Source organism: Gimesia algae, assembly GCF_007746795.1.
GTDB classification, from domain to species: Bacteria; Planctomycetota; Planctomycetia; order Planctomycetales; family Planctomycetaceae; genus Gimesia; species Gimesia algae.
Map to the genome: position 1 here is coordinate 5686486 of NZ_CP036343.1, position 57671 is coordinate 5744156.

The 57671-nt window shown below is 50.7% G+C and carries 35 protein-coding genes (1 of these 35 running past the window's edge); 16 read left to right on the forward strand and 19 right to left on the reverse strand.

The window, feature by feature from the left end; translation table 11 throughout:
- The 3 genes in view from Pan161_RS21275 to Pan161_RS21285 are tightly spaced (at most 51 nt apart) and all read right to left on the reverse strand, a layout consistent with a single transcriptional unit that may run on beyond the window.
- Positions 1 to 391 carry the 5' portion of a hypothetical protein gene (locus Pan161_RS21275; protein WP_145230637.1) on the reverse strand. It extends 206 nt beyond the left edge of the window, so only the first 391 of its 597 coding nucleotides appear in the window; it begins with the start codon at positions 389 to 391; the stop codon falls past the left edge of the window.
- A gap of 49 nt (positions 392 to 440) precedes the next feature.
- A complete protein-coding gene (locus Pan161_RS21280) occupies positions 441 to 1859 on the reverse strand; it encodes a glycoside hydrolase family protein (protein ID WP_145230639.1) in 1419 nt (472 codons plus the stop codon).
- Between the two features lie 51 nt (positions 1860 to 1910).
- Positions 1911 to 3614, reverse strand: coding sequence for a GntP family permease (locus Pan161_RS21285; protein WP_145230641.1), 1704 nt, complete (start codon positions 3612 to 3614; stop codon positions 1911 to 1913).
- A gap of 265 nt (positions 3615 to 3879) precedes the next feature.
- On the opposite strand from Pan161_RS21285, the gene Pan161_RS21290 reads away from it, so the two are divergent.
- Positions 3880 to 5748, forward strand: coding sequence for a DUF1549 domain-containing protein (locus Pan161_RS21290; protein ID WP_145230643.1), 1869 nt, complete (start codon positions 3880 to 3882; stop codon positions 5746 to 5748).
- A gap of 71 nt (positions 5749 to 5819) precedes the next feature.
- A complete protein-coding gene (locus Pan161_RS21295; protein WP_145230645.1) occupies positions 5820 to 7100 on the forward strand; it encodes a DUF1501 domain-containing protein in 1281 nt (426 codons plus the stop codon).
- Positions 7101 to 7129: 29 nt separating this feature from the next.
- Here Pan161_RS21295 and Pan161_RS21300 read toward each other — a convergent pair whose 3' ends face one another.
- The 3 genes from Pan161_RS21300 to glgA form a co-directional block, all read right to left on the reverse strand.
- Positions 7130 to 9325: an alpha-amylase/4-alpha-glucanotransferase domain-containing protein gene (locus Pan161_RS21300; RefSeq protein WP_145230647.1), complete on the reverse strand. Its 2196-nt coding sequence runs from the start codon at positions 9323 to 9325 to the stop codon at positions 7130 to 7132.
- 384 nt (positions 9326 to 9709) lie between these two features.
- Entirely contained in the window at positions 9710 to 10693 is a 984-nt protein-coding gene (locus tag Pan161_RS21305) for a galactose-1-phosphate uridylyltransferase (RefSeq protein ID WP_145230649.1), read from the reverse strand.
- Between the two features lie 68 nt (positions 10694 to 10761).
- The gene (glgA, locus tag Pan161_RS21310; RefSeq protein ID WP_232103374.1) at positions 10762 to 12297 is read right to left on the reverse strand and encodes a glycogen synthase GlgA; all 1536 of its coding nucleotides are present in this window, start codon (positions 12295 to 12297) and stop codon (positions 10762 to 10764) included.
- A gap of 433 nt (positions 12298 to 12730) precedes the next feature.
- On the opposite strand from glgA, the gene Pan161_RS21315 reads away from it, so the two are divergent.
- Positions 12731 to 14179 carry a sensor histidine kinase gene (locus Pan161_RS21315; protein ID WP_145230651.1) on the forward strand — a complete coding sequence of 483 codons (1449 nt, stop codon included), beginning with the start codon at positions 12731 to 12733 and terminating at the stop codon, positions 14177 to 14179.
- Positions 14180 to 14208: 29 nt separating this feature from the next.
- Positions 14209 to 15564: a sigma-54-dependent transcriptional regulator gene (locus Pan161_RS21320; protein ID WP_145230653.1), complete on the forward strand. Its 1356-nt coding sequence runs from the start codon at positions 14209 to 14211 to the stop codon at positions 15562 to 15564.
- A 33-nt stretch (positions 15565 to 15597) separates the two neighbouring features.
- On the opposite strand, the gene Pan161_RS21325 is transcribed toward Pan161_RS21320, so the two are convergent.
- From Pan161_RS21325 to mutM, 5 genes are all read right to left on the reverse strand, one after another.
- Positions 15598 to 17970, reverse strand: a complete 2373-nt coding sequence (locus tag Pan161_RS21325; protein ID WP_145230654.1) for a polysaccharide biosynthesis tyrosine autokinase — start codon at positions 17968 to 17970, stop codon at positions 15598 to 15600.
- 89 nt (positions 17971 to 18059) lie between these two features.
- A complete protein-coding gene (locus tag Pan161_RS21330; RefSeq protein WP_145230657.1) occupies positions 18060 to 19034 on the reverse strand; it encodes an SDR family oxidoreductase in 975 nt (324 codons plus the stop codon).
- 390 nt (positions 19035 to 19424) lie between these two features.
- Positions 19425 to 20186 carry a 23S rRNA (guanosine(2251)-2'-O)-methyltransferase RlmB gene (gene rlmB / locus Pan161_RS21335; protein ID WP_145230659.1) on the reverse strand — a complete coding sequence of 254 codons (762 nt, stop codon included), beginning with the start codon at positions 20184 to 20186 and terminating at the stop codon, positions 19425 to 19427.
- Positions 20187 to 20284: 98 nt separating this feature from the next.
- Complete coding sequence (locus Pan161_RS21340; protein ID WP_145230661.1) at positions 20285 to 22012, reverse strand: ATP-binding protein; 1728 nt, start codon at positions 22010 to 22012, stop codon at positions 20285 to 20287.
- Between the two features lie 202 nt (positions 22013 to 22214).
- A complete protein-coding gene (gene mutM, locus Pan161_RS21345) occupies positions 22215 to 23063 on the reverse strand; it encodes a DNA-formamidopyrimidine glycosylase (RefSeq protein WP_145230663.1) in 849 nt (282 codons plus the stop codon).
- 265 nt (positions 23064 to 23328) lie between these two features.
- On the opposite strand from mutM, the gene Pan161_RS21350 reads away from it, so the two are divergent.
- A complete protein-coding gene (locus tag Pan161_RS21350; protein ID WP_145230665.1) occupies positions 23329 to 25215 on the forward strand; it encodes a DUF1598 domain-containing protein in 1887 nt (628 codons plus the stop codon).
- Between the two features lie 89 nt (positions 25216 to 25304).
- Here the strand turns inward: Pan161_RS21350 and Pan161_RS21355 are convergent, their stop codons facing one another.
- Together Pan161_RS21355 and glgC are read right to left on the reverse strand one after the other, a co-directional pair.
- Complete coding sequence (locus Pan161_RS21355) at positions 25305 to 26726, reverse strand: arylsulfatase (RefSeq protein ID WP_145230667.1); 1422 nt, start codon at positions 26724 to 26726, stop codon at positions 25305 to 25307.
- A 478-nt stretch (positions 26727 to 27204) separates the two neighbouring features.
- The gene (gene glgC / locus Pan161_RS21360) at positions 27205 to 28446 is read right to left on the reverse strand and encodes a glucose-1-phosphate adenylyltransferase (RefSeq protein WP_145230669.1); all 1242 of its coding nucleotides are present in this window, start codon (positions 28444 to 28446) and stop codon (positions 27205 to 27207) included.
- A gap of 412 nt (positions 28447 to 28858) precedes the next feature.
- On the opposite strand from glgC, the gene Pan161_RS21365 reads away from it, so the two are divergent.
- On the forward strand, positions 28859 to 29521 hold the full coding sequence (locus Pan161_RS21365; protein WP_145230671.1) for a class I SAM-dependent methyltransferase: 663 nt from the start codon (positions 28859 to 28861) through the stop codon (positions 29519 to 29521).
- Between the two features lie 52 nt (positions 29522 to 29573).
- Positions 29574 to 31022, forward strand: a complete 1449-nt coding sequence (locus Pan161_RS21370; RefSeq protein WP_197995447.1) for an APC family permease — start codon at positions 29574 to 29576, stop codon at positions 31020 to 31022.
- 19 nt (positions 31023 to 31041) lie between these two features.
- Here the strand turns inward: Pan161_RS21370 and Pan161_RS21375 are convergent, their stop codons facing one another.
- Positions 31042 to 31665 (reverse strand): DUF3885 domain-containing protein, encoded by a 624-nt coding sequence (locus tag Pan161_RS21375; protein ID WP_145230674.1) that lies wholly within the window; start codon positions 31663 to 31665, stop codon positions 31042 to 31044.
- Between the two features lie 269 nt (positions 31666 to 31934).
- On the opposite strand from Pan161_RS21375, the gene Pan161_RS21380 reads away from it, so the two are divergent.
- Positions 31935 to 33299 (forward strand): PHB depolymerase family esterase, encoded by a 1365-nt coding sequence (locus tag Pan161_RS21380; protein ID WP_145230676.1) that lies wholly within the window; start codon positions 31935 to 31937, stop codon positions 33297 to 33299.
- 190 nt (positions 33300 to 33489) lie between these two features.
- On the forward strand, positions 33490 to 34164 hold the full coding sequence (locus Pan161_RS21385) for a hypothetical protein (RefSeq protein ID WP_145230678.1): 675 nt from the start codon (positions 33490 to 33492) through the stop codon (positions 34162 to 34164).
- A gap of 873 nt (positions 34165 to 35037) precedes the next feature.
- Here the strand turns inward: Pan161_RS21385 and Pan161_RS21390 are convergent.
- Complete coding sequence (locus Pan161_RS21390) at positions 35038 to 36009, reverse strand: amidohydrolase family protein (RefSeq protein ID WP_145230680.1); 972 nt, start codon at positions 36007 to 36009, stop codon at positions 35038 to 35040.
- A gap of 287 nt (positions 36010 to 36296) precedes the next feature.
- Between Pan161_RS21390 and Pan161_RS21395 the strand changes: the two genes are divergently transcribed.
- The 5 genes from Pan161_RS21395 (at position 36297) to Pan161_RS21415 (ending at position 42579) form a co-directional block, all read left to right on the forward strand.
- Entirely contained in the window at positions 36297 to 38033 is a 1737-nt protein-coding gene (locus tag Pan161_RS21395) for a DUF11 domain-containing protein (RefSeq protein WP_232103780.1), read from the forward strand.
- A 99-nt stretch (positions 38034 to 38132) separates the two neighbouring features.
- Positions 38133 to 39599, forward strand: coding sequence for an alkaline phosphatase D family protein (locus tag Pan161_RS21400; protein ID WP_145230684.1), 1467 nt, complete (start codon positions 38133 to 38135; stop codon positions 39597 to 39599).
- Between the two features lie 135 nt (positions 39600 to 39734).
- A complete protein-coding gene (locus Pan161_RS21405; RefSeq protein WP_145230686.1) occupies positions 39735 to 41000 on the forward strand; it encodes a DUF6807 domain-containing protein in 1266 nt (421 codons plus the stop codon).
- A gap of 26 nt (positions 41001 to 41026) precedes the next feature.
- The gene (locus Pan161_RS21410; protein ID WP_145230688.1) at positions 41027 to 41809 is read left to right on the forward strand and encodes an amidohydrolase family protein; all 783 of its coding nucleotides are present in this window, start codon (positions 41027 to 41029) and stop codon (positions 41807 to 41809) included.
- The gene (locus tag Pan161_RS21415) at positions 41806 to 42579 is read left to right on the forward strand and encodes an amidohydrolase family protein (protein WP_145230690.1); all 774 of its coding nucleotides are present in this window, start codon (positions 41806 to 41808) and stop codon (positions 42577 to 42579) included. The genes Pan161_RS21410 and Pan161_RS21415 overlap by 4 nt, the downstream gene beginning before the upstream one ends.
- Before the next feature lie 12 nt (positions 42580 to 42591).
- On the opposite strand, the gene Pan161_RS21420 is transcribed toward Pan161_RS21415, so the two are convergent.
- Positions 42592 to 44532 carry a preprotein translocase subunit SecA gene (locus tag Pan161_RS21420; RefSeq protein ID WP_145230692.1) on the reverse strand — a complete coding sequence of 647 codons (1941 nt, stop codon included), beginning with the start codon at positions 44530 to 44532 and terminating at the stop codon, positions 42592 to 42594.
- Between the two features lie 654 nt (positions 44533 to 45186).
- On the opposite strand from Pan161_RS21420, the gene Pan161_RS21425 reads away from it, so the two are divergent.
- On the forward strand, positions 45187 to 49776 hold the full coding sequence (locus tag Pan161_RS21425; RefSeq protein WP_197995448.1) for a peptidylprolyl isomerase: 4590 nt from the start codon (positions 45187 to 45189) through the stop codon (positions 49774 to 49776).
- Between the two features lie 379 nt (positions 49777 to 50155).
- Positions 50156 to 55288, forward strand: coding sequence for a GEVED domain-containing protein (locus Pan161_RS31050; protein WP_261342928.1), 5133 nt, complete (start codon positions 50156 to 50158; stop codon positions 55286 to 55288).
- 92 nt (positions 55289 to 55380) lie between these two features.
- Here the strand turns inward: Pan161_RS31050 and Pan161_RS21435 are convergent, their stop codons facing one another.
- Genes Pan161_RS21435 through Pan161_RS21445 form a run of 3 tightly spaced genes read right to left on the reverse strand, consistent with a single transcriptional unit; the run spans position 55381 to position 57380 of the window.
- The gene (locus Pan161_RS21435; protein ID WP_145230696.1) at positions 55381 to 56451 is read right to left on the reverse strand and encodes a tRNA dihydrouridine synthase; all 1071 of its coding nucleotides are present in this window, start codon (positions 56449 to 56451) and stop codon (positions 55381 to 55383) included.
- Between the two features lie 22 nt (positions 56452 to 56473).
- Positions 56474 to 57109, reverse strand: a complete 636-nt coding sequence (locus Pan161_RS21440) for a Maf family protein (RefSeq protein ID WP_145230698.1) — start codon at positions 57107 to 57109, stop codon at positions 56474 to 56476.
- Between the two features lie 22 nt (positions 57110 to 57131).
- Positions 57132 to 57380, reverse strand: coding sequence for a zinc-ribbon domain-containing protein (locus Pan161_RS21445; protein WP_197995449.1), 249 nt, complete (start codon positions 57378 to 57380; stop codon positions 57132 to 57134).
- Positions 57381 to 57671 lie beyond the last annotated feature (291 nt).

The window sequence follows — 57671 nt, forward strand, 5'->3', positions numbered from 1 at the left end:
GATCCTGCAATCGGATGCCGACAATATCATCGATGTTAATCGGTTTTTTGAGCCTCCAGACCAGGCCTTCAGTGGCAGAAGTATCAGGTTTGGCTCCCAGTTTGTAGCCAATCAGTTCCTGGGTGATAATCAGCAGCTCATAATCGGGCAGTGCTTCTTTCTGTTTGATCAGTGGAATGTCATGATCGCGGGGTTCCGCGGCGGCATCAAGGGCCGTGACTTTGACCTCTTTCAAGCCTTCACTCTGCATCGCAGCGATAATCACACAAGACAGGACGCTGCCAATAATGACGATACAACAAACCCAGCTGGTTAATTTCCAGGGAGAGACTGCGGTTTTCACCGCCTGTGGATCTGGCTGCTGCGGATCTGATTCCGGTGCGTCTGTCATGTGATTTCACTTTATCATTTATCAGAGTTGTGCAATTCATCGATCCATCTTATCGGTCAAACTGGAACGAGTACAGATCACACTCGACTAATTGGAATTTCAGGCGAACCGGCTGACCGGCGAGTGCAGTTAGATCAGGGTTATTTTTCCAGCGTACGACGCCGTCAATTTTGTCTCCCATCACAGGTTGGCAGTCCTGTATCGTGAAGCCGGGAATCGGGCTGCCATCCGCTTTCTGAATTTCTACCCTCAGGCTGCCCGTAGCACTGGCACTGAAGTTCAATTTGAGCTGACTACCTGAAAACATAAGTGGCTTCGTCAACAGACTGCCCGGTTCTGAACCGGCATTCACTGAGACAAAACCATCGGTTCGCAGCACGTAACGATCGCCGCTGCGATGATAGATTGACATTTCTGCGGGTCCGGTGGGCAAGACATTTAACGCCACGTAATTGGCACGATTCTTCCACTGCCGTGGATCAAGGCCCGGCCTGATGAATGCGTGCGTGAAGAGCCGGTCGTATTTTGAGGAGCCGGCGCGTGTCGTCATAAACAGGATATCGGTCGCGTTGACGTCCTGTTGATCGTACTCAGGTGCATCCCCGCGACCGGGAACAAAACGCGTCGGTAGTGCAATATAAATATGCGGTGCGCGGAAGTAAGGATGTGTCTGGTTCGTATAAAGGTGCTCGCCCGGTCGATTCGGGTTCAGAGCGACCGGTTGACTCCAGTGCTGAAAGTCAGGGCTCGTCGTGCGACTGATGCTGCGTAAACGATCGGGATCAGTCCAGGTACGGAAGTAGCAGACATATTTCTGCTCCGCTTCAGACCAGAACGCGACATTGGCCGAATCAAAGGCGTGCCGCCACTCGGGTTGATAGGGAATCACTTCTCCCTGCTTCGTCCAGTGAATTCCATCAGGAGAGACAAACGCGAACAGTCCCCGCCCCTGCTCTTTCAGCCCCCGCTTATCTCCCGGCCCGGGATAACCCGCCAACGCTTTATATCGCTCCGCAGGTTTCACGCCGGTACGCGTGTCGAGAAACGGTGTGAAGTTGGTCAGAAAAGGAGGCTGTTTGGCGAGGATCACATTATTTTCACGAGTGCCTGCGACTTCATGCAGGCCCAGTTCCGGAAACTCCCATTCGTGACCGTCCTGACTGACGGCGTAATGCACGGTTTCCCCCGGGTGCCCCGTATGTTTATCCCCTTGATAAGCCGGATCGGATCCCCGCCACCAGGCCTGGAACTGGTCTCCTTTTTTAATGACTGTCATCATGTGCCGTATGGGGAGTGGAGACTGAGGGCGAGGTGCTTTGACGGGATGATGCAGTTTGAGAGTCACGCCGTCCAACTGGTCAATCAATAGCCGATCCACAAACAGTTCCCGCCGGGAACCGATGTCAACAGGCTCTGCTATGGCTTCACTGTTCAAGCCGATTATCAGTGCAAGAGTGATTAACTTCATTGCATTTCCAGCGTGAATCCGTTTCATAAATCACAAAACCTTTCAAACACACTAAGCCATCGGGAAAAACTGAACTCCCAGCAGGACGACGATAAAGCCAACAATGCCCATCAGAGCGGTCATGGGGCTGATAAATTTCAGGGTTTCGCCTTCGGTCATGCCGCTCATTTTTCCGATGACCCAGAAGCCGCTGTCATTCATCCAGGAGATCGGCTTGGAGCCACAGCCGATAGCGAGCGCCAGGTAGACCGGATGAAAGCCGAGTGTCGTGGACTCGGCAATGCCCCCCAGAATGCCGACGGTGGTGATCATGGCGACTGTCGATGAGCCCTGTGCAGTGCGGATGGCGGTGGTAATCAGAAACGCCAGGGTGACCAGCATCAGCGGAGAGACCTGCGGCAGAGATTCAATGAGGAAACTCACGCCTGTCTGTTGCAGGACACTGCCAAACGCGCCGCCAGCTGCCGTAATCAGGATGATCACACCCCCCGTATACAGAGAGGTCTGGATCGATTCAGACAGCGCTCCCATTGAGGATTTTTTCTGGCGAATGAGTGTCCAGAGCGCAATGACCGTCGCGATACCCAACGCGATGTTTTTGTTCCCCAGTGTGGTGATCAGGGTTTGCATCTGCTCCGAAAGCTGGCTGCTGATCGTTTTAAATTTTAACAGCGTGGAACCGGCGATGAGGACAACAGGGAGCAGAATTGGTAGCAGCGACAACCAGAGTGGCGGCAGGTCTTCTATTTTTTTCGATGCGAGTTTCTGCAGATCCTCTTTTGTCACATCGGCTGAGTCACGAAAGGGGAGTTCACAGTGTTTATTAATCAACGTGGCATAACCGAGTCCAAATAGAGCGGCGATACTACCCACAATCAGGCCGCCCATCATCATCGTGGCGATATCAACATTCAACTGTTCGGCGACAAACAATGGACCGGGAGTCGGCGGGACCAGGGAATGGGCCATCGTGCCTCCGGTGACAATCGCGAGGACATACAACAGATAGTTCTTACCGGTACGGATCCGCATCGCTTTACCCAGGGGGATGAGCAGGTAGAAGACCGTATCAAAAAAGACGGGAATGGCCAGTAGAAAGCCACTGGCCATGAAGGCAATAGGCGCCAGCTTCTCGCCGACAAACTGAATCGCCGAGCGGACAATGCGTTCGGCGGCACCACTTTCCAGCAGACACATGCCGATGATGGCGGCGAGTGCAATCAGAATGCCGATCTTGGCACAGGTGGAACCGAAGCCGGCAGCAACACGTTCACCGACTGATTTTTCGCCTTCCGCGATCGCAGCATTGTAATGTGTGGGTGTGATCGCAAAGTCGTCCAGGCGGATCGGACGGCTGGCACTGTCATCGCGGACACTCAGCTCGGCAATGATGATGCGTTTGTTGTCCTGAGAAAACCGGGCGGTGACCCGCTGGACTTCCGTCTGGGCAATGGGAATCAATGGGAAGCGGGGTTGTTCAGTCCCCATAATCAACAGCATCATGCCGGGCTGCAGACTGCCTTTTTTGTCGATCTGGATGACAAGACTGCGATTGTCTTCACTCACCTCCAGGATTTTGAAACTGCTTTTCCTAAGTGCCGTCTCTTCAATCTGTTGCACGGGCGTCAGCACGCCTACACAAATGGCACCTGCCAGCAATGCCAGAAAGGCATGCAGACGGAAAAACAGGACACCACCAATGACGATGGCTACCCCGGATAAAATAACAATAATGACCCAAGCGCTCAGTTCCATTATTCAACCAGTCCGGCTTTTAGTTCAGATTAAATTAATTTACGAAAATCACCTTTTTTTCGACACATTCAAAGTTAAGAAGGGTTTAATAGCCAGTATCAAGGATTGCAGTCATGTCACCCGGTCGAATCGTTTCCAATCGCTCGGCCCGGATGAAATGGTTGTAAAACAGGATGCATTCTGGAGATCAGCAGCTTTTGAGTCTCTCTGACTCCTGATCGAACACAGGAACCATTTCCCTGACTATTTTAACAGGTCAAACGCCATGATGAGTTTTCCCCGGAAACGAACGATTCAATTTGCCTGCTTTTATCTAGTGACATTATCCGTCCCATTATGCCAGTCTTCGGCATTCGCAGCAACAAAGAGTGCTGCTCAAACAGACAATCGGCAGAGAGTGGATGCCGTTTCCATGGCAGAGAAGATCGATCAACTGCTGGAAGCGGAACTCAAAAAGGCGAATATCACACCGACGGCTCTGGCGAATGATGAAGACTTTCTCCGTCGCGTGACATTTGACCTGGTGGGTCGCAAGCCTGGTACTTCGGAAGTCATTCTGTTCGGTCTGGATGCGAACACAGGCAAAAGGCAGGCAGTAATCGACGAACTGTTGAAGTCAGAAGAGTACGGTGTTAACTGGGCACGCTACTGGCGGGATGTCATCTACCTGCGGGCCACTGATGCCCGGGCGCGGATCAATCAGAATGAATTTGAAGAGTGGATGATCACTCAACTCAATCAGAATAAAAGCTGGGATCAGATTACAACCGACCTGCTGACCGCCACCGGCGATGTTCGTGAAAACGGAAACACCGCTTTAATCTTTGCCCATCAGGGTGATCCGGCTGAACTGGCTGCGGAAACATCGCGTATCTTCCTGGGAATTCAGATTCAATGTGCGAACTGTCACGACCATCCGACAGACAAATGGAAACGTAACAGCTTCCACGAGCTGGCAGCATTTTTCCCTCGTGTGCGGGTCCGCCCGGTACGCGATGCGACGCCGCGGACTTTTGAAGTCGTTTCTATGGATCGGGGTACGAACGAAAATCAGTATGCTCAACGCATGAAGATGCTTCAGGATCCGACCATGCTGTTCCGCTTGTACGACAGGAACCGTGACGGAAAGCTGACCGAACAGGAAGTCCAGCGCACCCGCATGGCACGTGGCTTTGAACAAATGGTAGCCCGTGCGGATAAAGATGGTGACAAGGCGCTGACAGCAGAAGAAATCAAAAGCATCCCTGCTCCCGATAACATGCGGCGATTCACGACTGAATATCATATGCCCGATTTAAACGACCCGACTTCGATCGGTAAAGTAATTCAACCGGTACTGTTTGTCGGCACGAAAGCGCCGGAAGGACTGGATGACATCGAACGGCGTGAAACACTGTCGAAGTTTTTAACGACGCCTTCCAACGTCTGGTTCTCCCGGGCCATTGTGAACCGGCTCTGGGCAGAAATGCTGGGGGAAGGATTCTACACACCTATTGATGATATTGGACCGGAACGCAGTGCCGTCTACCCTGAAGTTCTGGATGCGTTATCGGAAGGTTTCACCGCCAGTGGCTACGATCTGAAATGGCTCTGCAAGACAATTACCAATACACGGGCATACCAGCGTGAAATGCAGAAGAAAACCGAGCAGCAGCATACACCGTTCGCATCACAATCTCCCACGCGGTTGCGAGGCGATCAGATTTTCACAGCAATCACACAGGTGTTCGGTGTGGATGATCTACAGGCCAATCGCAACGTTGGCAGTCGACGCTATCAGGGAAGCCGAACCGCCCGCGGGCAGTTCAGCACACTGTTTACTTATGACCCTTCAACTTCGCAGGACGAGATCACCGGTGATGTTCCCCAGGCGTTGTTCATGATGAATTCAAAAACCTTAAATGAAATGCTGGGGACCGACCGGAATACCAAACTGGCACAGATCGCCAGAGACTTTAAAGATGACAACGATGCCATTCAGGAACTGTATCTGCTGACACTTTCACGAGTGCCTACCAAAGCAGAATTGAAGATCTGTCAGGACTACATCCAGGAAGCAGGCAATCGGAATGATGCGCTCGAAGATCTGATGTGGAGTCTGTTGAATTCCAGTGAGTTCATTACCAAACGCTGAACGATTCTCATCAGACTTTTTGTGACCAGTTCATTTTCCAATCTATTCCCCCTCAGTACGAGGAGTTTGTTATGAGTCTTTATCACCACCAGCAGGTTCATTCAGTCCGAGGCGGTTTTTCACGTCGCAGCTTTATCCGCAACGTTTCGCTGGGAGCGTTGGCAGCCGGCACACTGAGTTTTCACGATCTGATGAGCGTGTCCGCAGAAGAACTTCGCAAACAGGGTCGTTCGATGATCCTGTTATGGATGTCTGGTGGCCCCAGTCAGTTTGAAACGTTTGACCCGAAGCCCAACACATCGAGTGCCGGTGACAAACAGGCGATCAAAACTACCGTTTCCGGAATTGAGATTGCTGAAGACTGGAAAAACACCGCGAAGGTCATGCAGGATATCGCGCTGATTCGTTCCATGACCAATAAGGAAGGGAACCACCAGCGCGCCACTTACCAGATGCATACTGGCTATGTACCTTCCGGAAGTGTAAAACATCCCAGCCTGGGTTCAAACATTACCCGTGAAATCGGCGACCGCGAACTGGAGATTCCCTCGATCGTCTCTGTCGGTGCAACGGAAGGGGCCGGTTTTCTGGGCGTGGACTACGAACCGTTTAACATTAACAACCCGGGAAACATCCCCGACAATGTCGCAGCCACTGTGACAGACAAACGCTATCAGAAACGTCTGGGACTATTAGGACGCCTGGATACGGAATTTGCCAGCCGTGGAGGTGAAGTGGTCGTAAAAAATCACAACAAGATTTATAACAAAGCTTCTTCACTGGTATTAAGTCCTCAGACCAGGGTATTTGATCTGAACCAGGAACCAGTAGAACTGCGTCGCGAGTACGGCGAAAACAACTTCGGGAAAGGCTGCCTGCTGGCGCGGCGACTGGTAGAAGCAGGTTCGACATTTATCGAAGTCCGATCCAATGGCTGGGATAATCACGCTGATATCTCAGAGACTATTTCTCCCCGCTCCCAGGAAGTTGATGCCGGGATGGCGGCGCTGATTTCAGATCTGAAACAGCGTGGTATGCTGGACAAGACTCTGGTGGTCTGGATGGGTGAATTCGGCAGAACCCCGAAGATTAATGCCCGCGGCGGTCGCGACCATTATCCACGCGTCTTCTCAGCCGCTTTAGCCGGTGGTGGCGTCAAAGGAGGCCAGGTGATTGGCGCTTCGACCAAAGACGGTTCCGCCGTCCAGGATCGACCGGTGGCGGTCACCGATCTATTCTGTTCGATCTGTCAGTCATTGCAGGTCGAGCCTCGAAAAGAGAACATGAGTCCGCTGGGACGCCCGATGAAAATCGTCGATGGCGGGAAAGTCATCAACGAACTCTTTTCATGAACTTCACCAAAACACCTCTCAGTCCAGGCTTATGCTCCGGAAGCGGCTGCTTCACTCAGGGCTTTAGCCTGGGCTACCGAGGTATCCATCGAAAGTGTGATGGTGACGGACCAGCGTCCATTTTCGTCAGCGACGAACTCCCAGTGTGGGATCACGACCGAGCTCTGATGCACGAGTTCGTACCCGCCTTCCGACTGGCTGATGGTTTCAATCGGAAACGTCCAGATACTGGCTGGTGAGGAAAGATCCAGGGCCGCATCCAGTCCGAGCCATTCATCGACGAGTCCGATGCGATCGGTTTTTTCCAGATCCAGTTTTGATTCGAGCTGCCCCAGTTGTTTACCCAGATGATTGTAGTAGTAGCGGTCACTGGCACCGGCGGCCATACCGGCAAAGTTAAACTCGACGCCAAAATTCAGTGGAACTTCAGCGGGCAGATGTGAGAGTTCGTAATGAATTTCCAGCGAACCCGAGGCGTTCTTCGTCAGGCAAACCGTTTTGGTGAGTTCAATTTCGTAAGGACCAACATACCCTTTGCGAATCATACGCACTTCGCAGTCTTCATCGGTTCGCTTGAGCGAGCTGAGATAAACGCCATGCACAAAATCGCCGACTTCTCCGCCGCCCTGAATGACCGTTTCCAGATCGACGCCCGGCTGGAAGAAGTGATCCACCAGTGATTTGCGGGGGGTATGATCGTACTGCAGTTTTTTCTCAAGGCCGGGTTGTTTGAAACGGACGGCATTATGAATTTTGCCGATATCCTCTCCGTTCTCTGCACCTTCTTTCTGTTCGATGGCCGCCTGGCGAATGATATCGTGATAGGGCTCAGGACGTCGATCGAGGGTCGCCAGTAAATTATGTTTCGCGCCCCGCACATCCAGTTCATACAGATGTCCGCCTTGCGCTGGAGCGAGATAAGCTACCAGTCGATTACTGGCCAGTCTGACTTCTTTTCGGGCATCCAGATTAAAGTCAGCCACTTCCACTTCCAGCCAGCTGGCATCACGGTGCGTAATTTTCTCCAGCAGCGTGTCCGCGGAAATCAGATGTTTGTAAATCGCATTCCGCAGATGAGGCAGATACAGGCCACCGAAGGCACCATGCCAGTAAGGGCAGTTGCATTGCGCGCGGTATAGCTCGGTGCGGGCTTCGTGCAGCGTGGGCAGGTCTTCTGCATCGACGCCGGTCTCTTCCAGGCTCTGCAGACGGTTACTGACCTGTAACATCCGGGTATACATTTCATTCAGCTCGGCATATTTCACACGGAAGTTCCGCCAGAACCCGCCTCGCAAATAAGGTTTGAGCCGATCAAAGCCTTCGGTCTCTGCAAATTTTTCTTTGAGTTCGGCCAGCTCCAGCTGTCGTTCTGAAGAGAGCGCCCACTCATTCATTTCACGATAACTGGCGTCAGGCAGATAGCAGCTGCCCAGCGGGGAGACCGTATCGACTGATTCAGAAAGGGTCGTTACTTTTAACCAGTCACTGTTCTGGCGCAGGAGGTCCAGGAACTTTTTCAGCCAGCCATCGCGGTAAACATGGTCGAAGGTGCCCGGCCAGGCGCCAAACTTTTCGCCGTCATCACCAAAGACAACGACTGAATGCGGATGATGGTCGGCAATCTCTTTCAGGTAATGAATTGTTTGTACGGGATCGGTAAAGGGAATCTGGTAGCGGAGCGTTTCATTATCCGGGAAAATCTTGAGCAGTCGACCTTCGTCTTCTGAGAGATAGTAGCCATGCATTTTTTCTGCGCGAACGCCGGCGGCACTGAAGTGGGAATCGTCCAGCAGGGTGAATTCCATGCCAGCATCGACCAGATCAGAAACAAACGATTGTTCCCAGACCCGTTCAGGCACCCACATTCCGCGGACCGGGGTGCCAAACAGTTTTTTCAGATAGTCGGAATAGGCGGTAATCTGTCCGATGCGGTCACAACGGGGAATGCCTGCCAGAATCGGCTCGTAAAAAGGCCCTCCCAGGATCTCGACCTGCCCGGATTCCGCCAGGCCGCGAACGCGATCAATGTACTCCGGATGCGCGTCGACGAGCCATTCCATCAGGCTGCCTGAGGTATGCAGAGAAAACGGGATATCCGGGTATTCTGATAAGCCGTCGAGAAATGGTTGATAGCTGTTTTGATAGGATTCTTCAAAAACGCCTTCAAAATTCCCAACGGGCTGATGGTTGTGAATGACCAAAACAAGCCGAAGTCGACAGCCCATGGGCCGCATCCTTTCATCCGTGTAAACACAGAACTTTCGATTACGCTGTAAAACTGAACGGTATCAAATACGTGGCGGGTCGCTTCGCTGCCTGCGTTAAGCGATGTGCCAACAGGACTTGAAACGATTCTGGCTTATCTTAAAGCCAATCTTTTTGTAATCATAGAGGACTTTTCCGGATAATAAAATCCAAGTCCCCTTAAAATCGACACGAACGATCTTGAAATACCGCTGGAGGAAGGTCAATTGTTAAAGCAGGTAAGCTTTCTCCAGTTTGATTGACCGGGACAATTCATAACGTGAAACTCAACTCTCTATTTTCCTGAGTGATATCCCTGTAGCTCAACCAACAGCTGATTGGATTCGTAAGACGGTAAAAAACGTTCAGGGACTCAGTTGCCGTCTCAATTGCTCAATGGCCTGCTCGGGATAAACCGGGTTGATGAAGGCATTGGAGGCGATTTCGAATCCAGCCAGATGGGCCAGCCGTGGATAGATCCTCAGGCTCCAGGCATAGCCGTCCTGTTCACTGGTCTCATAAGGGGGCATCTGAATCACATAATTGAGATCGTGACGTCCGAGCAGCGACTCCAGACTACATAACAGACGACGAGTGATACAGGACAGATCATCGAGTTCCTGATCGCTGGAGTGGTCGAAATGTGTTTTCAGGGAACGGGGAATGACCCAGGTTTCATAGGCAAAGCGACTGGCATAAGGACAGATGATGTCGAAATATTCCGTGGACATCACCCGTCCCGAAAATCCGTCCGTCGAGTCCCGGGTGAAAGTTTTGAATAAGGAACAGCCCTGCTCTGACTGATGCGTGCGAGCCGCCTGTAATTCCTGCTGGAGCGCCTGTGGGATCAGATGACTGACGAGGAGTTGCGAGTGCACGTGTCCCAGTGAGGCGCCACCCAGAATCCCCTGATTTTTAAAAATGAGCGCGTAGTGGGTGTGGGGATCATCGCGATGGGCGGCGACGCGCTGTCGGTATGCTTGAAAAATATATTGAAACTGTCTCTGGTTGAGACGCGATACGCGGGTCTCAAACTCAGGGCACTCGACGATGACTTCATGTACCCCGTAATGATCTGAACCAGAAACCGGAGACAGCGCAGGATACTTATTGGCCACCACACGCACATTCCAACCTGGCTGATTTGCTGTTGTAGCCGACGATCGGATCGCAAACAGTTCGGGTGTTGTCTCGGCTTCTTTCCCTTCCGCAAACGGATCGGAATCGATCTGTTCCTGCGTGGCGACGTACTGACTGGCATCTTCTAATATTTTGATGGGCCGTCGAGCTCGTTCCGGCGCGAAGATGGTAGTAAAGCCGGTAAGCGGGTCGGTTCTGATCTCTGACATCGATTCCCGTCATCACTAGGGGACAGAAGAAAATAATGGGATTGAAGAATTAATTGACTCTCTGCCTGTTAATGAGTGGCAGACACTGACTCGCTGCTCTTATTTCGATAACTGCTGGCCCGCTGATAGACGGACAGGTAGTTTTGAGCGCTCTGTTTCCAGGACCAGTCTTTTGTCATGCCGTTCTGAATCAGCTGATTCCAGAGTGGTTTGTCATGATAGGCGGCGATGGCCCGCCGCATCTGTCGATAGAGTACCGTGGCATCAAAATGCCAGAAAGAAAAGCCGTTGGCAGTCCCGTTTTCCAGGTTCTCTTCGTGAGCATCCACGACGGAATCAGCCAGACCTCCTACTTCATGCACGATGGGCACTGTCCCATACAGCAGGCTATACATCTGATTCAATCCGCACGGTTCAAACTGGCTGGGCATCAGAAAGATATCCAGGCCCGCTTCGATCTGATGTGCGAGCCCTTCATCAAAACCGATAAAGGTAGCAACTTTATCCGGGAAACGTTTCGCAAGTTCAGAGAAAGCAGCTTCATGTCGGGGATCACCGGTTCCCAGAAAGACCATCTGGACGTCAGTGGCCAACAGGATTTCGGCGGCATCCAGAATCAGGGAGAAGCCTTTCTGATCGGTCATCCGGGAGATGGCTCCCAACAGAGGGACATCCGGTTTTTGAGGCAGCCCCATACGTTCCTGTAACGCTGCTTTACACTTTGCTTTGCCAACAGACAGAGAATCTACGGAATAATGAGCGGCCAGATGCGGATCGATTTCAGGGTTCCACTCGCTGGTATCGACTCCATTCAGGATACCGACCAGTCGTTCGGCGTGCGATTCGAGTACACCATTCAGGCCGTAACCGAACCGCTCAGTGCGGATCTCTTTCGCGTAGGTAGGGCTCACCGTGGTAATCATATCCGAGAAGACGATCCCGGTCTTGAGCAGGTTCAACTGTCCGAAATATTCCATCTGATGCCGGTTAAAGTATTTCCAGTCAATGCCTGTCAGCAGCATGTCCCAATGCCAGTACTGTCCCTGGAAGGCCATATTATGAATCGTATAGACGGCAGCTGTTTTCTCAAATCCGGGCCGATGCTGATATTCAATTTTCAACAGGGCGGGAATCAGTCCGGTCTGCCAGTCGTTGGAGTGGATAATATTCGGCTGCAAATTGAGTTGTGCAGTGAATTCCATCACCGCGCGACTGAAGAAAATAAACCGTTCGCAGTTGTCCTGATAATCACGGCCATTTTCATGATAGAGTTCAGGACGATCAAAATAACGAGGCTGATCGATCAGATAGACGTTCACTTTTGAATCGGGAAAAGAGGCTTTCAACAGGCTGGCTTCCACCTGCTTGCTGCCGACAGGGATCATCACCTTTTCAGGGCAGGCTTCGAAATCGTCAGGAGAAAATCCTCGTTTTGCTGTCGACTGGGGATAGTAGGGCAGAAACAGGCTGACTTCGTGTCCTTCTGCTGACAGTGCTTTCGACAATGCTGAGGCCACATCGGCCAGTCCGCCTGTTTTGGCAAATGGAATCGCTTCTGAACTCGCTACGACGATTTTCATAAATTCCCAATCTATTCGGATCATTAATCCTGCTGAATGTCTACAATGTTCTGTAGCATTCTATACGTTATCGGCGCTGGAAATAAATGGATCTGCTCACGGGAGTCACAGTGATTCCTGGAATTCGCCCCACTCTTTCCGAGATATCTTTGAATACATAAAATAATAAGTGGATTGTGTTTACGAATCAGACTCGGACTTACGATGAATTTGACTTCTACCGGGTTCTGGTTTTACCTGTTTGTACAGTAAAATTCGTCGACTTCTCGTTCAAAATAGCGAATGTGTAATTGCAGATCAATTTCAGTTTCGTGATAGTATAGCTTCATTGATGCTGTGCCATCGAGTCTGGCATTCACATTTGAATTGTCGCATTCTGTTTACCAAACATGGTAGTCAGTCAGAATCTTATTTTTGCAGCGAATCAGTAGCACGACACAGAATTTCCATTTCTACCATGAATGACCCATTAAACGTGGAGAATCAGAGCGAACCAGGCGACGTGATCCAGGATCGTCTGGCGGAAGCCCCTGCTTCAACGACCGCTCCCCGCATCCACCATGACGCCTATACCTGGGAACTGCCGGCGGAAGAAATTACGCTGCGAATTCGGTGGTTCGGGCTGTGTGTCGGGTATGTGCTGGTCAATTTTGGCGGTAACAGTTCTGCCATCCAGGTTCCCCAGTTGAACTGGATTCTGACTTTAGGTGCAATTTATGCCCTGGCAGATACCTACTTCAGCTTTCGAGGTCGCGTCTTTCTGGGTGAATGGCCGCTGATCATTTCGGTGATGGAAGCGTTGTTCATCGGCCTGCTCTGTCATTATGACGCCGGATTGAACAGTCCGTTTCGGTTTTATTATCTGTTATCGTTAATTGTCTGTTCCATTCGGCACGCGCCGCAGATTGCGTATCTGACGCTGGGACTGCATCTGATCAGCTATTCGACGCTGCTGCTATCCAGCCCTCCCCTCCCCAGTGACTGGCTGACCCAACTGCTGTTAATGATTGTCTGGATGGGTTGGGTCGCGTGGGCGAGCATCGCCTTTTCCCAGCTGGTTAAACGCACGAGTATGGAGCTTTCGCTGGCTAACTCGCAGTTGAAGATGAACCAGGAACTGCTGGAAGATCGTATCGCCCGCCGGACCAGCGACCTGCAGGAATCGCAGGCGCTGCTGGTTCAGCAGGAAAAACATGCGGCCTTCGGTCTGCTGGCAGCGGGTATTGCGCACGAAGTGGGAAACCCGCTGGCGGGAATCAGTTCACTCGTACAACTGCTCAACCGCCATAACAATGATGAATACACGAACAAGCGACTGGATGAAGTCGATGCCCAGCTGCGACGGATTCAGCGGATTCTCCGCGAGTTGATCGATTTCAGCCGCCCGGCCACGACCGAACGGAATCGCTGTCAGATCAATGAGCTGATTACCGAATCGTTGAACATTTCCAAATATTACAAACGCAAAAAGGGTAAAAATATCATCACCCGCTTTGCAGAGGATCTGCCTGTGGTGCAGGTGGTGCGCGATCAGCTGGTGCAGGTATTTCTGAATCTGATCCTGAATGCCATGGATGCGACCGAAGAAGGCGAGTCGATCGAGATCACCACCGAAGCCCGAAGGGGTCAGATCATTATTTCGGTTAATGACAGTGGAGAAGGCATTCGCGAGGAAGATAAAGCCAGGCTGTTTCAACCCTATTTTACGACAAAGGCTAAAGGAACGGGACTGGGACTGTTTGTGTGTAAAAATATTCTGGAACACTCCAATTCCGGTACAATTGAAATTGATGATACAGTAAAAGATGGTGCCAGGTTCATTGTCACCCTCAATTGTGAGGAGTTACAGGGAGAAGCAGACATTCCTCCCGGACCGGCAAAAGAAATTAAATTTGTAACGACTTAAACTGAACGAAGAACAGGACGAACTCCAAGGTGCAACTCAATCGATCCGTGCTGATTGTCGAAGATGAAGAAGTCATTCGGACTTCGCTGGCGGAATTTCTCACCCTCGAAGGTTATGAAACCATGCAGGCTTCCACTGTAGCCAAAGCACTGGAACTGGCCCGTGATCGAGATTTTAACGTCGCGATCTGCGATGTTCAGCTGCCTGATGGAGATGGCATTGAGCTTCTGCGACGGCTGCAGAACATAAAACCTAATATCTTCGTACTGATCATCACCGCTTATGCGACTGTTGAAAATACGATCTCTGCATTCAAAGCGGGTGCCTTCGATTACCTGGTCAAGCCAGTCATTTTTGACGATCTGTCTCACAAGCTGAATCGTCTGTTTGAGTACCAGAAAATATTCTACGAGAACCAGATTCTCAGAAGAGAACTGGCCCGCAGCCCGGGAATTGAAGAAGTCGTTGGCAGCAGTAAAGCGCTGCTGAAACTGCAGAGTACGATTCGAAAAATTGCAGCGACAAATTCCAATGTGCTCCTGTCAGGTGAATCGGGGACGGGAAAAGAGCTGTTTGCCCGGTCGATTCATTCGAATGGTCCCAATCGTGAACAACGCTTCCTGGCGGTCAACTGCGGCATGCGACCGATTGAACTCCTCGAATCTCAACTGTTTGGTTCCGCCAACAGTTCGCTGCAGTACCCCGCTTCCGAACAGATTGGCGTCTTCAAAAATGCCGATGGGGGAACCGTATATCTGGATGAAATCTCTCAACTGCCGCTGGGAACGCAGGGCAAACTGTTGCGGGCGATTGAATACGGCGAGATCCTGCCGCTGGGAAGTGCCGAGCCGGTGAAAGTCGATGTGCGACTCATCGCTTCAACCACCCAGGATCTGGCAGAAATGGTCAAGTCAGGTGAATTCGAACAAGATCTGTTTTATCGCCTGGACGGTATGAAAATTCATATCCCTGCGTTGCGGGAACGCGTCGATGATGTTCCGGAACTGGTTGAATACTTCATCTCCAAGCACTCCCGTAAAATGGGAAAACGGGTCACGGGAGCGACCAGTGAAACCATACGCACTCTCATGTCTGCTGAATGGAAAGGGAATGTCCGACAGCTGGATAATGCCATCGAACGCGCGGTAATGATGTGTGACGAAACGACGATCTGCCTGAATGACCTGCCTCCGGAACTTCACCAGAACGAACCTCCGTTACCGGATGTGGACGATCTGCGACTGGCACTTCGGCATTACGAACGAATGCATATCACACGCGTATTGAAAGACAGCACGGATAAACGGGAAGCCGCCAAGAGATTAAAGCTCGGTTTGTCCAGCCTGTATCGAAAGATTGAAGAGCTGGACATTGAGCTGGAATAATCCAGGTTTTTCTGCTGAAACTTAATAACCGGTTTATTGGGTAATTTTTGTTTTCGCAGTAGCGTCCGCCTGCTTCGCTTGTACCTGTGAGGGGACAATATAATAGTCGCTGTACCCGGGCCCTGAACCGTAGTCGTAGTCGCCCAGTTTTCCGGACTGAACGCCGTTCGCCAGGATGCCAGTCACTTTGATCCCATTGGTCTGGATAATCTGCTGTACCTTACGGATCACGCCACGTCGGTTCTTGTCGATTCGAACGACCAGCAGCACGCCATCCACGATAGAGGCAATCACCGATGGATCGCTGACAACTACCAGTGGTGGAGTATCAATGAGAATATAGTCGTAATCATTGCGCAGCTGATTTACCAGTTCAGAGAATCCTCGTGACATCAGCATTTCGGAAGGATTTTCAGGCAACATCCCCGCTGTCAGAATCGAAAGATGACTGACACGCGTTTCTCGAATCGCGGTCTGCGCATCGATGTCACCGGACAGTACATCTCCCAGGCCAACAGAATTAGCAAGTCCAAACAGTTTATGAATGGTGGGTCGCCTGAGGTCGGCATCGACAATCAGAACTTTTCTACCGGTCTGAGCAATCGCCAGCGCCAGGTTGGAAATCGAGGTGGTTTTTCCATCGCCGGGTTCGGCACTGGTCATCTGCAGAACTTTCGCGCCGCTACGATCTGTTTTCAACAACAGCGAGGTCCGCAGTGAGCGGAACGCTTCTGCTTCCCTGGACGCAGGACGATAGTAGTACCATAACGCGGGAGCGAATTCGCTGTCATCAACGACTGCTTCACTTTCTGCGAAGGAAGGTACTTCTCCCAGAACAGGCAGATGCAGCTGGTTACGAATTTCATTGACGGACTTCATGGTGGTATCCCGCATCTCGCGGAAGTAAGCAAACGCCAGGATCAACCCCAGTCCTGCTGCTGTACCGGCCATCAGAAATTTCAACTGGCGTTTGATGACCAGTTCATCTTTCACAGGTGCCAGTTGAGTCAGTATGTATCCACTATTGCCTTGTGAAACTCTTTCGACCAGTAACTGCTTGAAAATGTTATCACGCTGTGATTTGAGCTGGGAAATTTCTTCATTGTAAGATTGATCAACTACCTGGAAATTACCGATTTTCTTGGCGAGTTCGGTTTCCTGGTCGAATATTTTTGTCAGTTCCAGTTCCCGGTTCTCGAGCTCTTTAAACTGTTGCTCCATGGACTTGAGATACACGTTCACAAAATCCACGTCTTTGGTCTTCGCGACCTGAAATTCACCTGATTCCAGATTCTCTGCAGAAATATCGAGTCCCTGACGGCGATAGAGATTGATAATCGTTTCGATGCTGCGATTGACTGCGTCCAGGTCGGGATGGTTTTTCTGAAAGTCACGTTCCAGTCGATTCTTCTGAATCAACAGAGGCATTAAATGCGTTTCCAGAGCCGTACGGGCCCGGTCCAACTGGCTTGTCGCCGGTGTGGCGATACGACCTTCGCTGGTATTTTTGTTGGCAGCCTGCCCGCGTGTTTGCCCCATGAGAAACTGCTGAGCCAGCAGTTCAAGTGTCTCTTTTGATTCACCGCTGGCAATCGCTGCTTTCAGTGAATCGATTTTTGATTTGAGTTCCGTCAGTTTCAACAGGTTCAGGCGGCGTTCGTTATCGATGGCTTTCACCCGTTCCTGATGCACATTGGTGCTGCCAGCGACAGCCGCTTCCGAACCAGGAGTGCTCTCCCAGTACAGCGGTGCATTTTCGCGGAATTTCTGGTATTCGTTTCTCTTCAGTTCCAGCTCAGTGGCAATCTGCTGTTCTGCATCCTTCAACTGCTGAATAATGTCTTCGGTATTTTCCTCGCGGACTTCGCTCAAATAACGCTTATAGGCGTCAACGATGGCCTGTGTGACAGCCTGGGCATCTTTGGCATTCGGGTTTTCATAGGTAATCGTCAGGATATTGAGGAACGCGCGATCGTTACCGGAAATCCGCTTCACTTTCAGGGTATCGATAATATCCTGGGTCGGATCTTTTTCGCCCGCCAGTGACGACAGCTGATTGAGTTTGGCTTCTTTGACCGCCTCACCGACGATCCGCGGACTCTTGATCACATCGATATGAGCAGTCAGTTCACCGAAGGTTTGAATTTCGCCTTCTTTGATCGGTACCGGGTTTTTCTGCGAGACCTGAATTTTCGTGGTTGCCGAAAAGATAGGACCAAGCTTCACATAAGCCGCCTGTCCCAGTATCAGACCGGCTACCAGTCCAATCACCAGCAGATACTTATTGCGCAGCAGCAGCCGTACGATATCCACACCAGGTCCGGAAGAGTCGAATTCTGCATTCTCTTCCATTCCGTCGAGGGCAAAATCGGATTGCTGATCCAGAGGTTGAAAGTCTGTATTCACGACAGCGGGTCCTGATCAATAAATATCTGCGAATGCATAAATAACGTAAGAAGTGAAGAAATTGTTTTTCAAAGCCACAGGCGGTCTGATTAACAGCCGCCCAGACATTTTTTAGATTCGGCTTTGGCAGTACCCGCGTACCAGTCAATGGTTCTTCTCAGGCCGTCTTCGATTTCCACAACAGGTTCGTAACCGAGGTCTCGTTGTGCTGCGGAAATATCTGCCCAGGAGTGTTTGACATCGCCTGTACGTTCAGGCTGGAAATCGGGATCATATGGTTTGTCCAACTGATCACAGATGAATTTCAACAGATCAATCAGATTCAACGAACTGCCACAGGCTGCGTTATAAACGTTTCCGGAGACCTTGTCCGCCGGTGCCTGCGAAGCCAGAATATTCGCCTGAACCACATTGTCCACGAATGTAAAATCGCGAGATTGCAGGCCATCACCGAAAATCATCGGGCGGCGTCCTTCCAGCAATGCGGATGTAAAGAGTGGAATCACAGCTGAATAAGGACTGTTGGGATCCTGGCGGGGACCAAAGACGTTGAAGTAACGAATGCGGACGGTTTCCAGGTCGTAAGAATTGGCAAAGGCCTGACAGTATAATTCGCCCGCCAGCTTGGCAGCCGCATAGGGGGAAAGGACTTCAGGAGTCTGCCCTTCATGTTTAGGCATCTGGATCTGGTTGCCATACGCACTGCTGGAACCCGCATAAACGACGCGCTGCACACCGGAGCGGCGGGCGGCATCGAGAACGTGAACCGTTCCGGTCACACAGGCTTCATGTGTATCGAGTGGATGTTCCACGCTACGGGGAACAGAGGCCAAAGCGGCCTGGTGGAAAACAATCTCGACACCAGCGGTGGCCTGTTCGACGGCTGCCAGATCCCGCAGATCTCCCTGCACGAACTCGACATCGTCTTTAATGTGCTCCAGATTATGCAATGCGCCGGTACTTAAGTTATCGAAGACGCGGACACGATGACCGTCTTTGACCAGACGCGTCGCCAGATGAGAGCCAATAAATCCTGCGCCGCCGGTCACTAGATAATTTGTCACGATTGATTTTCCTGCATTGATTTTGTTCGGTGGAACCCACGCTCTAGCAGCAGACATCCGCGTCTGTCAGACGGAGTTCCCGTAACCTGTACCTTCAATGTAGCACTCAATTCGCAAGAAATCCGTAATGAATTCCAAGGATTGCTCTTTGAAATGCGCAAATCCGGTTCGAGGTCTGTATCTCAATTCATTATAAGCACGTAATTCTCATACAACCAAAATAATCGGCAGGCCGCAGAGAATCGCAAGGGGCGAAGGTCAGAGGGGTTCAGACAAAAAAAGCGTAAATCTGCTATAATCGCCACCTGCACCGGAGCTTGTAGCGATTATAGACATTTTGCAGATACTATCTTTTATTGCATGAAAATCGCACGAGCCTGATACAGAAACTTATTTTGTACCAGGGCCAAAAGGAGAAAAGCGGGCGATCATGATGCCTGCTGCGACAGAAGCATTGAGCGAATCCACAATCCCGGTGGGGGTCAGTCGGGTTACGACATCACACTGTTCCAGGGTCAGGCGGCGGAGCCCTTTCTCTTCATTGCCAATCACGACCATCCAGGGTCGGTCCTGTGAAAAAGCGGAGACATCCTCTTCGGCATGTTCGGAGGTGCCCATAATCCAGACACCGGTTTCTTTGGCCTGGGTAATTGATCGGCTCAGATTTGTTTCGACGGCAAAAGGAACCGCTTCCATCCCCCCGGAGGCGACATCATATACGGTTGCATTAATGGGAGCGGAACGGTCTTTGGTCAACACAATCCCCCGAACCCCAAAGAAAGCAGCCGTTCGAAAAATGGCACCGATGTTGTGCGGGTCCTGAATGCAGTCCAGCGCCAGCCAGAGTCCGCCTGTTTCAGCGCCCTGTTCTGAAGCGGGAAAGAGTTCACTGAGTACCGCAGGGATGCGTGGTTTGACCAGTCCAACGGAACCCGCGGTGCGACGTCCCTGATCTTCGGACTGGCGGCGTTTCATTTTCTGTGGCGCCGATTTTTTGATGACGACAGGAATCCGCTGACTGCGTGCTTCGTCGGCAACATCTCCCCAGTTACCTTGCGCTGAACCCGCAGTGAGACGAATCTCAGTGACATCAATCGGACGGGTCTGCAGAGCCGCCATTACACTATGTGGATTTTTCAGCTCCAAAGCCACGAAAGCAGATTCCTGAATCAAGTTGGGGAGTATGTAAGAGATCCGACAGCCCGGTGTGCCGACCAGAAAGCAAAGGGTAGGCGCTCACAGTGATAGATTCAAGGAGTGCGCGTCTCAGAATGTTCGTTCTCGCTGAGTTTTTCCTGGGAATAGTTCTTGAGATCGGATGTTTTGATGCGATTCATGCCCACAGATGTATCATCCAGATCTGTGAGAAGCCCCTCGGGTGACAGACTCATGCGGACAGGCAGGCGTGCGGTAAACGTACTGCCTCGACCAAATTCACTTTCCAGAAAGACTTCGCCGTCGAGCAGCTTGGACAGTTCGCGAATGATCGATAATCCCAGCCCTGTCCCTTCATAAGAACGGCTCATCGTATCCCGTGATTCGGAAGAAGATTTCCCCTGGCGGAATTTTTCAAAAATATGTGCCTGCTCATCCAGGGGAATGCCGATGCCTGTATCCTCTACAATGAGGTCCATGAGTTTCGGATCCTGTTCGCAGAGTTTTGCTGCGACATGGACTCTACCACCTTCCGGGGTAAACTTGATGGCATTCGAAAGCAGGTTATTAAGAATCTGTTGAATTTTGATGGAATCCTGAAACAGAATCGGGATCTTCGGATCAATTTCGGAGGTCAGCTCGATATTCTTTTTATCGGCCAGGGGAAGCATATTGCCCACCCGACGTTCAATCAGGTCAGCCACGGAAATTTCGGAAAGCTGCAGCTCCATTTTGCCGCTCTCGATTTTTGCCAGATCGAGTACATCATTGATCTGAGCCAGCAGGTTTTTGCCAGACATCTGAATGTTACTGACATAGCGTTTCTGCTTCTCACTAAGATCTTTGGAATTTGCCAGCAGATCACTGAATCCAAGAATACTGTTCAGAGGCGTGCGCAGTTCGTGGCTCATGGTCGCCAGGAACTCGTCTTTGAGTTTGTTCATTTCATAAAGCCTGAGGTTAACCTGCGCCAGCTCGTCGACTTTGGTATCGAGGTCCGTATTGACGGTCCGCAGTTCCTCCTGCACGGTGACCAGGTGACGGAGCATCCGGTTAAATGCATAGCTCAGTTCTTCAAATTCGTCACCCGTGCGGATGTCAGCCCGCAAATCCAGATTGCCGTGCGCAATTTGATCACTCACATCTTTCAAGTGCAGCACGGGTTTCACAATCACATAGCGTACAATTGCATAAGCGGCGAGCATCGCCAGCACTGCGGTCACGAGGGCTGAAGCCAGGTTGATGGCATTGTTCCAGTTCTGTGCCTGTTCGACCTTCTGTGAGGGAAAGCGAATATTGACTATTCCGATGAGCCCCCCCAGTTCCAGGTCGGGATCATCGCGGAGTCGATGGCAGGAGACACAGGATTCCGTCGCGTGAATGGCACCGTAATACTGAAATTTCCCTTCCGTTTCATCGCGGTAAAAGATTTCGTTCTCACCCTGTTTGATGCGTTCGAGGGCTTCATAGCCGGCACTGTCGATAGGACGTTCTTTGGAATCCGCATTGGATGGATTCGCTTTAAAGACCGCCCAGCTGTAGTCGCCGAGATCTTTAGGTTTAACCGATTGCGCAATTTTTTCAATCAGCATGCGGTACTGATCGTTCGATTCGGACCATTTCCAGTGCTTTTCCAGAATGATTGGCGCGACCAGCAGACGGGCGGAGGTAATGTTCTGATCGTTCAGCACCTGATTATTCAACCAGGTATTCAAAGAGAAGCTGGCCGTAATTAATACGAGCAATCCGCCACCAAACAGGTAGCGACACTTGCGTTCGAGGTTGGTTTCCCCCAGCAGTTTTTTGAAAGCACGATACGACATGGATTACCAGCGGGTACGAGATCCGAATCAGATGCTGCGAAATCGCTTTAACATCTCTCAGGTGATCTTATTCCAAAATTGTCTGTATAGAAAAGCATGATTCGCGAATTCTCCCCGCAAATCAGCGAATTTTCTCAGATTTATAAGATGCAAAACAGGCATGTAGTCTAACCTGATCCGAAAACAGAACAGACGATACTGTTTACGACTGCATGACCTGACAACAGGGGCAGTAAAACGTGGAACGCTGGGCCTGGACGATTCTGATGATCTGCGCTCCCTTACAGGAGGGACAGCTTTTATCTTCCTGGCCATACACGCGATGCTGGTTCTGATAGCCGCCCGACTGATTGAGCGCATTTCGATACGTCCCGTCACCCAGAGTGGACCCTTCATAGCGAATGGCGGTTTTCAGAATCTGCAGCATGGCTTTGTGCAGCGATTTGATTTCTGCTGCTGACAACCGATCTGCTGTCCGTTCGGGATGAATGCGGCTCTGGTGCAGCATTTCACTGGCATAAAGATTGCCGATTCCTGCGACCATTTTTTGATCCAGCAAGGCGACTTTAATCGCGCGACTGGTCTTCGCCAATCGCTGTTTCAGCTCGTTGACGGTAATCTCCAGGGCATCAGGTCCCAGTTTCTGCGGTCCCAGAACTTTTTCCTGTTCCGCCTGACTGAGCAACTGGACGGTTCCCAGCCCCCGTCGATCCCAGAACCAGAGCGAGCGCCGGGACCGCCCTTTCTGCAGTAGCCACTCCAGCCGCAGATGACCAGTATCAGGTGGATCAGCAAGTAACATCAGTCCAGTCATCCGCGGTTCGATGACAAACGAAAAACCATTCTCCAGATCCAGGATCACCCGTTTTGCACGACGCCTGACGCGGATCACAGTTTGATTTAAAGCTTTTGAGTGAATGGTTTTAATGCCCGGCTTCATGGAAATGGGTTTACACGGGCAGGGACAGGTACGAAAGTCCTTAATTTTGCGGCCTTCCACGGCTTCGCGAATTCCGCGGACCATGGTCTCCACTTCAGGCAGTTCTGGCACGAATATACTTTCTGTAGCGATTGCAGGAGTTCTAAGGCGTTTCTGAATTTGAACGAAGTGTTTCTATTCTACTACTTGTAACTGTTCTTTGGATGTCAGAGCTGAGCTGAATTAGGAAGACCAAGAAATTTAAGATTATGCTTGACGTCAGGGCAAAGTTGGACGATCCTAGTACATAAAGCCCTTAAACTTCCCATCTTGCAGTATGTGTATATCCGAACTGCAGGTTTGTCCGTTAATATGTTGTGCCAATTGGAGAGCGTCCATGCGCCCTAATCACCCTCGTGTCGGCTCCAGTGTTGTTTCAGTTCTGGCAACCGTTGTCTGTTTAGCTGTTGTCCTGGGAGTCACTTTTTATGTGGTGAATCCCCAGCCTGAAGTGACTGTGGAAAAAGCATCAGAAGAGTTTCAGACTCCGGCCGAAACGCCGCTGGTACTGGAAGAACAGGAAACCGTCGTGGTTACTCCTGCAGCGGAAACAAAACCAGTTGAAGAAACGCCACGCGTCTCAACTGAAGAACAGGTTGCCGCGCATCTGTCAGCAGGGGAATTCGGACAGGCGATTGAAGTCGCTGAAACAGTATCTAACCTGCAGGAACGCACTCTCTTACTCAGAATGGTTGTCAAAGCCCAGATGGACTCCGGCGACTTTATCGCAGCCTTGGGAACCATCAACCGTATTCCTCTGGCTGAAGAACGCACGAAAGCCATGGGCGAACGGACTCAGGCCATGTCGCTGGCTGGTGGATCTCAGCTGGCTGACTTCACCGAGTTGATTGACCTGATTCAGTCACAGACTTCAGGTGGCTGGATTGATGACGGAACTGGTGAAGGTTCACTCCGTCAGTTCTCTGCCGGGGTCCGCGTTGATCCTCACGGAATGTTGCATCATATCAGTAAACAGGAACTGAAAGGCGAACTGGAAGCATTGGGTGCAAAAGCCCGTAAAGCCAGCCTGAATAAGAACGTTGCCCAGAACAGCCAGCTGCGTCTGATTTCTTTAACCCGCCTGGAAAAAGAAGTTCAGCAGTTGGTTGAAGAAGGTCGTTCCCCCGTTGAAACCATGAAAATGCTGGCAGGATTGACCAGAGTCGAATATGTCTTTGTCTATCCGGAAGATCAGGAAATCGTGATCGCCGGTCCTGCAGAAGCCTGGATTTATAATGAGCAGGGTCTGGCTGTCGGCGTGGAAAGTGGCCGTCCTGTTCTGCAACTGGATGACCTCGTGACCATTTTGCGAACATTCTCAGATCAGGGTGAGGAAATCTTCGGTTGCTCCTTCGATCCACGTGCTGAAGGTCTGGCACGGGTGAAAGAGTTTGTCACACAGTCCAATGCCCGTGGTCCACTGAGTGCGGGTGCCGGCGTGCGAAATTATACCCGACAGCTCAAAGAAAAACTGGGAGTACAGGATATTACCCTGTACGGTGTTCCCGATACCTCACGTGTCGCCCGTGTGCTGATTGAAGCAGACTACCGGATGAAACTGATCGGCATTGGTAAAATGGATGCTGGCAAAAACATCCCCAGCTACTTCGATCTGCTGGCTCAAGAGAGCAATGCAAGCGGCATGAACCTCGAAGCACTCCGCTGGTGGCTGACCATGAAATACGATTCCGTACTGCATAACCCGCAACGCACCGCCTACCAGGTGGTTGGTTCATCGGTCCTCTGCCAGTCGGAAAATCAGATCGTCACCAAAGAGGGTGAACGATTACGAACGGGACAGGCTGAAAAGCTGAACCGCGAATTCGCTGCCAACTTTACAAAGCATTATCAGGAACTGGCAGATCAGGACCTGGTTTACGCCGACCTGCAGAACATTTTCGACCTGGCTCTGGTAGCCGCTCTGATGAGAAACGAACAACTGGCGAATCGTGCCGGCTGGGAAATGACTGCTTTTGCTGCCAACGGTGCCTATCGCCCGGCTGAATTCGAAGCAGCTCATACGGTGGATACCGTAGTGAACCATCGCGTCTTCAACGGTAAAGATGTGGTCGTACAGGTTGCTGGTGGCGTGCGGGTTGATACGAACTCTGTTGTGAAAAATCAGCAGAACCTGAAAGTATCTCCCGAAGTCGGAACCGTTTCCGCTCAGTCCAAAGCACCCGCATTGCCCGTGGGTCGCTGGTGGTGGGACTTGGCTAACTAACCAGAAGTAAATTCTGAATCAATTAAAAAACCGCAGCCTGATACCGGGCTGCGGTTTTCTTTTTGTTCTCCCTGAAGTTTCACAGCGGTTTACTTCACGTAACCTTTGATGCCAACCGGCTTCAGTGTCTGGGGGAAGTCCCGCGGCTCAGAATGAGCCTGCTGCATGATCTGCTGCAGATCTTTGATCTGTTCCGGATGCTGTTTCGCGAGATTTTTAGTCTCGCCAATATCTTTACCCAGATCGTAAAGTTCTATCGGCTGATTCATACGGTTCTGGACGGCTTTCCAGTTTCCCTGTCGAATCGCACGCGAGCGAATCTTCCCTTTGGTGTATTCCCAGTAGAGGTATTCGTGTTTTGGCTGCATCGCTTTTCCCAACAGAGTAGGTAGAAACGAGATGCCGTCAATATCGACACCGGACGGAACTGTAGTCCCCGCGACCTGAGCCAGTGTGGGCAACACATCCCAGAACGCGATTTGCAGGTCTGATGTTTTTCCGGGAGCGATTTTCCCAGGCCAGTTTGCAATGAAAGGCACACGCAGACCGCCTTCATACATCGAACCCTTATGCCCTTTGAGCGGCGCATTGCCGTTGAAGAAATCGGTCATCTCTTTCCAGGTTCCCCCCTGTCCGCCGTTATCAGAGGTAAAGATGATCAGCGTGTTATCACGAATTCCCAGATCTTCCAGCAGCGTGACGATTTCCCCCACGTGGTCGTCCAGGCGGGAGACCATGCCGGCAAATGTCGTGAGTCCATCTTCCGAACCAATATAGCCGGGACGGGGATCCAGAATTTGAGTTTTGGGAAACTGACCGCGATACGGTTTTTCAGACTCCTCGGGAACCACCAGTTCTACGTGGGGAATAATGTAAGGCAGATAAGCGAAGAACGGCTGTGCTTTATTTTTCTGAATGAAGGCTTTGGCATCTTCGTGGATCAGATCGTGGATGTAGCGCCCGCGCTGATTGTTTTCATTTTCAGGCAACATGAGTTTTTCTTCATTCTTCCAGATCCAGAAGGGATAATAGAAGTGCGCGTGAACCTGCAGCAGCTGACCGGTGAAATCATCGAAGCCCTGCTTTGCGGGTGTGCCAGGTGTTCCTGCATAGCCCAGTCCCCATTTGCCGAACGCGCCGGTAGCATAGCCGGCACCTTTGAGTACTTCGGCAACGGTGGTATCCTCTTCGTACAGCAACTGGTTCAGGTCATTGGCACGCACAGCGGTGTGTCCGGTGTGCTGACCTGTCATTAAAACGCTGCGTGAAGGCTGGCAAACCATTGAACCCGCGTAGGCCTGCGTGAACTTCATTCCTTCTGCGGCCAGCTTGTCAATATGCGGGGTTTTGATTTTGGTCTGACCGTAACAACCGAGTTCCGCATAGCCTAAATCGTCGGCCATGATGAAAATGATATTCGGTTTCTGTTGCTCTGCTGCGACCAGTTTGACGGGAGTCAGCAGGCTCAGACTGCAAATGACAGTCAGAAGTGAAAAGAGTTGTTGAATCATGATGCCAGATCCTTTCAAAGTTTTTGATTCCGTGTTTTTTTGAAATATTTACACGCTGAATTCGCATTCAGAATGCTTTTTAAAAAATCGTTTGAGATTGGTATTGACCGATTCAAAACGACTTTCTATTCTCCCCGCACCATTGGCGTTCACGCTGATATTGAAAACATCAAACAAACCATTCCTGATAACATCACACCTCAGAATGACCGTTATCAATCCCTTTTACAACCTTCAAGAATACACTAGTGTCCGCTGAGCGATTTTATTCTCTCAGTGGAAAGATCGAATGCCAAAGGCACGGATGCTGTGGCATCGATCTTTTTTGAAGCCTTTAAAATGGAATGTCATTTGAGGCGCGTCTATCAGGCGTAAAAAGACAATGGCGAACAATCGCCTCCCGGAAGTAGTACAAGTCCTTCCCCCCCCTGGGCTACTGCTTCCGGGAATTTTTATGCGCAGCGCCTGAAGCGTGCTGTCAGGGTTCAACCCGCGCGGGAAACCCGTCCATTTTGCCGATGACAACAATCCCGGATTCAGAAACCGCAAAGCCACGGCTTTTATCTGCTTCCAGGTCGTAGCCGATCTCGCAACCTTTGGGGATGGACACACCTTTATCAATGATCGCATTGCGAATTTTTGCATGCCGCCCCACATTCACGCCCGAGAACAGGATCGAATTATCGACTTCTGCCCAGCTGTTGACGCGTACGTTGGAGGAAATGATCGACTGGCTGACGCGGCCACCTGAGATAATCGACCCTGCACAGACCATACTGTCGACGGCCTGACCAACACGCGGTTTATTACCTTCACTCTGGGCAAAGACGAACTTGGGTGGTGGATCGGGTGGCTGATAAGAGCGAATGGGCCAGGTGTTGTCGTACAGGTTTAACTGCGGATGTACCGAAACCAGATCCATGTTTGCTTCATAATAAGCGTCGATCGTCCCGACATCGCGCCAATAGTAACCATCGCCTGTATTTTTATCCTGGAAGGGATACGCGCGAATCAGATGGTCGTCAATAATTGACGGGATAATGTTCTTGCCGAAGTCGTGTGAGCTGTCGAGCTGCGTGGCATCGTAACACAGGCGTTCGAAGAGAAAGTTCGTATTGAAGACATAGATGCCCATGGAAGCCAGGCTTTTATCGGGGTGGTTGGGCATAGGAGCGGGATTGGCCGGTTTTTCTTCGAACTTGACCACGCGCATATCTTCATCGACGCCCATGACACCAAACTGGGTGGCTTCGTCACGATCCACGGGAATGCAGCCGATGGTGACTTCCGCGCCGGATTCCTTATGGTCACGAATCAGTTTGGAGTAATCCATTTTATAAATGTGATCACCTGAGAGGATCAGAATGTGTTCCGAGCGCGCCCGTTCGATGGTGTAGATATTCTGATAGACGGCATCCGCAGTTCCCTGATACCATTGTTCGTCGATTCGCTGTTGCGGGGGTAGAACGTCGATGAATTCATTCAGTTCTCGACAGAGAAATCGCCAGCCCAGATTGATATGCCGATCAAGGCTCGCTGCTTTGTACTGGGTCAGAATCAGAATCCGACGCAGCCCGCTGTTAATACAGTTCGAAAGTGTAAAATCGATGATGCGATAACCGCCTCCAAATGGCACAGCGGGTTTTGCTCGATCTCTTGTAAGTGGTTCCAGTCGTGATCCCTTACCACCGGCCAGAACCAAGGCCAACACATTTCGCATAATTGTTCCTTCCTCAGCATGGAATAAGATCCTGGCGGACTCATTCCCTGATCCATCAATGTATTCAAATGAGGTTTTTTTAAAGCGCTAGATAGAACAATTCGAACAAACCACATTCACAGACAGTCCGTGAAGGCTTGATTCCCTGCGATATGAGTTGTGCGAACGCTCTCACTATGTTGTAGCATGCTCCGGCAATGAAAGGAATTCAAAAAATCAACGTTTTGTGTAAGATCTATTTTCTTAACCTTCCTGACGCCGACAGTTTGGCAGTACTGGTGCAGCTCACTGTTTTGACCGCTGCAAATTAATGAAGTTCCGATAGTTTTCCTGCTTGCGGCTTCTCTCGTTCTATCGGCCCATTTATAATTTGCGGCATGAATCTCTCACCATCCAGACCGGAGAATACCCCATGAGTACCACCGACGAAAAACTGACCAAATCGTTTTATGACCGTATCAGCCATTCTTATGACACGATTGCTGATTCTAATGAACATGTGGCCCGGGAAAAAGGGTTGACGGCGCTGGCGATTCGCGAGGGAGAAACGGTTCTGGAAATTGGTTATGGCACGGGTCATTCGCTGGTAGCGCTGGCGAAAGCGGTTGGAACCACTGGAAAAGTAAGTGGCGTGGATATTTCAGACGGGATGAAAACCGTCTCGGAAAAGCGGGTCAGCGAAGCCGGTCTGTCCGACCGCGTGGAGTTGATGGTCGCCAACACACCTCCCCTGCCCTTTGAAGAGGGAAGTTTTGACGTTGTTTCAATGAGCTTTACCCTGGAACTGTTTCCGCTGGAAACCATCCCCACCGTGCTGTCCGAAATCAAGCGCGTGCTGAAACCGGGAGGCCGCCTGGGCGTCGTCTGTATGGCGCTGCCTAAAGAGGGGAAAAAAGACAGTTTCCTGGAAAAAACCTACAAATGGATGCACCAGCACTTCCCACACATCGTCGACTGCCAGCCCATCAATGCGACAGGTTTCCTGGAAGAAGCAGGATTTACCCTCACCGTCGATGACACAATGGAAATCTGGACGATGCCTGTCGCCATCGTGGTCGGCACAAATCCTGCCTGAACCGTCGTTTTCACCACTTCCAATTCTGACTGGACAGGGGACTGCATTCCACATGCCCGCAGAACAAAGTCAATCTGAGCCGGTTTCCACGCCGGGCGCAAGCTTTCAGAAACAGCTGAGTCTGTGGGATACCGTGAATATCATCATCGGGATTGTGATCGGTGTTTCGATCTTCAAGTTGCCAAGCCTGGTCTTCGGAAACGCGGGTTCGATCGAAGCCGGCTTTGTGATCTGGGGTCTGGGTGGCCTGCTGATGCTGGCCGGGGCCCTGTGTTACGCCGAGCTGGCGTCTGCAATTCCGGAGACGGGAGGCGACTATGTCTTCCTGTCCCGGACCTACGGGAATGGCTGTGGCTTTCTGTTCGGCTGGGCGCAGTTCATCGCCATCAACCCGGGCAATATCGGCATCATGTCGTATGTGTTCGCGGATTATGCCATCGAGTTTCTGAACGCCTCCGGTTATGAAATCCCCGAGGGCTGGTCAGTCATCCTGGCAGCGGCGTCTGTCTGTATTCTGATTTTCCTGAATCTGCTGGGACTGATGGTCGGCAAGTGGGCACAGAACATCCTGACGCTGGCTAAAGTTATCGGTCTGGCGGCGATATTTGTGAGCGGCCTGTACCTGGGATTGCAGGGAACAGGCGAAACTGTTGTCGAACCAGTCATAAAGAACCCGAATTCGGAACTGCATTTCGGTCTGGCGATGGTGTTTGTCCTGTATGCATTTGGCGGCTGGAACGATGCCGCCTTCGTCGCTGCTGAAGTCAAAGAGCCGGGCAAAAATATTCCGCGGGCACTGATCGCGGGCACCGGGGGAATCCTGGTCATTTACCTGCTGATCAACTTTGCCTACCTGTGGGGCCTGGGTTCCACCCGATTGCTGAAGTCATCCACACCGGCGGCAGAACTGCTGGGAAATGCCTGGGGGGATTACGGCACACAAATCATCAGCCTGATTATCATGATCTCCTCACTCGGTGCAATCAACGGTTTGATTATTACCGGTTCCCGCGTGAACGTGCGGCTGGGCATGGACCACCATTTTTTTGCGGCTCTGGCACGCTGGAACGAGCGTGTGAACGCCCCGCTCTATTCGCTGCTGTCTCAAGGCGTGATCTCGATCGTCATGATTTTTCTGGTGGGAACGGAAACAGGCCGCGGCCTGATCGATGCGCCGTTTACGCTGATCCAGGGCGACTTCATTAAGTGGGAACAATACCAGGACGGCTTTGATACCCTGCTCGTCGCAACAGCTCCTTTGTTCTGGACCTTCTTTCTGTTGACGGGCTTGAGTCTGATCATCCTGCGGTACAAATCGCCGCAGATGGAGCGACCGTTCCGCGTTCCCCTGTATCCCGTCACGCCGATCCTGTTTTGCCTGACCTGTCTCTACATGCTCTACGCCAGTCTCGAATACGCCCGCGGCCTGGCATTGCTGGGACTGATCCCGGTGCTGATCGGCGTGCCACTGTACTGGACGAGCCGCCGGAAAGGCCGATGATTCCAGTTCTAATCAGAGGCTATTCTTCAGTTCGAAAAGTGGAATTCATCTGCTGTCGATCATAATCCAATAACCAGTTATCGAATCGGTGATAGAGTGTTTTCAGCAGTTGATGATTCGAACCAACCACATCCATTCCACGATCATCATAAGGTAAGATCATGATTTGTTTATCGAGACAAAAAAGATAGAAGTCTGCTTGCGGACGCGGACTGATATCGAAATCCTTCGCTAAAGCACACCACAGGACATTTTGAAGTCGATCAACGGGAATGGAAAACGCAATGGAATGCACACCCCCGGGTGATGCAAAATTCTCATCCTCATGTAATCCTTCGGTTTCACTCCAGTACTCGCGATCTGATGTCGGATAAAGATCGACAGACTTTAATTCCCGCAACACTTTGATTTGATCCAACAGACAGGATTCACTGTAAATACGCAAACAGAGAATCATCTCATCTGAATCCTGCAGGATTTCCCGACAGATCGTTTCTGCCTTCCAGAGAGCCGTCAGGAACTGATTCAGTATATGCCCTCCTTCAGACAAAGAAAAACGCAATCCTCCCGGATATTGATAGAACAGAGGTCGATCAAATGCCTTGCCTGCAAACATTGAATTAATTTGAGAGCGGATATTCATGACGCTTCATCTCAATCGAACCTGATTCTGGTATTCAAAAAAGTGTTTCGGATTTTTGTGTCAACTTCATTGATATTATCTCTAACAATAACATTTCATTGTAAGTGAGCAATCAGCAAGTCAATTACCGACTCATTATTTACAGAATTGGTTCAAGATAAAGTTTCACATGTTGCACTTCTGCCAATCGCTGGCAGGAATCATTTATTTTTCTTACCATATAAGTTTGAAATTGCCAATTAGAACAATCATATTCAGGATTCTCGATTATGAAATCACGCGTCCCTCTGATATATCTGGTCGCTCTGTTCCTGCTGCAGACGCTTGTCTACTCTGTCTCAGCTGAAGAAACCAAAACCATTGCACCGCTGGAGCTGCCGCGGGTCGATGCTTCGTTTCAGCCGCCGTATTACAGCACCACTTACGAACAGCCTAAGGAGCCAAAAGAGGGTCAGCTGCAGATTGGCGTAACCTACACGCTGTGGATTCCGGAAGGACTCAAAGAAGTGCGGGGCATCATTGTGCATCAGCATGGCTGTGGTTCGGGTTCGTGTACGGGCAGTGTGACGGCGGCTCACGACCTGCACTGGCAGGAGTTGGCACGGAAGAACGGCTGTGCCCTGCTCGGCCCCAGTTTTCATCAGGCCAAGGAACAGAACTGTCGTCTGTGGTGTGATCCGCGAAATGGTTCGAGCAAAGTGTTTGTCGAGTCACTGCAAAAGCTGGCAAAACTTTCAGGGCATCCTGAAGTCGCTACCGCGCCCTGGTGTCTGTGGGGGCATTCGGGAGGCGGGTTCTGGTCGAGCCTGATGCAGATGGAGTACCCGGAGCGGATTGTGGCGATCTGGTTTCAGTCGGGAACCGCCTATGGTTACTGGACCAATGACGAAATTACGGCGCCCGAGATCCCAGCTGCGGCCATGCAGATCCCGATGGTGGCCAATCCGGGCCTGAAAGAAAAAGAAAACAAACGTTTCAGCCGCGCCTGGACGGGCAGCCTGGCGATGTTCAAAGACTACCGCGCCAAAGGGGCACCGATCGCGTTTGCCCCCGATCCCCGCACGGGCCACGAAACCGGCGACTCACGCTACCTGGCGATCCCCTTCTTCAACGCCTGCCTGCAACAGCGTCTGCCGGACAAAGTGGGGGCCCCTTTAAAAGCCGTCGAGATCAGCAAAGGCTGGCTGTCGCCGCTGCTCAGTGAAACCATGCCGGTCCCTTACGACCAGTTTGAAGGAAACAAAGCGGAAGCCAACTGGCTGCCCGACAAAGCGGTCGCGATCGCCTGGCTGGACTTCGTCAAGACCGGTGCAGTCAGTGACAAAACGCCGCCCCCTGCACCCACCGAAGTCAAAGTCGATGCTGCGACAGGTACGATCACCTGGAAAGCGGGAACCGACTTTGAGAGCGGCATCCAGGCCTTCCTGATCGAACGCGATGGCAAACAGATCGGTCAACTCCCCGAGAAACCGACCAACCGTTTCGGCCGCCCCCTGTTCCAGAACATGAGCTACGGCGATACCCCCGTGCTGCCACTGCAGAAGTTCGAATTCGTCGACAAAACCGCGAAACCGGGCAAGACGTATCAGTACAAAGTGATCGCGGTCAATACCGCGGGGGTGAAATCGGAGTAGTGTTTTTACTACCACGAAAAGCACGAAAACACACGAAAAGGGAAAAGTCTGATACGCGTTGAGTCTGCCGGAAAAGCTTAAAACTGAAAGATTATGGCAGGCATGAGGCTGTGATTAGTATAAAATCGTGATTGTTTCCCAGGAGTAAAGAAATGCCCGATTTTTTGATCACTGACTAAGTTGAACTGGAATGATGACAGAGGAAACTCCAAATCAATTTATAAAAAAGCCATCCCGTCTGCAGCATTTCAGGCGCTGGTTGATCGCCGTCGGAACTGGATTACTGTTACTGGTGGCAGTACTCGTCTGGATTACCCCACCAGTAATCGAGGCGGGACAGGTAGTCGATCAGTTCGGGAGTTTTCGTTATCCTGCTGGCGGGCATCGTCTGGAAATCAAAAAAACTGACGAGGGAAATGTGCAGATCACCATTTTCCGTCGCAGCACCAGATACTTTTTCATTCCCGTCATGACGAAATATTCTTTTCGTACGTTTGAAGCAGAACGTGACTGGTTTGTTAGCGTCGACCGGAACCAGCGGCTCTGGTTATTTCAGGGACGCTGGAAAAAAGAATGGGGAAAACTTCGTAAAATGCCCTCTGGCGAGACGATCCCTTATGGTCAGGGGATTCTCATGGATGGCATCTGTTTTCTGCCCACTGGTCAATTAGCAAAAGGAACGACAGTGGTGATGAATAACAGCGACTGGACAGGTTGCCCGCCTGAATTCTTTGAACGGATTCCCGGCAAAGATCAGGGACAACCAGTCTGGGGAGGGGAAATCCCACAGTTCCCCCAGTCTCCACCTGCATTAACAAAGCAACAGGAAAAACTGATTGCCAGCCTGCCCCAGTATTCAAGATAGAAACATCTGACTGCAACTCAGCTTTAACGCAGCAGAATCACAACCAGAATGCCCCTTTCATTTTCGTGTGCTTTCGTACTTTTCGTGGTAGTAAATAAAAAGTAAGGTGCGTCGTGTTCATCTGCAGGCTCTCAAATCACATCTGGTAGAATTCCTGCAGGACGAAAACTCGAGTTCCCTGCCTGCTTTTTAAATGTATCGGGTGTGGTGTTGTCACAGCAGTCTGTCACTGAAAAGCATGTTGCAGCTGCGACCTCCTGCTCGCTGCGCTCGGCCCGAATTATATTCGGGCTTACCCTTTTTTCTTTGTTATCAACCGTATGACATTAGCCGCGGTTCATGCAGACTTCGGTGTTCAACCGGGGTTAAGGCCCTGCTGCTAATTAAGGATGTTCAATGGTTAAACGTGGGAACACCATGATTAATATTGGCACTTTCATTTTATGGTTGCTTGCGAAAACACCGAATTCTATTTGTGGCTCTCCGGTTTCTGTCTGGTTCAGGATCTGCATTAGGGGTTGCCTTGTTTTTGTTGATTTATTCTCTGGAAGGACAGGCAGGAGTCAAGATGTGCTGAAATGGTTTTTCTGGCGATACTTGATGATAGAGAACCGGTGTCTGGCTGAGAACTGGTTACTTCGCTGCGAACACGGGGCGAAGTGCGTCGACCCGCAGTCGGTTATGCGCTGTTATTTTGCAAATCGTGCTGAAACCAGCGGGTTTTGTAGTGCTGATTTTCGCAGTGGTTCACGTGGTTCACTCGATTTTTTCTCGCCAACGCGCGCGACACACTTGAGAGCAACAGGATGCTCATCGGCGGGCAGCAGTCAAGGCCGGTTTCTTCAGTTGTGGAACGGATACGCAGTGCGCCGTTTATTCACCGGGATAGCGATCCCAGCGGTAAGCCAGCTTCGAGTTTTGCCAGAAGACTTTGTCGAGCGCCGCCTGTCCTTTGTCCTGCAGATAGTCGACCAGAATTTTCTGCAGCGTGACATAGTCGGCGGCCCGTTCGGAGACCGGCCAGTTGCTGCCGAAAATCATGCGGTCGACTCCTATATTTTTCCAGATGACATCCAGGGTCGGACGGTAATATGCAACGTCGGCAGGGACGGCATCGGGACGGTGGCGCGAAGCCCCTTCCACCAGGGCCGAGATTTTGATGAAAACCTGTTTCTGATCGGCAAGGGCTTCCATATATTCTCTCCACCGCAGATCGATCTCATCCCCTTTGATAGCAACATTGCCGATATGATCGACAACAATCCGCAGGTCGGGAACCTGCTCGGCCAGCAGACGTGCTCCATTCAGAGTAACCGGGCCGCCATTCAAGTCGACCTGCAGTCCCTGGTCGGCCATCAGTTTCAGGTCGTCCATAAACTGTTTCTGTTTCAAGCCAAGATCGAGCAGATCGTAATTGATACGAATCCCTTTATAGAGGGGATTTTTCGAAAAGCGTTTGAGGTGTTTGCGAAAATCGGGTTCACCCGGAGTGAGGCGACCGACAAAGCCGATGATGACGGGATTGTCTTTCGCCTGATCGAGAATCCACTGATTGTCTTCGACCAGCTTACTGGCTTCGACGACGACCGTGGCATTGACCGGCTGGTACTTTTTCAGTTCAACGAAGTCTTTTGGCAGGACAGTCCGATAGAGAGACGAACCTTTTCTCGGCCAGGGAACGCCTTCGGGACGAGTGGGATCGTAAAAGTGGGTATGGGTGTCGACTACTTTAGCGGGTAGGAGTTGTTTGGATTCGGCAGCTTCCGTTCCATAGATTTTCAACTGAGAGGCGAGTAATCCTGCGGAAGCAGTTTTGAGAAACGTACGACGGTTGAGCGATGACATGTCGAGAATCCTCTGGGCTGGTTAGGTCTTATCATACCTGAAAGGCAGGGTTGATGGACCATTAGTTACATTATGTTTATGTCGACGCATTACAGGATATTCTCAGTCGATATCCAATTCTATCTATTTTCACAAAAACTTGCTGTATTCCGGGCGAATTTAAATCGCACTTCCCTTTGCGGGCTCTTTTTGCTAATTTTCACGCACTGTGTATCTTTACTTTTTTTGTTTTGGGACGGTTGTTGCCAGGAACGGCGACAGGCACAAGCAACGGATTTGATTTTGTGATGCCCCCAGCTGATGATCAGAACTCAGATTTGAGTCACCGCGCGTTTTCAGATGCCGCGTCTGAAGAGAACGGACGCGAGGTATCAGAGGAGATCAACACAGAACAATCCAGTGAATCGGACTGGTATTCCGCAGAGATCGAAGACGACGCCGTCGAATATGATCTCTCCCTCAAGTTTGAAGATTACGCTCCCGTCTGGTTAATCAAGTTCAAAGCTCTGTTTGGTAGTGCTCCGGAATGGTCGGTCGCGTCGACACTGGGCGCGATTGCCATCATCCTGACGGTCCTGCTGTTACTGGCGATGCCCGCCGATGAACCATCTGACATCGAAGTTGCGGAAGAATTCACACCCGCTCCCCTGGAAGTGGAATACGCGGAACCAGTAGAAGACAACCTGATAGATTCACGAATCGCGGTAGAAATTCCAGATGCAGATGGATTTGTGCTAGCAGAAACGGACCCGCTGTATGTTTCCTTTGGTGAACTTCCTCAGCATATCGCAGCGACACCCGCGCGCGACGAATTCATGTTACCGCGTGAACAACCGATAGTGTTACCAGATTTCGAACTGCCACCCGAGCCGTCGACTGCTGAACCAGAGCTGACGCTGGATGTTCAGCGAATCCGAATTATTGAACGGGAAATGCGTGACCCGGGAATGGATGAGCCGTTTGTAGTCGAAGCAGTGATCACAGCAGGTGACCAGGTGAGTCGACTGGAACCGGGAGACCGGTTTCTGTTTGATGAAAGCTGGACCCTGGTCAATCTGGAACGAACTCAGGCACAGTCCCAGGCCACCATTCGCCCCACGCTCTACCATGAACGGATTACAGGCAACGAACATCTGCAGGTCGGTCAGGAACAACCTCGCGCGCCAGATTTGAGGGAGCCCGTTCGTCCCGATCCCGAACAGCAGGAAGAGCTACACGTCGAAATCAGAAAGACGATTCCCCAGCAGGGAACCGCCGCGGATACGCTGACGTATTCGATCATTGTGAAAAACCGGGGCAGGACAACCGCGTTTGACTTGGATGTGAATGAGACACTTTCCCCCGCCGCAAGCCTGGTGGATTTGACTCCGCCGGCTGAAGTCAATCGTAACCAGTTACGCTGGAAAATCGCGCGACTGGAACCGGAGGAAGAACGGGAACTGCAAGTCAAAGTGTATCTGGCGGATGAAGGAAGCGTGGAAACCAGTTCCCTGGTGAAACTGGTTTCGAATGTCGCTACGACCACAGAGATTTCAGCTCCGTCGCTGGAGTTGAAGCTCAAAGGACCTGATGTGGTCGCAGAAGGAGAGGTCTTTCCTCTGGAGATTCAAGTGAGCAATCGTGGTCGTCAGGCTCAAAACGGAGTAGACCTGCATCTGGATCTGCCCGAAGGACTGATGCATGAACAGGGACGGCAGTTATCATTCCCGCTGGCGCAGCTGGCAGCGAATGAAACGCGAACATTGCAGGCACGTGTCAGAGCGGTTAAAGCGGGTAAGGTGACCTCACAGGCAACCTTGTCTTCAGACCAACTGTCCCTTGATGAAATGATGCTGGTTCAGAATGTGATTCCCAAACCGGCAACCCAGAAACAACCAGTTGCACCGAAACAGCCGGAAACCAAGGCGACCAAACCCACGGCGTCTGCACCGGCCATCACTCCCAATCCCCCTGCCACACCCGGACAATCCTGTCCCTGCCAGGTACCCGTCTATTATTATACGGTCCCTTATCTGCTGCCGTGATAGCCGCTGGAGTTGAAGTCCACTCTCGACTTCGGTTAGCCTGTATTCCAGCCAATACCTGGTATTCATTCTGCTAACCATTGATGAGGAGAGAACCAGATGAGCGTGCCCGCTCCCGTACGAGTCCTGAGTTTCTGCTTGATTTTCTGTCTCACACTCTTCGTTTCCCTGCCAGACGCAGTCGCTGATCTCCCGGATCGAAAACAGGGGGAAATGGCTGGAGAAGTGAATACGGATTCCGCGATCTTACAATCGCGTCTTACGGCGAAGAAGCTGGATCAAACGGGAGATCTGCCCGGCATCGCAGGTGTCGGACGCTTCGAGCTTTCGACACATCCGAATTTTTCTGGCTCCTATTTTACCGACTGGCTGACAGCGGAAGCAGAGCATGACTATATGCTGAAAACGCGGGTAAAAGACCTGAAACCAGGAACGCGCTACTACTATCGTCTCCAGTACGGACCGAATCAGAATACGACACAGAACGGACCGGCGAATACCTTCGAGACGCTGCCTGCTGCTGACCAGGCGAAAGAGATCAGCTTTGTAGTGGTAACCGGTATGAACTTCAATGCCTTTCATCATGGGCTGGGGAAACGTCCTGCTTACCAGGGTGAAGACAAAGAACTAGGCTACCCGGCTCTGCTGAGTATTCTGAAACTGAAGCCGGACTTCTTTGTCGGCACGGGTGACAATGTATATTACGATCACCCAGCCAAACCGGCCGCCCAGACACCCGCTGAAATGCGAAAAAAATGGCATGAGCAGTTTGTGCAGCCGCGGTATGTCGATCTGTTTTCGAGTGTGCCTACTTACTGGGAAAAAGACGATCATGACTTCCGCTATAACGACTGTGATCTGACGGGAAAACGTGAACCGAACAATGATCTGGGGCTGCGCATCTTTCGGGAACAGGTACCGATCGTGGATCCACTTACCACCGATCCTATCACATACAGAACGTATCGCATGGGAAAACTGCTGCAGGTCTGGTTTACCGAGAACCGGGATTATCGCAGCCCGAATCGTGCCGCTGATGGACCAGATAAAACAATCTGGGGAAAGAAGCAGCGTGACTGGCTGAAGACGACCCTCAAAGAGTCGGACGCCACATTCAAAATCTTGATCTCTCCCACGCCGATGATTGGTCCGGACGGCAAAAGCAAAAAAGACAATCACACCAACATCAAAGGTTTTCGTCACGAGCGCGATGAATTTTTCCAGTGGCTCAATCAGGAAGGCCTGAACCAGCGCGGCTTTTATGTGGTCTGTGGTGATCGTCACTGGCAATATCATTCCATACAACCGCCCGGAATCGAAGAATTTTCAACCGGTGCGCTGGTGGATGCGAATTCCCGTCTGGGAGTGAATCCGGGAGACAAAAAAGGGACCGATCCGGAAGGCATCGTCAAACAACCTTACACGTCTCAGCCGGCATCCGGTGGTTTTCTGTATGTGAAAGTACTACCAGAAGATAAAGGGCAGAAAGCTGAATTGCAGTTTCGCTTCTATGACGAACAGGGAAAGCTGCTGCATGAAGTCAGGAAACAACGTCAGATCGAATAACAGGGGCGTGTTCTTCAGTCCGTTTCCCGATTATCGGCAAAGCCAATATTGCATCTGACACAAGTGGTTCGGTAGCATGGATTAACGCTTACTGAAAGTTACAGAGCGACGCTCTGGCCTTACCGAGAGTTTGAAATGACATTATCCCAAAACTGGTTACAGATTCCCCTCTTTTTAATATTGATTCTGATTTCCTCTGCAACAAATCAACTGGCAGCCGCTGAAGAGACGCTGGGAACAGTCCGCTTCACGGCGGGGAAGTCAGCACTCGAAAATGAACCCGTCAGTGTGGAACTTCCGGAGACGGGATTCACTGCAGAGCAGGTTTTTCTGATTGAGACAGCAGATGCGGAGAGGACCGCGATTCCCGCTCAGATTGAAAAACAAAAACAGTCTGCAGATTTACTCTGGTGGATTCCCCCTGGTAAAACAGCCGCTGGTAAAACGCGCGTATTTCAAATCCGAGCCGGTTCTGCTTCCCCGCGACAGGAACTGACGATTAAGGAGACCGACAAAGCCTATCAGATCATGATCGGTGATCGCCCGGTTTTGAGCTACAATTATAAACACATTGAGCCGCCCAAACCCCTGGATCCGCTGTATGGTCGCAGCGCTCATATTCATCCTCTCTGGACGCCTGGCGGAAAGATCGTGTCGGATGAATTTCCCCCGGACCATGCCCACCAGAGCGGACAGTTCCTGGCATTTACGAAAGCCGTCTTTGAAGGACGCCCGACCAATTTCTGGGAAATCAAAAGCAAAAAAGGCCGGGTTCGATTTAAAAACCTGGTCACAAAACAGACGGGGCCAGTCTATGCGGATCTCATAGTAACACAGGAACATGTGGATCTGACAGGCGAATCAGAAACTCCCGCTCTACTGGAAACGTGGAGCATTCGCGTCTGGAATCAACCAGTGAAAGACCCTGACTTCTGGATGTACGATATTACTTCGGATCTACGGTGCGCGACCGAATCTCCGTTGAAGCTACCTGAATATCATTACGGTGGCATGGCCATCCGCGGAGGTCGGGGATGGACGAAAGAAAACTGTGCGTTTCTGAATTCGAACGGCAAAACCCGGGCGAATGGCAACCATGATCGAGCCCGCTGGTGTGACATTTCCGGCAGATCCGATCCGAGTGCTCCCTGGAGTGGGTTTACCATTCTCACCAGTCCCGATAATTTTCGCTTTCCGGAACCGGTAAGGATTCATCCTTCCATGCCTTACATGGTATTCACCCCCTGTCCCCTGGGAGACTGGGAAATCGATCCGGGAAAACCACACATCAGCCAGTATCGGTTTCTCGTGCATGACGGGCCTGCACTCGCCCGCACTGATGCGATCTGGCAGCAATATGCCAACCCGCCCAAAGCGAGCATTCAATTAACTGCTCCCTGACTGTTTGACATCGGAAAGAGTTACCTATGATCTGGGACTTACACTGCCACCTGTCCGGGGTGGATGGCAAAACCGTCGATGAGCGCATTGCGCAGTTGATGGTCTACGCCGACCGCATGGGCGTGGAACGACTCGTTTTTTTCATGGGCTGGCCGTTTGCAACCGATCCCACGCCGGAACAGTTTCGCAAGCAGAACGATCAGGTTCTTCAGGCAATCAGTCACTGGCATAACCGGGCCTTCGGCTTTGTGTATCTGAATGCAAAGTATGTAGATGAAAGTATTGCAGAACTGGATCGCTGTGTGAAAAATGGCCCGATGATCGGAGTCAAATTGTGGGTTGCCAGTCGCTGCAATGATCCCTCGATTGATCCAATTATTAAACGGGCTGCCGAGCTGAAAGCGTTAATCTACCAGCATACCTGGTACAAAACCGGGGGCAATCTAATTGGAGAGTCGACGCCCGGTGATCTGGCGTTAATGGCAAAACGGCATCCCGATGTCCCACTGATCTGCGGTCATACCGGGGGTGACTATGAACTGGGGCTGCGGGCGATCCAGGATTCTCCCAACGTGTATGCTGGCATTGGTGGTTCTGACCCGACTGCCGGAATCACGGAAATGGCGGTCCGCACGCTGGGCGCCGATCGCATTTTGTACGGCAGTGATATCGGCGGTCGCAGTTTTTCTTCTCAACTGGCCAAGGTTCAGGGAGCCGACATCCCTGAAGTTTCCAAACGTCTGATTCTGGGAGGCAATCTCAAACGCCTGTTGACTCCCATCCTCAAAGAGAAAGGGATCAAGGTATGATTTGCGATGTGAATGTGTATCTCTCCCGCTGGCCCTTTCGTCGGCTGCCATGCGACACGACATCGGAACTGGTGAGCAAACTGAAACGCAACCAGATTTCCCGCGCGTATGCCGGCAGTTTTGACGGGCTGCTGCATAAAGATATTCGGGCTGTGAATCAGCGACTTTATGACGACTGCAAGTCACAGGGCGCTAATCTGCTGCTACCTGTCGGAAGTATCAACCCCGCGCTGCCAGGCTGGGAAGACGATGTCATCACTTGTCACGAACAATGGAAAATGTCCGGCATCCGACTGCATCCCAATTACCATGAGTATGAATTGAACAGTCCGGAAGTAAAAAAACTGTTCGCGATGGCTGCGGAACGGGGGATGTTTATTCAGATCGCCATGCGGATGGAAGACAACCGCACGCATCACAAATTAATGCAGATTCCCGATGTGAATTTTGAAGCGCTACCGGGACTGATGCAGGAACAGCAGAATCTGCAGGTCACGATTCTGAACGGTATGAAGTCATTGCGGGGGGCGAGCCTGACCCGACTGACCGAAAACCCGAATCTGACCATTGAGATTGCCATGCTGGAAGGCGTAGGCGGGATCGAGAAAATCATGCAGCAGGTCCCATACGAACAAATCCTGTTCGGTTCCTATTTTCCCTTTTTCTATCTGGAGTCCAGTTTGAATAAACTCAAAGAGTCACAGCTGGGAATGGAGATCGAAAAACAGATCACCTGGGAGAATGCACAGAAACGGTTTACAAATACTTAAGGATCAGAGTGACTACTCGGTCCATTCCAGATAGGGGTCGAGTCCCATTTTGTGGAACATCTCGATACGATTCTTTTCCTGTTTGAGCATATCGCGACGCTGTTTGCGATGCAGCTTCTCCAGGAAATCCTGCGTATTCTTGAAGAACGACAACCAGCCCGCTGGGAGTTCCCCGTTCTTGTCTGCCTTGGCAGATTTCGCAAGTTTCTCGATTTGGCTCATTTCCAGGCAGCGAAGCAATTCGTCTTCCAGTGAGAGAAAGAACTGATAGTGTCCGGGATCGCCTTGCCGGGCGGATCGACCGATCAACTGACGGTCGATACGGGCCGAGGTGTGCATCTCTGTTGCAATCACGTGTAGCCCGCCATTCTCACGCACATCATCCTTCAGAAGAATATCGGTACCGCGACCGGCCATATTCGTGGCGATGGTTACACGTGCCGGTTCACCCGCTTTTCTGACGATTTCGGCTTCCTGTTCATGGTATTTTGCATTCAGGATCTGATGGGGAATAGCCTTCATCGCCAGCAGGTCGCCGAGTGCTTCTGACGCTTCGACAGAAGGTGTACCCACCAGAATCGGACAGCGTTTTAACCGTAGACGTTCAATCTCTTCCACGACAGCCATCCGTTTGGCCTGCATCGTTTTAAAGACCCGCGCCTTGCTCCCTTCGCGAATACAGGGGCGATGCGTGGGAATCGAAGTCACGGAGACTTTGTATGTTTTACGGATTTCTTTTTCCGCCATAGCAGCGGTACCGGTCATCCCCGCCAGATGCGCGTAGTTCTGGAAAAAGCTCTGTACAGTGATACGGGCCGCCTGGCCGGTAGCTGCGGTGATGGGGACATGTTCCTGTGCTTCGATAGACTGATGCAGTCCATCCTGCCATTTACGCCCATCCATCATACGTCCCGTTGATTCATCGACAATCACAACTTCATCATCGACGACCACATAATCACGGTCTTTCAGAAAGCCGAATCGAGCGACCAGCGACTGTTCGACCTGTTTATAGATGCGTTCTGTATCAATCGAATCCAGCAGAGAAGGTTTCGCCATCAGCAGAATTTTGCGACAGCCCGAGTCCGTAAGATAGGATGAACGTTTTTTGGGTTCGTAGACGTAATCCTCTTCCGATTCAAGCTGATGAGTGGCCCGGTTACTCCAGCGGAACAAATTCACGGAGGCTGCGTCATTCGGCTGAATCAGCCCGATAATCAGCGGGGTTCTGGCCTCATCAATTAGTACGCTGTCTGCTTCGTCAATCAAAGCAAAATAGTTTCCACGCTGGACCAGTGGTTCTTTTCCGGAGTTTTTATGATTGGTAATAGCCTGCTCCAACTGACCGGGGGCAGAAGCTCCGATACGAATCCGATCTCGAAGGAAATCAAATCCCATTTCATTCGCCGTACCGTAAGTCACATCCAGACCATAAGCGATCCGCCGATCTTCGTCTTCCATATCTGATGTGATACAGCCCACCGAAAGCCCCAGCTTATTGAACACCGGTCCCATGATTTCGGAGTCACGCTTGGCAAGATAGTCGTTGACTGTAATCACATGACAACCTTTTCCCATCAGCGCACGCAGGTAGGCAGGCAGAACGGCTGTCAAAGTCTTGCCTTCACCGGTCTGCATTTCGGCAATGCCTCCTTCGAACAGGGCAATTCCCCCCATGAGCTGCACGGGGAAGTGCTCCATCTTCAAGGTTCGCCAGGCGGATTCCCGTACGAGGGCATACGCTTCCGGCAGAATTTTTCGAAGCGGCTCGCCGGATTTTGCACGCCAGCGTAATTCCAGCGAGTAGCGTTCCAGTTTGTCGTCGGTCATTTTTTTCAGCGATTCACAACGTTTCATGATCTGACCGGATGTAGCGTTCCAGCGGGAGAGACGCGATTTCGCCGGGCGAAAACCTGTCTTCATCCAGTGATAGCTGTGTGATGCAATGCTCAAACTGCCTCCAGGAGCGGAATAAAACAACCAGAACGAAAACACACTCAAACTTAATCGTTCGATGTGTCAGGAAATCAACGGACGCTGCTTTCAGTACTATGACGCTCAAAACACTGAAAAGTAACTTAGAAGAACAACTTAACGTATTCTAAAGTGAATGATCACAGACTTGCCGACAGACATACAGACAAAAACTCTTAAACCATTCATATGATATGACTTACATTCTATACCACACCATAATCTGACTGCTGGTGCTACTTATTTTAATCAGTCAGTGAAGCGACAACAAAAACTTTTTTACTGATTCTCACCAGACGACCAGAAAATGAGTAGATGCAGTAAGTTGTTACAGTTTGTTGTCTTATTTAAACAGATCACGTTGTCATTCTGACCGTTTTGTTAGGAATTTTGCTCCCAAACGTCATTTTCGGTGCAGATTGTTTTATGTATATGTCAAACACAAACAAGTCACCCATACCACACATTTTCACCAAACATTGAAAACATTCCAATTTCCCTGTTTTGTTACGTATGGTTACCGCTTTAAAATCATTAACTGAACAGTCAGGTTGGTTTCTATACAGATGGAAGCAGTTGCCTTTGAATCAAGTTCGACAACAAAGATATATGTAATATAAAGATACCAGTTTAATGATCTCAAAACTCATCGATAACCTGTGGCGCCCGCGGCGAAGTAAACACCATCGTCGGCTGAAAGCCACAACCGCTCCTCTCACAGCCACAGAAAAGCTGGAAGACCGCACGCTGCTCAGTGGCCAGGATCTGGTCGCCTTCGCCCAGGCGTTAACAGCCGCGAATGTGACACTCTACGGTGCCGCCTGGGATGCCAACACCACAGAACAAAAAACGATGCTGGAAGATGGCGCTCAGTTTCTGCAGTTTGTGGAAATCACTGATGTGAATCGTGAATTGAACGCCATAGCTGATGCTGAGGGAATTGAAAGCGTAAGCCCTGTCTGGAAACTTGACAACGGAACTCTGATTGACGGTAGCACGATCAATTCAGCAGCAGATCTGGCAGCAGCAACCGGCGTTGCGATTCCTCTGTCAGACGATCCATTCCTGAAAGCAATAGACGACCAGAATTTTTATTCAGGAACAGCACTGCATGTCGCCCTGGATGGATATGATTCGGAAAACAGTGCGCTGACCTACACAGTCGAAAGCAGCAATAATCAGATTTCAGCACGGGTCCTGACCGGTAACCGCAGTATCCGAATCTCGGTGGAAGGCTATGGGGACATGGTCTTCGAACTGTTCGAAGGGCGTTCGTCCCGTGCCGCAGAGCGGATAATCCTACTGGCCGAAAGCGGTTTTTATGACGATGTCATTTTTCATCGCATTGTCAATGATTTCATGATTCAAACAGGCGATCCCACCGGAACGGGATCAGGAGTTACCACCCTCGGTTACTTCAATGATCAGTTCCACCCTGAACTGCAACACGTGCAAACCGGGTTGTTATCAATGGCAAAGACTCTTGATGATGACACAAATGATTCCCAGTTTTTCGTTACGGAAGGTCCCTCCCGGCACCTTGACTTTCAGCACACTATATTTGGCTATCTGATTGAAGGAGAAGACGTACGCGAAGCGATCAGTAATATCTCGGTCACTGGTCAAACCCCCAATTTTTCCATCACGATGGAAACAGTCGATGTCTTTTCCGACCTGGATAATGGTACGCTGGTCCTGACTGCAGCAGAAGGATATACCGGCTCCACTACGATTACCGTCACAGTCGCGGATCAAGACGGGAATACTTCACAGCGGGAGTTTCAGGTCAATGTTACGCCTGATGCGATCAGCGAACTTTCAGATTCCGAAAATGCCAATCCTTATCTCTCCGATATCCCCACATTGCAGGTAAGCCCCGGTGCGACGATCACTTACCAGCTGGAAGCGACCGATATCGACCTTAATGCAACGAACGGGAATACCTATTTTGTCTTTATGGACCAGTCATATCTCAACGCCTATGAGCTTTACGTTCCTGTCGACGCACATCCCGAGCTGATCTATTCCGTCCACTCCAGTTCCGGCCTGCTGACTGTCAAACCTGCTGCAGGTTTAGCCCCGGGGACCTATAGTATTACTGTGGCAGTCGGAATTCTCCCTAACCGGAGTGATATTGACTACCAGGTACTCACCGTCCTTGTGGGCAATCCCCCCGTGGCCAACGATGACTTTTTTGCCATGCAGGGTGAGACCCCCACTACTGGTAACCTGCTGACAAACGATACAGACAGTGGCGGAACCGTGGATGAAAACACTACTTCCATTGAAATAGTCGAGCAGCCTGAACATGGAATTGTGACCGCCAATGCCGATGGCACGGTCAATTACACCGCAGACGGTTCCGGTTACATGGGACTGGGGTCATTTACGTATCGCTTGAAAGACAATCTGGGGCTGGTTTCAAATACGGCGACCGTGAATTTCTCGATCGCTCCGGAAGGAGTGATCCTGGTCACCACACTTCTAGACAAAGTTACAGCGGATCAAAAAGTCTCCTTAAGTGAAGCATTACATGCGGCTAACCGTGATATCATTTTTGACGCAGCCCCGAAAGGCAATGGGGCTGACGTCATCATGTTCGATCCGGAATTATTCAATGGTGAGGAAAACACGATCAGCCTGACAGAGGTGCTTTCCATCAGCGACGACATCACTATCATTGCCCCCACGTCTGAAGCGGGTGCGCCTCTGCTGACACTAAATATGACCACGGAAAACCGCCATTTCAATATTACAGATACAGACGCAAATGTTCTGGAAGTCAGCCTGCAGAATCTGAAACTGACGAATGGACAGGGCAATACTGACGGGGGTTCGATCTCTAATGCGGAACATCTGACTCTGATTAATAGCCAGTTGGTGAATAACCATTCCGTAAACGGCTTCGGCGGTGCGATCTATAACACGGGAACCCTGGAAATCAGTAACTCCTTGTTTCAGTCCAATAGCTCGCAGAACTCTTCAGGGGGAGCTATCGCCAGCATCTCCGGATCGGTCACTTTGACAGACACCACACTGGACGACAATGACGTGGAAGGTAGTGGGGGTGGCATCTATGCTTCCAATGCCAATGTTTCACTCATCAACAGCACACTCTCCCTGAACTCGGTCTCGACGGGTAGTGGAGGCGGACTCTATCAGTTGAATGGTGAGCTGACCATCAACGGTTCCCTAATCGTCAACAATACTTCGCCAAGTCAGGCGGGCGGGGGAGGCCTTTATATTGATGGGGCAACGACTCTGATTACTGGTTCTACCATTCACGACAATCAGAGTGCCGGAAATGCCGGTGGCCTGGCCCAGACTGGGGGAGACCTGACGATACACAGCAGTACGATCTCACGGAATTCTGCGGAACTGGGGAGGGGTGGCGGAATTTATAATGGTGCCTTTACTTCACTCATCATCAACAGCACTATCTCCGGAAACTCAGCGAGTGTGGACGGCGCGGGGATTTACTATTCTGACCCCTTCGACTACGTCAGTACCGCCATTCACAACAGTACCATCGCTGACAATCATGCCGGCGAGAGAGGTGGTGGAGTTTTTTCTGCCGGTGATTATGCCCCCGTCTATAACAGCATCATTGCTGATAATAGTGCGTTATCCGTTGGTGCAGACGTGTATGGTTATCTGTCCGGCAGTTACAGCCTGATCGAAAACACGGAAGGAGTCGACATAGAATCCGCAACGAATTTTATTGAAAATCAGGACCCGTCATTACTCCCTCTGGGTGATTACGGCGGACTTACACAGACCCATGCTTTGAACTCCACCAGTGTTGCGATTGACGCGGGAAATCCTGCCTTTGATGGCAGTACCTTTGATCCGGCACTCACGCTCGACCAGAGAGGCGTCAACCGCGTTATCGATGGTAACAATGATTCAACCGTCCTGATTGATATGGGCGCTTTTGAAGCAGAAGGAATTCAGGGGAGTGCAGATCTGACGGTAAAATGGCAGGCGACCAATGTCGGTATCTCAGGTCAGACAGGATCACTTCCGACCAATGCCAGTTTTATTGATGAGTTTAGCCCGGTGATTGTCGAAATCTGGGTCAGTATCAGCAATTCCTCGGACTACGGCCTTGCATCGGCTCAGGTCGACTTCAGTTTTGATGCGACGTACCTGACGGCAGACTCGATTGTATACGGCCCTGGTTTTACTTTGAACCAGACAGGCAGTATCAATAATGAAACAGGAGCCATCACCGGACTGGGCGCTGCCACAGACCTGGCTGACTATGGTGCTGAAACACTGGTCCTGCTGGCGCGGGTCCGTCTGACAGTCAACCAGATTCCTTTAAATGCAGAGGGAGAATACATCCATCCGGTTGCCAATCTGAATTTTCTGATCTCGAACACAACTCTGCTTTCCTCGCAGGGAGCTGCCACGGTTACCGAAGGAGCTGCCGTTGATTTAACTCTGGTTCCGGCGCTTTATGACCTGAATGATGATGGAGTCATTAATTACCGCGACCTGATTGCCTTTGTGGGAGCGTATAACAAGACTCCCGGAAGCCCAGGTTCAGAAATTGCCTGGGCCGTTGACTACGACCGATCGGGCAAAGTGGATTACCGCGATCTGATCCTGCTGGCGTCGAATTACGGGAAGGTCCAGGGAGGCGCAAACTTAGTCGTTTATCCTGTGAACTATTCAGAAGTCTGGCAACAGGATTTTCTGCTGGCCTCGTTGATCAACGCTGAAGATTCGAATGCTCCGGCCCTCACCACGGATGAGGCAGAACCGGTTCTCGAAGCGGCAAAACAGCAACTCGCCGCGGTGTACGATGATTCTGTGAACGAAACACTCTCCGATGTGAAAATCGAGATTGTGCAGCTGCCTCAAAATCAGCTGGCCAAAGCAGACGCGTCAAACAACACAATTTACCTTGATATCAACGCGGCAGGCTGGGGCTGGTTTGTCGACCAGACTCCACTACTGAATGAAGAGTTTGATGTATCAACGGCAGGCCAGTTTGATGCCCAGTTGTTTAGTAATGCCTTTGGACGTATTGATTTATTGACAGTTCTACTGCATGAACTAAATCATCTGCTCGGCTATGAACACTCGCCTGACAGCCCACTGATGCAGCCAGAATTAAATCCGGGAGAACGTAAACTCCTGACAGATACAGATCTTGAATCGACAGACGACTTTTTCGGTGGCTTTCAGACCACCGACTTTAACGGGATCAATTGAACATATAAATAACTTTGAATTCCCCCTTAACTATGGTGAGAAATTTCGGTTTCAGACGTCCAGAACGTAATAGACACTCCGTAGCAGCGGGAACAGCCGCTAAAACCAGTACGAACGACCTGTTTTCAATTGATCTTTTTTATCTTTTGCTTGACATACATACTTTTGCTGCTGCACAATCTATCTTGAATCTACCCATTTTAACAAATAGGTCGGTTTGTTGAATTTTGTCAACTACCATCGCAGCGTATTTTTATTGAGTACCACACTGCGCCAAATAGTTCTAAACAGATATAAATTAAAGAGTTAATCACTCTTCAAAGACACGCGACTCGCTGAAATAGAGTTCCCTGTTTTAGCATGATATGGAAAGATGCAAATGATGTTTACGAGAACTAAACGTCGTCACCAGCCTGGTCGAATCGGTTCTTTTCTCAATCAGCTCCTGAAAGGGCGCAATAAACGATTAAGAAATCAACGTCTGAACTCTTTCAGCAATTCTTATTCAACGGTGGAATTTCTGGAAGACAGGACGTTGCTGTCAGCGACGAATGCCCTCTTGAATACCACTGCATATGAATCTCCCGGTGCCGTACAACCCGCTTTGCCTGATGATGATGCTTCAAGTCAGCCTATCAATCAGTTGAACTATAAGACTCCCGCCCAATTGAATGTGCAGAAAGCATTTAGTGATGAAGAACTACATCACATGCTGAACGATCCCGGGCAGATTGATATTCCTTCCAATCCATTGGGTTTCGACACCAATGAGAATGAAGATATTTTTGATAACGGGGATAATAATATCCCGGAAAATGCTGAGCACATCGATAACTTCGGGACGGGTCAGGGTGATGAATTTGATGTCAATGTTCAGGGGTACCTGTCAAACGCCACAACCGTCAACCGTACAGCCTCTTTTTATTTTCCTGAAGACAATGATTCCATCCCCCAGGCAAATTTTACCGCACTCTCCTCTGGTGAATCAATCAGTATCCGAAATGCAACGATTGGAGATGGCCTCAATGGCAGTGATGGTACCGGGACGGGAGACTTTGATTTCTATGAAATATCTGGAGTGAAAAGAGGCGATATCATCACTGCACTGGCAGAAGATGTGACTCAGTTCAATGGCTTAAACACGCTCGTTGCCATTTATTCCAGCTCCGGGACCCCCCTCTTTGCAACCACCACAGGCGGTTTCGTCGGCACTGACAGTTACTTGAGTTATACAGCGTTATCGGATGGTACGTACTATATTCTTGTCTCAAGTTCCAGTACCGGGTTACCATCTGATGCCAATGACCCCACCAGTGGAAACGGGGTTGGGACTGCTTCCAGTGCAGAAGGTGACTACCATCTGACCATTGGCTTGAATGCAACCGACGTGGACTACTATTCTGTCGATCTGGAAGCGGGAGACATCCTGGGTGCCAACGTGTTTGGTGCCGGACAAATCGTTTCCCTGTACCAGCCTGACGGGACGCCGATCATGCGGTCCTCGCAATATATGACTGGTTTATATCCTGAAGACAGTCCGTTGCCCGGTGATGGGAATGCTGCGGCCTCCTTTGTCGCGCCGACTGCTGGAACTTACTTTATCTCAGTCAGTGGTAATGAGGGATTCTACGATCTTGAATTAAGAGCATTTCGCCCTGTACTGGAAACACAACCAGAAGATTCCGGAGCGGTTCAGACTCTGTATATCGACTTTGATGGTGCAGAAGTAGATCCATCGATCTTCTATGATTCACTCTCTTCCAGAACAGCCACTCTGTCTTCCATGGACGCATTCCTCAGCAATTGGGAACTCTCAGATACCGATGAAGATGTAAAAAATGCGGTCATTGATGCCATCATGGCCACCATTAAAGAGAACTTTGCTGACATTGGAGCAAATGGAAACAATGGTGAATACTTTGATCCGGACACCGATGCTGTCATCGGTACCCCAGGTGATTATGGCATTCGGATTTTGAACAGCCGTGATAATCCGGGACTGGATGAATTTAATACCCCCCATTTCACACGCGTTATCGTGGGTGGTACGATCAATGAGCTGGGAATCGGCACACTTGGGATCGCGGAATCCATTGATGTCGGTAATTTTGATACGACTGAAACAGCTGTGGTACTGCTTGATCAACTCAGCAGCACAGATCCAGGTAATCAATTCTCCTTGAATAACGTCCCCCGAAATTTTGACACAACGATGACCGAACTGATCGGGGTGGCAATTGGGAACATTGTTTCACATGAAGCAGGGCATTTGTTCGGCTTATTTCATACAGGCATCGGCTTCAATAGTTCCCCCCAACTTGCTGATCATGGAGGATTCACTGATGTAATAGGCCTTTCCTTTGGCATCGCAAATATCATTGGCATCGGCAATGATGGCATTTTCGGCACTGCTGATGATACTACTGATGTAGACTTCGGAACAGATCTCCTGACCTCACCATTCTCTGGTACGCAGGACAGTATCAACACGCTGGCATTTGGTTTATCGACGGCTGCGAACTATGGTCTGGATTTCGGCGATGCTCCCTCTAACTACCCGACACTGCTGGACGACCCGAACTATGTTGAAGGTGGTGCCCGTCACACCCTCGGAGGAGGACTGACTCTGGGCGCCTCGGTCGACTATGAAGTCGACGGCCAAACCAGTCTCGATGCTTTGGGAGATGGAGCCGATGAAAACGGCGTGACCTTCCTGGATGCTCGTGGTAACGAGACCACAAGTATTGCTGCCGGTGATGTGAATGGTAGAATCAGGGTCAACGTTTCAGGGTCAGGCTACCTGCAGGGCTGGATCGACTTTAACCGGGATGGCGTCTGGGATGTCAGCGAACAGATTTTTGTAGATGAGTTCGTCACAGATGGCGATAATCCCCTTTCATTTACGGTTCCAACAGGATCTGACTTCGTCGTCGGAGAAACCTATGCCCGCTTCCGTTTAAGTTCAGTGGCTGGTATCGGCGTAGCGGGACTGGCACCGGATGGGGAAGTCGAAGATTACCAGATCACTCTGACTGAAGCTCGCGATGGTGAGATCGTCTTTGATGCTGTAGAATACGAAGCCGGTAATCTTATCAAAATCACAGTGACCGATGGCGACCTGTTTGGTGCTGGTACAGTGAATGTCACTGTCACATCCTCTGGCGGCGATTCGGAAACCGTTGTCCTGACCGAAACCGTTTCTGGCAAATTTGAGGGTAGCATTCAATCGTCACCGGGTACACTCGTTGTTGGAAACGGTATACTCGAAGTCGTGTTCGGCGAAACGATTACCGCTGCCTACGCAGACGCTGACTCTGGAGAAGGCCAGCCAGGTAATTTCCTGGATGAATTTATACCGGCAGGGTTATTAAACGGTCCACGTGGATTGATTTTCATGTCAAACCCCAATGGGGACGAAAACCTCTTTGTCAGCAATGGATATGAAAATTCGGATGGTACAGACCATACGGTAAAGCGATTCGATGGTGAAACCGGAAATTTCATTGATGATTACATCAAATCAGGAGGGGTGGACGTTCCGAATGGTCTGGTTTTTGATGCTGATTATCTCTATGTAACCAGTTCAGGCTCTGGAGAAGTTCTCCGCTACGACCGATTTCTCGATGATACACTGAATGGAGTATTTATTGGCGCTCATACTGTGTATCCAGATGGGACAGAGCCATTGGTACCCGTAGTAGCGCCATTATCTAAACCTGGTTCCATTGTCAGGAACCCCACTAGTGGTGGTAACTTCTATGTTGCCGACATTGGCTTCACAAAAGGACGTGTTTTAGAATTTGGGTCTGACGGTAGCTTTATCAAAGAATTAGTGACAAGAACAGAACTTAATTCTCGCACTCCTTCAGGCTTAGCCTTTGATGAAGCCAATAATACGCTATTTGTCTCCATCTTGGAGAGCAATGAAATACTGCGATTTGATCTAGACGGTAATGAGATAGAAAATACAAATGGCGGCGCCTTTATACCTGCAGGAACAAACGGCCTGGCAAATCCTCGGGGATTAGCGATCGGGCCTGACGGAAATCTCTATGTTGCCAATGGTACCACAGAAGGTATTCTGCGATTTGACATGACCGGTAGCCCGGTTGAATCTGGCAATTATACTTTCGGAAAGACTATCCAACTTCCATATAGTTTGACTTTCGGTCCGGATAACAACCTGTATGTTGTCGATTCCGACCTGGGAACCGTCTTGAGATTTGCAGGTCCCGACGGAACAGAAACTCCAATAATCAAAACTATAACCGCAGATATCGTAGCTGAATTTGTCGACTTTGGTGATGCTCCGGAATCTTTCCCGAACCTGGCGGTTGATCCGAACGGCGAAGGGGCACAACATGCCATCAACGATAACGGTCTGCACCTGGGTGCTAACGTCTCAGATGATTTGGCTGATCCTGATCAGGAATCACCGGGGGCAGAGCTGGACACCTACGACGATGGAATCCTGTTGAGCCCGATCGTGGCAGGTGACAATGCTGCAACCGTCACGATTATCTCTTCCGGTAGCGGTTTCATTGATGCCTGGATCGACTTGAATAACGATGGTGACTGGAATGATCCATACGAAAAAATCCTCACAAGATACGCAGTCGTTGCGGGAGTAAATGCTGTTTCATTTGACATCTCCCACGCCGAGGTCGTTACCTCTACTGACACAACTCAGGTAGCCGCCCGGTTTCGATTAAGTTCGGCAGGCGGATTATCAGCAACGGGTAAGGCAGCCGATGGTGAAGTGGAAGACTATCTGGTCTCGGTGATACCTCAAAATTCCATTGATTTACTGGATAACGACCCGAATCGTCCGGGTAAGACAGCACTGTTCATCACAGGGACACTAGCTAATGATAATATCTTTCTCTCCCAGACCTACGGAACCAATATTATCATGGTCCGGATCAACGGCGTCAACAAGGGAGAATTCGCTCCTACGGGCGGTGTCTATATCTGGGGACTGGCTGGAGATGACACCATCACTGTCGACGACACCTTCTATAACCGGGAAACGATGATTTTTGGTGGTCTGGGGAATGATATCCTGCAGGGCGGCCGAGGAAATGATGTTCTCGTCGGCGGCGACGGACATGATACCCTGGAAGGCGGACCTGACGGATTCGATATTTTGATCGGCGGTAAAGGTTTAGACTATATCCGCGGCCATAACGAACAGCTTTACACAAACTACGGCTCGAATGGCGACATTCTGATTGGTGGTTCCACTGTTTACGATAACGGAATGACCCAGTTATTTGCTATTTACAAAGAATGGATTTCCGCTGATCCGTTCGGCGATCGCGTTAACAGTGTTCGTACCCGTGTGCAAAATACTGCCGCTGGTGTGAATAACATCAGACTCGACAGTACAACCGTCTTTGATGATGGTGAACTCGATCGGTTGTACGGAGCTGTGGCCCGTGGGGACGACTGGTTCCTGCTTGATCTGGGACTGGATATCAACAACGCCGGTGGTAACGATATTCGTGAGTAATTTCACTTGAACATCATCTGTCCCCTGAAGCATTAACACAAACAGCCTCTCTGAATTATTTCAGGAGGCTGTTTTTTTACTGACAAATCAAATCACCAGCGTTCGACCGGACCATTTGGTGTTTTAATCAATGCGGTCGGTACAGAAGATTCCCGCTCGCCGTGCCGCAGGCGAATCTGTTCGACGATGTCCTGAAACTCCCCGTCTGACTCCAGTCGCCGCAACCGGTCTTCCAGATCTTCCGGAATTCCCAGGCGGGCACCATACCAGGCGGCAAACTTGCGAATCAAGCGACAGCCAAACAGTTCATGCTGCTGAAACATCAAAGTGAAGTGGCGTTCCAAAAATTGAATCTGTTCTTCCCTGGTGGGCTCGGACACTGGTTCTTCACCTTGAACCACCTGGGAGATCTTACGAAAGATCCAGGGGTCCAGCATGGCTCCACGGCCGATTGACACCGCAGCACAGCCGGTCTGTTGACGCATGCGAAAAGCATCTTCCACGGTACAAACATCACCATTACCAATGACGGGAATGTGTTGAACGGCTTCGACCGTCTGCCTGATTCCCTCCAGATCCACGGTTCCTCCAAATCCCTGATTGCGGGTGCGTCCGTGAACTGTAATCGCCGCCACGCCCGCCTGCTCGAATTCGCGTGCCAAAAGCGGCGCGGTAATCGAATCACGATCCCAGCCCAGTCGCATTTTGACCGTCACTGGAATCGAGACCGCGTCAACGACTTCTGCCACCATCTGACAGGCTGCGTCGGGGCTACACATAATGCGGGCGCCACCTCCGTTGCCGTTAATCTTGGCCATCGGACACCCCATATTCAGATCGACGGCAGCATAACCATGCTGATCCAGCCAGCGGGCCGCGGCAACCAGCTCGGCAGTGACACCGCCAAAGATCTGAATCGTCAATGGTTGGTCGGCGGGAGAAGTCGTCAGCAGCGCCTTCGATTTGCGACTGCCTGACAGCAGATGAGAAGCGAGCACCAGATCCGTGGTGCAGAGTCCGACGCCCCCCAGTTCGCGGATAGCAACTCGGAACGCATGCTGCGTGTAACCCGCCAGAGGCGCCAGGAAATAACGTGAGGCGAGAACCCGATCCCCGATCTGGATTTCCGGAGCTTCCGTGGTACTCCACTGGATCATTGACATAAGCTGTTTTCGAATTTGTGATTTATACGGTTTGTGAACGATTCAACATTTCGAACACAGTTTCCAATGGCAATCCTACAACATTCGACAGGCTGCCTTCAATGCGGTTCACAAAAATACTCCCGGCTCCCTGAATCGCATACCCCCCTGCCTTGCCGCGCGACTCCTGTGTCGAAAGATACCAGTCCAGTCGCTCCCGCACATACTCCTGATCGTGAAAGGTCACCTCTGTTTCTGCGATCTGTATCGTCACCCGCTGCTGGTATCTCAGGCAGACACCCGTCAGTACCAGATGGGTTCTCCCTGCGTAGTCGTTCAGAAACCATTCCTTGACAGTTTCCTGCCAGGCAGATTCAACAGGAGGCTGTCCCAGCACAACCAGATCACCTGTTTCCCGTTTGACAACACCGATTGTATCTGCGGTTAAGATCGGAACCGAGGCGTCAGCCGGCCTCTGCTGAAAGACATCTTCATTTTTGGCAGTACAGATTGAGATCAGCTGCTGTTGTATCGCATCCCATTCGTGCAGCTGTTCAAATCCCGCTTCCTCCGGATCAGCGGGAGGCACAACTTCAATCTGAGTTTCTGGCAGAAGCTGTGTGAGCAGTTCTTTGCGGCGAGGCGAACGGGAACCGAGAATGATGCGAGACAAATTCATGCAGCTGTTTCTTTAAATCATATTACGAAAGAAAAATGAGAACAAGAATGGTAGCAATGACTCCCAGGATTCCCAGGGAGACCCACCAGCGAGGTCGCTCGCTGAACGGGTGAGTATTCACGCCTATATATTCTCCACAGACCGGGCAGGCAGGCGCTTCTTCATATACGTCTGCTCCGCAGTTGGGGCAGACGATGGTTGAAGTTTCCTCATCGAAGTCCGATTCGTCCGGGTAATCTGTATCATATTCTGATTCCCAGTCATCATTCACGTCCTGCTCCTTCACCCTGATATAAACCATCACGTCCTGAGAGTAATGTTCAGTAAACCAACACGATGCACCGTCTAAAATTCTACGCTGAACTCAAATAGTTAGCATTACACATTCAATCTGAAGAAAGTGAATTTTTCTGCGTGAGATTCGGTCCATTTTCGGTATTCAACACTGGAACGTCAGTGTGCAGAGTTGAAATCTGTTCTACAAGCCGCTTCCCGCTTCTTTCACATCGGTACTCATTGATATCGACTCCACGAAAGAGTACCAGAGTTCCCGCAGTTTATT

What these genes read in the sequence shown, in the direction of transcription:
- Pan161_RS21370 (WP_197995447.1), top strand. Translation starts at nt 29,574, where the DNA reads ATGCCCGCAGAACAAAGTCAATCTGAGCCGGTTTCCACGCCGGGCGCA.
- Pan161_RS21285 (WP_145230641.1), bottom strand. Translation starts at nt 3,614, where the DNA reads ATGGAACTGAGCGCTTGGGTCATTATTGTTATTTTATCCGGGGTAGCC.
- glgA (WP_232103374.1), bottom strand. Translation starts at nt 12,297, where the DNA reads ATGATCCGAATAGATTGGGAATTTATGAAAATCGTCGTAGCGAGTTCA.
- Pan161_RS21365 (WP_145230671.1), top strand. Translation starts at nt 28,859, where the DNA reads ATGAGTACCACCGACGAAAAACTGACCAAATCGTTTTATGACCGTATC.
- Pan161_RS21390 (WP_145230680.1), bottom strand. Translation starts at nt 36,009, where the DNA reads ATGTCATCGCTCAACCGTCGTACGTTTCTCAAAACTGCTTCCGCAGGA.
- Pan161_RS21355 (WP_145230667.1), bottom strand. Translation starts at nt 26,726, where the DNA reads ATGATTCAACAACTCTTTTCACTTCTGACTGTCATTTGCAGTCTGAGC.
- Pan161_RS21395 (WP_232103780.1), top strand. Translation starts at nt 36,297, where the DNA reads ATGCCCCCAGCTGATGATCAGAACTCAGATTTGAGTCACCGCGCGTTT.
- Pan161_RS21415 (WP_145230690.1), top strand. Translation starts at nt 41,806, where the DNA reads ATGATTTGCGATGTGAATGTGTATCTCTCCCGCTGGCCCTTTCGTCGG.
- Pan161_RS21385 (WP_145230678.1), top strand. Translation starts at nt 33,490, where the DNA reads ATGATGACAGAGGAAACTCCAAATCAATTTATAAAAAAGCCATCCCGT.
- Pan161_RS21405 (WP_145230686.1), top strand. Translation starts at nt 39,735, where the DNA reads ATGACATTATCCCAAAACTGGTTACAGATTCCCCTCTTTTTAATATTG.
- Pan161_RS21425 (WP_197995448.1), top strand. Translation starts at nt 45,187, where the DNA reads ATGATCTCAAAACTCATCGATAACCTGTGGCGCCCGCGGCGAAGTAAA.
- Pan161_RS21295 (WP_145230645.1), top strand. Translation starts at nt 5,820, where the DNA reads ATGAGTCTTTATCACCACCAGCAGGTTCATTCAGTCCGAGGCGGTTTT.
- Pan161_RS21315 (WP_145230651.1), top strand. Translation starts at nt 12,731, where the DNA reads ATGAATGACCCATTAAACGTGGAGAATCAGAGCGAACCAGGCGACGTG.
- Pan161_RS21280 (WP_145230639.1), bottom strand. Translation starts at nt 1,859, where the DNA reads ATGAAGTTAATCACTCTTGCACTGATAATCGGCTTGAACAGTGAAGCC.
- Pan161_RS21300 (WP_145230647.1), bottom strand. Translation starts at nt 9,325, where the DNA reads ATGGGCTGTCGACTTCGGCTTGTTTTGGTCATTCACAACCATCAGCCC.
- Pan161_RS21375 (WP_145230674.1), bottom strand. Translation starts at nt 31,665, where the DNA reads ATGAATATCCGCTCTCAAATTAATTCAATGTTTGCAGGCAAGGCATTT.
- Pan161_RS21350 (WP_145230665.1), top strand. Translation starts at nt 23,329, where the DNA reads ATGCGCCCTAATCACCCTCGTGTCGGCTCCAGTGTTGTTTCAGTTCTG.
- Pan161_RS21290 (WP_145230643.1), top strand. Translation starts at nt 3,880, where the DNA reads ATGATGAGTTTTCCCCGGAAACGAACGATTCAATTTGCCTGCTTTTAT.
- Pan161_RS21440 (WP_145230698.1), bottom strand. Translation starts at nt 57,109, where the DNA reads ATGAATTTGTCTCGCATCATTCTCGGTTCCCGTTCGCCTCGCCGCAAA.
- Pan161_RS21380 (WP_145230676.1), top strand. Translation starts at nt 31,935, where the DNA reads ATGAAATCACGCGTCCCTCTGATATATCTGGTCGCTCTGTTCCTGCTG.
- Pan161_RS31050 (WP_261342928.1), top strand. Translation starts at nt 50,156, where the DNA reads ATGATGTTTACGAGAACTAAACGTCGTCACCAGCCTGGTCGAATCGGT.
- Pan161_RS21340 (WP_145230661.1), bottom strand. Translation starts at nt 22,012, where the DNA reads ATGTCGTATCGTGCTTTCAAAAAACTGCTGGGGGAAACCAACCTCGAA.
- Pan161_RS21410 (WP_145230688.1), top strand. Translation starts at nt 41,027, where the DNA reads ATGATCTGGGACTTACACTGCCACCTGTCCGGGGTGGATGGCAAAACC.
- Pan161_RS21305 (WP_145230649.1), bottom strand. Translation starts at nt 10,693, where the DNA reads ATGTCAGAGATCAGAACCGACCCGCTTACCGGCTTTACTACCATCTTC.
- Pan161_RS21400 (WP_145230684.1), top strand. Translation starts at nt 38,133, where the DNA reads ATGAGCGTGCCCGCTCCCGTACGAGTCCTGAGTTTCTGCTTGATTTTC.
- glgC (WP_145230669.1), bottom strand. Translation starts at nt 28,446, where the DNA reads ATGCGAAATGTGTTGGCCTTGGTTCTGGCCGGTGGTAAGGGATCACGA.
- Pan161_RS21435 (WP_145230696.1), bottom strand. Translation starts at nt 56,451, where the DNA reads ATGTCAATGATCCAGTGGAGTACCACGGAAGCTCCGGAAATCCAGATC.